At 70.3% G+C, this 57,520-nt stretch carries 44 protein-coding genes and 7 pseudogenes (2 of these 51 only partly in view); 26 read left to right on the top strand and 25 right to left on the bottom strand.

What is annotated here, in order from left to right; genetic code table 11:
• The 3 genes in view from ACZ5DS_RS33850 to proB are tightly spaced (each overlapping or abutting the next) and all read right to left on the bottom strand, a layout consistent with a single transcriptional unit that may run on beyond the window.
• Window positions 1–1,591, bottom strand: the beginning of a protein-coding gene (locus tag ACZ5DS_RS33850; protein WP_468246195.1) for a non-ribosomal peptide synthetase. The gene continues 2,969 nt to the left of window position 1, outside the view; 1,591 of the gene's 4,560 nt are visible here — the first part of the coding sequence; its start codon is at window positions 1,589–1,591; the stop codon falls past the left edge of the window.
• Complete coding sequence (locus ACZ5DS_RS33845) at window positions 1,588–3,135, bottom strand: AMP-binding protein (RefSeq protein ID WP_468246192.1); 1,548 nt, start codon at window positions 3,133–3,135, stop codon at window positions 1,588–1,590. The genes ACZ5DS_RS33850 and ACZ5DS_RS33845 overlap by 4 nt, the downstream gene beginning before the upstream one ends.
• A complete protein-coding gene (gene proB, locus ACZ5DS_RS33840; RefSeq protein WP_468246293.1) occupies window positions 3,125–4,192 on the bottom strand; it encodes a glutamate 5-kinase in 1,068 nt (355 codons plus the stop codon). Before proB ends, ACZ5DS_RS33845 begins: the two co-directional genes overlap by 11 nt.
• Before the next feature lie 284 nt (window positions 4,193–4,476).
• On the opposite strand from proB, the gene ACZ5DS_RS33835 reads away from it, so the two are divergent.
• The 7 genes from ACZ5DS_RS33835 to ACZ5DS_RS33805 all read left to right on the top strand — a co-directional run bounded on the left by ACZ5DS_RS33835 (window position 4,477) and on the right by ACZ5DS_RS33805 (window position 15,128).
• Complete coding sequence (locus ACZ5DS_RS33835; RefSeq protein ID WP_468246190.1) at window positions 4,477–5,733, top strand: Glu/Leu/Phe/Val dehydrogenase dimerization domain-containing protein; 1,257 nt, start codon at window positions 4,477–4,479, stop codon at window positions 5,731–5,733.
• Window positions 5,730–7,241, top strand: a complete 1,512-nt coding sequence (locus ACZ5DS_RS33830) for a class-II fumarase/aspartase family protein (protein WP_468246187.1) — start codon at window positions 5,730–5,732, stop codon at window positions 7,239–7,241. The genes ACZ5DS_RS33835 and ACZ5DS_RS33830 overlap by 4 nt, the downstream gene beginning before the upstream one ends.
• Window positions 7,242–7,360: 119 nt before the next feature.
• Entirely contained in the window at window positions 7,361–11,314 is a 3,954-nt protein-coding gene (locus ACZ5DS_RS33825; protein ID WP_468246185.1) for a non-ribosomal peptide synthetase, read from the top strand.
• Window positions 11,311–12,711, top strand: a complete 1,401-nt coding sequence (locus ACZ5DS_RS33820; RefSeq protein ID WP_468246183.1) for an MFS transporter — start codon at window positions 11,311–11,313, stop codon at window positions 12,709–12,711. Before ACZ5DS_RS33825 ends, ACZ5DS_RS33820 begins: the two co-directional genes overlap by 4 nt.
• 78 nt (window positions 12,712–12,789) lie before the next feature.
• Window positions 12,790–13,092: a phosphopantetheine-binding protein gene (locus ACZ5DS_RS33815; RefSeq protein ID WP_468246180.1), complete on the top strand. Its 303-nt coding sequence runs from the start codon at window positions 12,790–12,792 to the stop codon at window positions 13,090–13,092.
• Window positions 13,092–14,033, top strand: a complete 942-nt coding sequence (locus ACZ5DS_RS33810) for an NAD(P)-dependent oxidoreductase (RefSeq protein ID WP_468246178.1) — start codon at window positions 13,092–13,094, stop codon at window positions 14,031–14,033. The genes ACZ5DS_RS33815 and ACZ5DS_RS33810 overlap by 1 nt, the downstream gene beginning before the upstream one ends.
• A gap of 114 nt (window positions 14,034–14,147) precedes the next feature.
• Entirely contained in the window at window positions 14,148–15,128 is a 981-nt protein-coding gene (locus ACZ5DS_RS33805; protein ID WP_468246175.1) for a helix-turn-helix transcriptional regulator, read from the top strand.
• Between the two features lie 122 nt (window positions 15,129–15,250).
• Here the strand turns inward: ACZ5DS_RS33805 and ACZ5DS_RS33800 are convergent, their stop codons facing one another.
• Together ACZ5DS_RS33800 and ACZ5DS_RS33795 are read right to left on the bottom strand one after the other, a co-directional pair.
• Window positions 15,251–15,565: a hypothetical protein gene (locus tag ACZ5DS_RS33800; RefSeq protein ID WP_468246173.1), complete on the bottom strand. Its 315-nt coding sequence runs from the start codon at window positions 15,563–15,565 to the stop codon at window positions 15,251–15,253.
• Window positions 15,562–15,768, bottom strand: coding sequence for a hypothetical protein (locus ACZ5DS_RS33795; RefSeq protein WP_468246171.1), 207 nt, complete (start codon window positions 15,766–15,768; stop codon window positions 15,562–15,564). The genes ACZ5DS_RS33800 and ACZ5DS_RS33795 overlap by 4 nt, the downstream gene beginning before the upstream one ends.
• 480 nt (window positions 15,769–16,248) lie before the next feature.
• Here ACZ5DS_RS33795 and ACZ5DS_RS33790 point away from each other — a divergent pair, with 480 nt between their 5' ends.
• The 6 genes and pseudogenes from ACZ5DS_RS33790 (at window position 16,249) to ACZ5DS_RS33765 (ending at window position 22,667) form a co-directional block, all read left to right on the top strand.
• Window positions 16,249–18,003 (top strand): sialidase family protein, encoded by a 1,755-nt coding sequence (locus ACZ5DS_RS33790; protein WP_468246168.1) that lies wholly within the window; start codon window positions 16,249–16,251, stop codon window positions 18,001–18,003.
• A gap of 209 nt (window positions 18,004–18,212) precedes the next feature.
• A complete protein-coding gene (locus ACZ5DS_RS33785) occupies window positions 18,213–18,488 on the top strand; it encodes a hypothetical protein (RefSeq protein ID WP_468246166.1) in 276 nt (91 codons plus the stop codon).
• Between the two features lie 396 nt (window positions 18,489–18,884).
• Window positions 18,885–20,452, top strand: a pseudogene (locus ACZ5DS_RS33780) (transposase).
• Window positions 20,453–20,528: 76 nt separating this feature from the next.
• The gene (locus ACZ5DS_RS33775) at window positions 20,529–21,263 is read left to right on the top strand and encodes a MerR family transcriptional regulator (protein WP_468246163.1); all 735 of its coding nucleotides are present in this window, start codon (window positions 20,529–20,531) and stop codon (window positions 21,261–21,263) included.
• Entirely contained in the window at window positions 21,260–22,099 is an 840-nt protein-coding gene (locus ACZ5DS_RS33770; RefSeq protein WP_468246161.1) for a hypothetical protein, read from the top strand. Before ACZ5DS_RS33775 ends, ACZ5DS_RS33770 begins: the two co-directional genes overlap by 4 nt.
• A gap of 277 nt (window positions 22,100–22,376) precedes the next feature.
• The gene (locus ACZ5DS_RS33765; protein WP_468246160.1) at window positions 22,377–22,667 is read left to right on the top strand and encodes a recombinase family protein; all 291 of its coding nucleotides are present in this window, start codon (window positions 22,377–22,379) and stop codon (window positions 22,665–22,667) included.
• Here ACZ5DS_RS33765 and ACZ5DS_RS33760 read toward each other — a convergent pair.
• A protein-coding gene (locus tag ACZ5DS_RS33760) for an IS5 family transposase (protein ID WP_468246291.1) occupies window positions 22,657–23,456 on the bottom strand; the annotation gives its coding sequence in 2 pieces (ribosomal slippage) (window positions 22,657–23,118 and window positions 23,121–23,456; 798 coding nt in all). The two genes, ACZ5DS_RS33765 and ACZ5DS_RS33760, sit on opposite strands and share 11 nt — an antisense overlap.
• A 35-nt stretch (window positions 23,457–23,491) precedes the next feature.
• Here ACZ5DS_RS33760 and ACZ5DS_RS33755 point away from each other — a divergent pair.
• Window positions 23,492–24,049: a recombinase family protein gene (locus tag ACZ5DS_RS33755; protein WP_468246158.1), complete on the top strand. Its 558-nt coding sequence runs from the start codon at window positions 23,492–23,494 to the stop codon at window positions 24,047–24,049.
• Window positions 24,050–24,168: 119 nt separating this feature from the next.
• Here ACZ5DS_RS33755 and ACZ5DS_RS33750 read toward each other — a convergent pair whose 3' ends face one another.
• The gene (locus tag ACZ5DS_RS33750; RefSeq protein WP_468246155.1) at window positions 24,169–24,675 is read right to left on the bottom strand and encodes a hypothetical protein; all 507 of its coding nucleotides are present in this window, start codon (window positions 24,673–24,675) and stop codon (window positions 24,169–24,171) included.
• Window positions 24,676–24,721: 46 nt separating this feature from the next.
• Entirely contained in the window at window positions 24,722–25,402 is a 681-nt protein-coding gene (locus tag ACZ5DS_RS33745) for a hypothetical protein (protein ID WP_468246153.1), read from the bottom strand.
• Between the two features lie 1,267 nt (window positions 25,403–26,669).
• Between ACZ5DS_RS33745 and ACZ5DS_RS33740 the strand changes: the two genes are divergently transcribed.
• Window positions 26,670–26,876, top strand: coding sequence for a cold-shock protein (locus tag ACZ5DS_RS33740; protein WP_468246150.1), 207 nt, complete (start codon window positions 26,670–26,672; stop codon window positions 26,874–26,876).
• 249 nt (window positions 26,877–27,125) lie between these two features.
• Here ACZ5DS_RS33740 and ACZ5DS_RS33735 read toward each other — a convergent pair whose 3' ends face one another.
• Window positions 27,126–28,397 carry a hypothetical protein gene (locus ACZ5DS_RS33735; protein ID WP_468246148.1) on the bottom strand — a complete coding sequence of 424 codons (1,272 nt, stop codon included), beginning with the start codon at window positions 28,395–28,397 and terminating at the stop codon, window positions 27,126–27,128.
• Window positions 28,398–28,785: 388 nt separating this feature from the next.
• Between ACZ5DS_RS33735 and ACZ5DS_RS33730 the strand changes: the two genes are divergently transcribed.
• Window positions 28,786–29,052: a hypothetical protein gene (locus ACZ5DS_RS33730; RefSeq protein ID WP_468246145.1), complete on the top strand. Its 267-nt coding sequence runs from the start codon at window positions 28,786–28,788 to the stop codon at window positions 29,050–29,052.
• A 113-nt stretch (window positions 29,053–29,165) separates the two neighbouring features.
• Window positions 29,166–31,817 carry a WD40/YVTN/BNR-like repeat-containing protein gene (locus tag ACZ5DS_RS33725; RefSeq protein WP_468246144.1) on the top strand — a complete coding sequence of 884 codons (2,652 nt, stop codon included), beginning with the start codon at window positions 29,166–29,168 and terminating at the stop codon, window positions 31,815–31,817.
• A 676-nt stretch (window positions 31,818–32,493) separates the two neighbouring features.
• Here ACZ5DS_RS33725 and ACZ5DS_RS33720 read toward each other — a convergent pair.
• Window positions 32,494–32,877: a hypothetical protein gene (locus ACZ5DS_RS33720; RefSeq protein ID WP_468246143.1), complete on the bottom strand. Its 384-nt coding sequence runs from the start codon at window positions 32,875–32,877 to the stop codon at window positions 32,494–32,496.
• Here ACZ5DS_RS33720 and ACZ5DS_RS33715 point away from each other — a divergent pair.
• Entirely contained in the window at window positions 32,876–33,289 is a 414-nt protein-coding gene (locus ACZ5DS_RS33715; protein WP_468246140.1) for a MarR family transcriptional regulator, read from the top strand. The two genes, ACZ5DS_RS33720 and ACZ5DS_RS33715, sit on opposite strands and share 2 nt — an antisense overlap.
• Window positions 33,290–33,413: 124 nt before the next feature.
• Here the strand turns inward: ACZ5DS_RS33715 and ACZ5DS_RS33710 are convergent.
• Window positions 33,414–34,121: pseudogene (locus tag ACZ5DS_RS33710) on the bottom strand (NAD-binding protein); the annotation flags it as partial.
• 79 nt (window positions 34,122–34,200) lie between these two features.
• Between ACZ5DS_RS33710 and ACZ5DS_RS33705 the strand changes: the two are divergent.
• Both ACZ5DS_RS33705 and ACZ5DS_RS33700 read left to right on the top strand, forming a co-directional pair.
• Window positions 34,201–35,016, top strand: a complete 816-nt coding sequence (locus ACZ5DS_RS33705; RefSeq protein WP_468246138.1) for an intradiol ring-cleavage dioxygenase — start codon at window positions 34,201–34,203, stop codon at window positions 35,014–35,016.
• A 323-nt stretch (window positions 35,017–35,339) separates the two neighbouring features.
• Window positions 35,340–37,613 carry an ATP-binding protein gene (locus tag ACZ5DS_RS33700; RefSeq protein ID WP_468246135.1) on the top strand — a complete coding sequence of 758 codons (2,274 nt, stop codon included), beginning with the start codon at window positions 35,340–35,342 and terminating at the stop codon, window positions 37,611–37,613.
• A gap of 64 nt (window positions 37,614–37,677) precedes the next feature.
• On the opposite strand, the pseudogene ACZ5DS_RS33695 reads toward ACZ5DS_RS33700, so the two are convergent.
• Window positions 37,678–38,202 (bottom strand): annotated as a pseudogene (locus ACZ5DS_RS33695) (aldehyde dehydrogenase family protein); the annotation flags it as partial.
• Between the two features lie 40 nt (window positions 38,203–38,242).
• On the opposite strand from ACZ5DS_RS33695, the pseudogene ACZ5DS_RS33690 reads away from it, so the two are divergent.
• Window positions 38,243–38,412, top strand: a pseudogene (locus ACZ5DS_RS33690) (GntR family transcriptional regulator); the annotation flags it as partial.
• A 148-nt stretch (window positions 38,413–38,560) separates the two neighbouring features.
• Window positions 38,561–39,478 (top strand): NADP-dependent oxidoreductase, encoded by a 918-nt coding sequence (locus tag ACZ5DS_RS33685; protein ID WP_468246133.1) that lies wholly within the window; start codon window positions 38,561–38,563, stop codon window positions 39,476–39,478.
• Window positions 39,479–39,569: 91 nt separating this feature from the next.
• Here the strand turns inward: ACZ5DS_RS33685 and ACZ5DS_RS33680 are convergent, their stop codons facing one another.
• The gene (locus ACZ5DS_RS33680; protein ID WP_468246131.1) at window positions 39,570–40,460 is read right to left on the bottom strand and encodes a LysR family transcriptional regulator; all 891 of its coding nucleotides are present in this window, start codon (window positions 40,458–40,460) and stop codon (window positions 39,570–39,572) included.
• A gap of 72 nt (window positions 40,461–40,532) precedes the next feature.
• On the opposite strand from ACZ5DS_RS33680, the gene dapA reads away from it, so the two are divergent.
• The 3 genes and pseudogenes from dapA to ACZ5DS_RS33665 form a co-directional block, all read left to right on the top strand.
• Window positions 40,533–41,441 carry a 4-hydroxy-tetrahydrodipicolinate synthase gene (dapA, locus tag ACZ5DS_RS33675; protein WP_468246128.1) on the top strand — a complete coding sequence of 303 codons (909 nt, stop codon included), beginning with the start codon at window positions 40,533–40,535 and terminating at the stop codon, window positions 41,439–41,441.
• Window positions 41,442–42,566: 1,125 nt separating this feature from the next.
• Window positions 42,567–42,854: pseudogene (locus ACZ5DS_RS33670) on the top strand (IS5/IS1182 family transposase); the annotation flags it as partial.
• Between the two features lie 746 nt (window positions 42,855–43,600).
• Window positions 43,601–43,805: pseudogene (locus tag ACZ5DS_RS33665) on the top strand (DUF6247 family protein); the annotation flags it as partial.
• Between the two features lie 328 nt (window positions 43,806–44,133).
• Here ACZ5DS_RS33665 and ACZ5DS_RS33660 read toward each other — a convergent pair.
• Window positions 44,134–44,973: an SDR family oxidoreductase gene (locus ACZ5DS_RS33660; protein WP_468246126.1), complete on the bottom strand. Its 840-nt coding sequence runs from the start codon at window positions 44,971–44,973 to the stop codon at window positions 44,134–44,136.
• 92 nt (window positions 44,974–45,065) lie between these two features.
• On the opposite strand from ACZ5DS_RS33660, the gene ACZ5DS_RS33655 reads away from it, so the two are divergent.
• Window positions 45,066–45,437, top strand: a complete 372-nt coding sequence (locus ACZ5DS_RS33655; protein ID WP_468246124.1) for a winged helix-turn-helix transcriptional regulator — start codon at window positions 45,066–45,068, stop codon at window positions 45,435–45,437.
• On the opposite strand, the pseudogene ACZ5DS_RS33650 reads toward ACZ5DS_RS33655, so the two are convergent.
• The 11 genes and pseudogenes from ACZ5DS_RS33650 to ACZ5DS_RS33600 all read right to left on the bottom strand — a co-directional run.
• A pseudogene (locus tag ACZ5DS_RS33650) lies at window positions 45,414–46,013 on the bottom strand (transposase); the annotation flags it as partial. The gene ACZ5DS_RS33655 and the pseudogene ACZ5DS_RS33650 overlap by 24 nt on opposite strands.
• Window positions 46,014–46,041: 28 nt before the next feature.
• Window positions 46,042–46,557 carry a PNPOx family protein gene (locus ACZ5DS_RS33645; RefSeq protein WP_468246121.1) on the bottom strand — a complete coding sequence of 172 codons (516 nt, stop codon included), beginning with the start codon at window positions 46,555–46,557 and terminating at the stop codon, window positions 46,042–46,044.
• 375 nt (window positions 46,558–46,932) lie between these two features.
• Entirely contained in the window at window positions 46,933–47,529 is a 597-nt protein-coding gene (locus ACZ5DS_RS33640; RefSeq protein ID WP_468246119.1) for a TetR/AcrR family transcriptional regulator, read from the bottom strand.
• Window positions 47,530–48,552: 1,023 nt separating this feature from the next.
• Window positions 48,553–49,614, bottom strand: a complete 1,062-nt coding sequence (locus ACZ5DS_RS33635; RefSeq protein WP_468246117.1) for a glycoside hydrolase family 62 protein — start codon at window positions 49,612–49,614, stop codon at window positions 48,553–48,555.
• Between the two features lies 1 nt (window position 49,615).
• Window positions 49,616–50,701, bottom strand: coding sequence for an endo-1,4-beta-xylanase (locus tag ACZ5DS_RS33630; RefSeq protein ID WP_468246114.1), 1,086 nt, complete (start codon window positions 50,699–50,701; stop codon window positions 49,616–49,618).
• Window positions 50,702–50,765: 64 nt separating this feature from the next.
• A complete protein-coding gene (locus ACZ5DS_RS33625; protein WP_468246112.1) occupies window positions 50,766–52,988 on the bottom strand; it encodes a beta-glucosidase in 2,223 nt (740 codons plus the stop codon).
• 52 nt (window positions 52,989–53,040) lie between these two features.
• Window positions 53,041–53,886, bottom strand: a complete 846-nt coding sequence (locus ACZ5DS_RS33620) for a carbohydrate ABC transporter permease (RefSeq protein WP_468246109.1) — start codon at window positions 53,884–53,886, stop codon at window positions 53,041–53,043.
• The gene (locus ACZ5DS_RS33615) at window positions 53,883–54,869 is read right to left on the bottom strand and encodes a carbohydrate ABC transporter permease (RefSeq protein WP_468246106.1); all 987 of its coding nucleotides are present in this window, start codon (window positions 54,867–54,869) and stop codon (window positions 53,883–53,885) included. Before ACZ5DS_RS33615 ends, ACZ5DS_RS33620 begins: the two co-directional genes overlap by 4 nt.
• Window positions 54,870–54,875: 6 nt before the next feature.
• Window positions 54,876–56,207: an extracellular solute-binding protein gene (locus ACZ5DS_RS33610; protein ID WP_468246104.1), complete on the bottom strand. Its 1,332-nt coding sequence runs from the start codon at window positions 56,205–56,207 to the stop codon at window positions 54,876–54,878.
• Window positions 56,208–56,332: 125 nt separating this feature from the next.
• Window positions 56,333–57,394 (bottom strand): LacI family DNA-binding transcriptional regulator, encoded by a 1,062-nt coding sequence (locus ACZ5DS_RS33605; protein WP_468246102.1) that lies wholly within the window; start codon window positions 57,392–57,394, stop codon window positions 56,333–56,335.
• Window positions 57,395–57,519: 125 nt separating this feature from the next.
• Window position 57,520, bottom strand: partial view of an acetylxylan esterase gene (locus ACZ5DS_RS33600; RefSeq protein WP_468246099.1) — a 1-nt sliver only. It continues 1,001 nt past the right edge of the window; a 1-nt sliver of its 1,002-nt coding sequence is all that appears in the window; its start codon lies beyond the right edge, outside the window — the gene reads right to left on this strand; the stop codon is cut by the window's right edge — 1 of its three bases falls inside, at window position 57,520.

Raw genomic sequence — 57,520 nt, 5'->3', positions numbered from 1 at the left:
CGGCGTTCCGGTCCAGGCGTACGGCGACCCGGGTGCCGGGCCCCGCGCCGAGCCCGGCCAGCCGGCCGGCGAGCCGCCGGGACGCCGCGTCCAGCTCCGCGTACGTCAGGGATCGCGCCCCGTCGGTCACGGCCGGCCGGTCCGGGGTGCGGGCGACCTGGCGGGCGAACGCCGCTGGGACGGACGGGAGTTCGCCCACGGCGGCCGGGCCCTGCGTGAACCCTCCGCCCACCTGGTCGAGTTCGTCCTCGGCCAGCATGCGCAGGTCGCGCAGCGCGGTGCCGGGACGGTCCACCGCGTCCTGGAGCAGCGCGGTGAACCAGGCGGCGATGCGCCGCGCGTACGGCTCGTCGTAGAGCGTGTCGGCGTACGTCAGCATCCCCAGGTAGCCGCCGTCCTGCGGCACCAGGTGGAAGAACAGGTCGAACTTGGCCGTGCCGTGGTCGGCGCGCACTTGCTCGGCGGTCACGCCCGGCAGGTCCAGGCCGGGAGCCGCCGCGTCGTCGACGGTGAGGACGACCTGGAAGAAGGGGAAGCGGGCCGCGCTGCGGTCGGTGTCACAGGCCCGGACGAGGTGGCCGAAGGGGATGTCGCGGTGGGTGACCGCGTCCCAGACGGTGTCCTTGGTGGATTGCAGCAGGTCGGTGAACGGCCGTGCCTGGTCCACCTGTTGGCGCAGTGGCAGCAGATCGGTGAGGCAGGCCAGCAGGGGCTCCAGGGCGGGGTCGTCGCGCCGGGAGACGGGGGTGCCGATGACCAGGTCGTCCTGGTCGGCGGTCCGTGCGAGGAGTGCGGTCAGCGCGGCCGCGATGACACAGAAGGTGCTGGTGCGGTGGTGCCGGGCCAGTTCCCGGACGCGGCGGCCGGTCCCGGCACCGACCCGGAAGCGGACCTGGACGCCGCGGTGGCCCTGGGCCGCCGGGCGGGGCCGCAGCGTGGGGACCGTGGATTCGGCGGGCGTGTCCGCCAGCAGCGGGCGCCAGTGGGCCAGCAGTTCCTCGTGCTCGGCGGCGGGCCGGGACCGCTGGCGGCGCGCGTAGTCGGTGAACGGGAACTCCACCGGCGGCAGTTCGGGCGCCTCCCCGCGCAGTGCGGCCCGGTAGCGGGCGCTGAACTCCAGGTCCAGCAGGCGGAAGCACCAGCCGTCGACGAGGGCGTGGTGCAGGGTGACGGCCAGCACGGCGTCGTCCGGCCCCAGGTGCAGCAGGGCGGCCCGCAGGAGCGGCGGGCGGGTCAGGTCCAGGGGCCGCGAGACGGTCTCGGTCAGCACCCGGTCCAGTTCCTCGGGCCGGACGGTGCGCTGCTCGACGGCGACCGGGCAGGGCGGGCCGACGTATTGCACGGCCTGCCCGTCGACCAGGGCGAGCCGGGAGCGCAGGGTGGCGTGCCGCTCCACGATGCCGGTCAGCGCGGTCTCGACGGCCCGGTGGTCGACGGGGCCGCGCAGCCGGTGGTTCCAGGATTCGGTGTAGCGGGACTTCCCGTCGTGGAGCTGGTCGTTGAGCCAGATCGACTCCTGCTCGTACGTCATGGGATGCGCGTCCGCCTCGGCGTACGAGGGGCCGGTGGGGGTGGCGGCGGAGGGGTTCACGAGGTGCTCCGGGCGGCGGTGGGCAGGGCGGAGAGGGAGGAGAGCAAGGCGGCGGGATCGACCTTGCCGTTGGCCGTGACCGGCAGGTAAGGCACTCGGTAGACGGCGGTGGGCACGCTGTAGTGGGGCAGCCGCTCGGCCAGCGCGTGGCGGATGTCGGCGGCGGTCAGCTCCTGGGACCACGAGGTGTAGAAGAGCGCGAGGTGGTCGGGCGTGCCTGACGCCTCTGGGCCCGGCACCGGCAGGACATGGCAGTGCCGGATGCCGGGCACGGTGGTGGCCACGCGCTCGATGCCGGCCGGCTCCAGCCGGTGCCCGGCTATCTTGACCTGCCGGTCGGAGCGGCCGAGGAAGTGCAGCACTCCGTGGCGGTCGTACTCGCCGCGGTCTCCGGTCCGGTAGGCGCGTCGGCGGACCCCGTCCTCGGTCAGGGTGGTGAATGCGGCCCGTGTGGCGCGCGGGTCCGCGAGGTAGCCCTGGGCCAGGCCGTCGCCGGTCAGCCAGATCTCGCCGTCGACGAGGTGCGTCCGTGTCCCGGGCACGGGCCGGCCGATGGGGACTCCGTGCGGCAGGTCGCAGTCCTCGGGCCGGACGGTGTGCGTGGTGGCGAACACGCAGCTCTCCACGGGCCCGTAGCCGTTGACGAGGACGGTGTCCGGGTGCCGTGCGAGGAAGGACCGCACATGTGCCGTGGAGAGGGCTTCGCCGCCGGTGAGCACGGTGCGCAGCCCGCGGAAGGAGTCGATGTCCTCGTCCACGAACAGGTTGAACAGGGCGGAGGTGAGCCAGAGCGTGTCCACGCCGTGGTCGCCGCGCAGCGTGCGCAGGTCGTCGGGCAGCAACCGGTCGGTCCCGGCCAGGGCGCAGGTCGCGCCGGTGGTCAGCGGGCCCCAGACCTCCAAGGAGAAGGCGTCCCAGGGGGTGGGCGCGGCCTGGGCCATGACGCGACCGGGGCCGAGGCCGGCAACAGGACGGTCCCAGAACAGACGCAGGGTGGCGGCGTGCGGGGAGAGCACGCCCTTGGGCCGACCGCTGGTGCCGGAGGTGAAGAACACCGATGCGACGGACGACGGCGGCACCACCGTGTGGACCGGTCCGGTGCGGCGCAGGGCGGCCTCGGCGAGGGTCTCCTCGGGTGGGGCCCAGCGGGCCCGGCCGACGCCGGCCGTCTCGGCCAGGGCTCCCGATGCGACGAGGACCGGCCCGCCGAGCCTGCTGACGCTCTCCCGGAGGCGGTGGCCGGGCTGTGCCGGGTCGAGCGCCGCGTACCCCGCCCCGCACTTGAGGATCGCCAGCAGGACCGCGATCAGCCGGGCCCCGCGCGGCAGGCGGACGGGGACCAGGTCGCCGGGGCGTACGCCGTGCTCCCGCAGGGCTGTTGCATAGGTGTCGGCCGCGTGGTCCAGGGTGCGGTAGGTGACGCGCACCGGGCCCTCGGTGAGAGCGACGGCGTGCGGCCGGATCCGCGCCTGCCGGGCGACCGCGGCGTGCAGCAGACGGTCGCCGCCCGCCATGTTCTCGGGCGGCACAGTCTCAGGCGGCACGGCCGACACCCCCGCCGCGGCCGCCGGTACAGTCCGGTTCGGCGGATCGGCCGAGGAATTCCTGGAGCGTCGCGCTCTCGAAAAGGCCCTGCGGTAGAACGGGAATTCCTGTTCCTTTACGCAGTCGCGCGCAGATGCGCATCGCATGGAGGGACGTTCCGCCGAGGTCGTGGAATGCGTCCGAGAGCGTAATTCCGGACCGACCCGTCACCTCTTCCACGATGCCGAGGAATTCCGCCGCGGGAATCACGGAAGCGACGACGGCGTCCACGGGCTTCGCGTGGAAGAGGGTGCCGCACGCCCGGTCGGCCAGGGCGTCGGCGACCCTGGACGCCGCGGTCACCCGCACGGTGATCCCGGCCTCCGTGGCCGTCCGGGCGGCGGTGACCTTGGTGGCCATGCCTCCGGAGCCGAGCCCGGACCCGGGGAACGACAGGTCCAGGCCGTCCAGTTCACGTCCGGTGCGCACCTCCGCGATGCGCCGGCTGCCGGGCAGCCGCGGGTCGGCGTCGTACACCCCGTCGACGTCCGACAGCAGCACCAGGCGGTCGGCCCGGACGAGCCCCGCCACCAGGGCGGCGAGCCGGTCGTTGTCGCCGAAGCGGATCTCGTCGGTCGCGATGGTGTCGTTCTCGTTGACCACCGGCAGCACGCCCAGCGCCAGCAGCGCGTCCAGGGTGCGGCGGGCGTTGCCGTACCGCCCGTCCTGGGCCATGTCGTCATTGGTGAGCAGAACCTGGCCCACCCGGATCCCGTAGCGGGCGAAGGAGGCGGTGTACCGGGCGATCAGCAGGCCCTGCCCGACGCTGGCCGCCGCCTGCTGGTGCGCGAGGTCCTCCGGGCGGGTGGTCAGACCGAGCGGGGCCAGACCCGCCGCGATGGCGCCCGAGGACACCAGCACCAGGCGCTCGCCCCGGGCACGGGCCGCGGCCAGTGCGTCGACCAGCGCGTCCAGCCGCTCGGCGTCCAGGCCGCCGGCTGCCGTGGTCAGCGAGGACGAGCCCACCTTGACGACGGTCCGACCGGCAACGCTCCGGCTGACGACGGTTCGCTTCACGACGGTCCCCGCGCCCTGCTCCCGCGGTGTCGTCCGCTCACGTGTGTGCACGACCGATTCCCCCCTCACGAGGCGTGTTTCCCATTGGAGTTGGCCGGTGATCACCGGCGCGTTTCTTTCTATCAGCGGGTCGCCGCCCGGCCCGGCGCGCAGCTGACAGGAAACTGCCGGTGGGGTGCAGCTTCCTGATCCGGACGCATCTGGTGACGTCTCGCGGCCGGTGCGAAATTTCTTCTGTCGCCTCCAGCGGCCGCCACTGTCCGGTGCGGAGAAAAGAGGAAGTCGTGACCACCACCCTTCATTACGAGGACCCCGTCGAGGGATTCAACGGCTGGCTCGTCTACGACGGCCGCACCGCGGACATCGCGGCCGGCGGTTTCCGGGTGCAGCCCGGCGTCACCGAGGAACTGGTGGCCTCGCTCGCCGCCCGGATGACGCTCAAGCAGCGTGTCCTCGGCCTCGGCGTCGACGGCGCCAAGGCCGGTATCGACTACGACCCCGCCGCCCCCGGGAAGGCCGCCGCGGTGCGCCGGTTCCTGGCCTTCCTGCGCGAGGAGCTCGCCGACCGGTTCAGCATGGGCTGCGACATGGGAACCCGCTGGCACGAACTGGAGGAACTCGCCGCGCTGGAGGGCATCCCCTCCATCAAGTACGTGGTGAAGAAGGCCCAGGGGATCAGCGACCAGGACTTCTTCGGCCGGCTGCGCACCCTGGACGCCTCCGTCGGTGCCCTGACCCTCGGGCAGCGCCGCGCCGGCCACGCCCTTGCCCACGCCGCCCTGGCGGCGGCCCGGCAGCAGGGCCGTCGCCCGGACACGCTCACCTGTTCCCTCCAGGGCTTCGGCAACATGGGCCGGGCCGCCGCGTACTCCCTGCTGGAGCACGGCGTACGGATCACCGCCGTGGCCGACGCCCACGCCTGCGTCGTGGACCCGCGCGGCCTGGACATCGCCCGCATGCTTCAGACCGAGCAGAGCCGGGCCGTGGACTCGATCGCCCCCGGGGCCCTGCGGCTGCCCCGCGAGACGCTGCTCGACCTCCCCGCTGACGTGCTGATCCTGGCGGCCGGGGAGAACGCCGTCACCGAGGAGCAGGCCCGGGTGCTGCCCTGCCCGGTGGTCGTGGTCGGCTCCAACCACGGGCTGAGCGCCGTGGTCGAGCAGAGCCTGGCCGAGCACGGGGTGTTGGTCGTACCGGACTTCATCGGCGGTATCGGCGGTTCGGCCTCGATCGACGCCCTGTTCGGGCCGTCCGCCGCGCCCGACCCGCAGCAGGTCCTCGACGGTGTCGCCGCGATGATGGACGACCTGCTGGACGACCTGCTCAGCCGCGCCCGCAACCTCGGCACCACCCCGCGGCAGGCCGCCCTCGACTTCGCCGCCGTCGCCGTGGACAAGCGCGGGCAACGCCCCTACGGCACCGGGCCGTACGCGCAGTCCGCCCTGCGCCGCGCGAGCCGCGCCCGCCGCATCGCCGGCCCGGCCACTGCCGCCGCCTCTGCGGCCTCGGCTTCCGCCGCCCCCTCGGCGGAGGCCCGGTGAGCAACCGCACGATCCTGCCCGACGCCCCCCTGCACACCCTGGACCCCACAGACCCCATGCACGCCACCCACACGACGAGCGCTCCGCACACATCCCCGAGCGACCCCGCCGCGGCCGCGCCCGACTGCGCCCACGAGCGCGGTCACATCACCGACTCCCGCTTCTACGGCCACATTTACGCCACCGAGACCAGCCGAGCCGTGTTCTGCGACGTCTGCCGCTTTCAGAGCTGGCTCGACATCGAGGCCCAGCTCGCCCTCGCCCAGGCCGAGCTCGGCATGATCCCGCGGTGGGCGGCCGACCGGATCGCCGAGAGCGCCCAGGTACACCTGCTCGACCTGGACGGCGTCCGGGCCGAGATCCGCCGCACCGCGCACTCCCTGGTGGGACTGCTGCGCGCCTTCCAGGCCGTCTGCGGCCCGGAGGCCGGCGAGTACATCCACTACGGCACCACCACCCAGGACATCCAGGACACCGGCCAGGTCCTCGCCATGAAGCGGGTGCTGGACAGCCTCCAGTCCCTGATCGCCGGCATGGTGCGACGGCTCGCGGAGATCTGCGACGAGCACGCGACGACCGTGGTGCTGGGCCGTACGCACGCCCAGCCCGCCCTGCCGATCGGCTTCGGCCTCAAGGCGGCCGGCTGGATCGACGAACTCCTGCGCCACGACGAGCGCATCGAGGCCCTGCGGCCGCGCGTCCTGGTCCTCCAGCTGTTCGGCGGGGCCGGCTCCATGGCCGGCTTCGACGGCCGGGGCCCTGAGCTGCTGGAACGGCTCGCCGCCCGGCTCGGGCTGGCCGTGCCGGACACGGGCTGGCACGCCGCCCGCGACCGGATGGCCGAGTACGTCTCGACCCTCGCCATGACTGCGGGCACCCTCGGCCGGATCGCCGACGAGATCCGCACCCTCGGCCGGCCCGAGATCGCCGAGGTCCAGGAGGCCTGGTACCTCGGCAAGGTGGGCAGCTCGACCATGCCGCACAAGCGCAATCCCGAGGGCTGCGAACAGATCGTGGTGATGGCCCGGCTGGCCGCCGCGCAGGCGGGCCCAGCACTCGCCGCGATGGGCGGCGACCACGAGCGCGACGGGCGCACTCTCCGCATGGAGTGGGTGTGCGTGCCCGACGTCTCCCACTACACGCTGACCGCCTGCGAGATCATGACGCGAGTGCTGGGCGGGCTGACCGTCCGCACGGACCGGGCGCTGGCCAACGTACTGGAAGTCCGCGACCAGGTCGCCACGGAGGGCCTGATGCTGGCCTTCGCCGACCACCTGGGCAAGCAGAGCGCCCACGAGCGGATCTACCAGCTGATCCAGCAGGGCATCAGCGAGCGGCGGCCGCTGCGCGAGCTGATCGAGGCCGACGAACGGCTCGGCGGCGTGCTGAGCCCGGCCGAGCTGGACCGCCTCTTCGACCCGGCTCGCTACCTGGGCGACTCGGCACTGCTCACCCGCCGCGTGACGGACCGCGCCCGCGCCTGGCTGGCCACCCGCGCGACGAGGTAGCAGCCGGCCCGTGGCCCGCCTCTGCGGCCGACCCATGGCCGCCGGTACCGCGCCGCCCGTGCCTCGCCGGGCACCGCCGCAGCACTTCCCTTTCCACCGCCCCGTATGAGGACCCAACGATGACCTCCGCCTCCGCCCCCCTGACCGCCGGCCAGCAGGCCCTGTGGCTCGACGAGTCGCTGCGCGGCGAGTCCGCCGTCTACAACGTCCCCGTCGCCTACGAGATCCACGGTCCGCTCGACACCGGAGCCCTCGCCCGAACCCTCACCTCGCTCGTCGCACGCCACCCGTCGCTCCGCGGCACCGTGGGCGTGCGCGAGGGCCGCCCGGCCGTCCGTACCGCCGCCGTGGCCGAGGCGCCGCTGGAGGTCCGCGACCTGCGGGAACTGCCGGCCGAGCAGGCCCGGGAGGAGGCCCGCGCCGCGGCCCGGGCATTCGCCGCCGAGCCGCTGTCCCTGTCTCGGCTGCCGCTCCTGCGCGCCCTGTTGCTGCGGACCGGCGAGCAGGAGGCGCTGCTGGTCCTGGTCGTCCACCACGGCTGCTTCGACAGCTGGTCCGTCGAGGTGCTGCGCGGCGAACTGGCCGCCGGTTACGAGACCGCCCTCGCCGGCACCCCGCTGTCCGCCGAGGACCTGCCGGCCTACGCCGCCCACCAGGACCTCGTAGCGGCCGGACCGGCGGACGGGTACGCAGCGGAGCTGGAGTACTGGCGCGAGCGGCTGGCCGGCAGCCCGGCCGAGAGCACCTGGCCGCACGACCTGAACCGGCCCGAGCAGCCCACCCAGCGCGGCGACGTGACCGGCTTCGAGATCCCCGGTGAACTCGCCGGCGCGCTGCGCAGGCTGGCCCGCACCCAGCGCACCACCCCCTTCGCGCTGTTCACGGCCGCGGTGCAGCTGCTCCTTGCCCGGGTCGCCCAGGACACCGACACCGGGGACGGCACGGTCGACGTGGCCATCGGTACCCCGGTGGCGCGGCGCGAGCACGCCGCCGCCGAGCAGCTCATCGGCTACCTCGCCAACACCGTCGTACTGCGCCGCCGTATCGCGTTCGAGGAGTCCTTCGCCGACCTGGTGGGACGCACCGGCCGTGAACTGCGCGCCGACCTCGGCCGGGCCGCCCTGCCCTTCCCCACCCTCGTCAGCGAACTCGCCCCGGGCCGCGCCCCGGGCCGCTCCCCGCTGTTCCAGGTGATGCTCGTGGTGGAGGACGCGCCGGCGCAGGAGCTGCGGCTGGGCACTGCCGTGGGACGGCCCGTCGAACTCCACACCGGTACGGCCAAGTTCGACCTCACCCTCACCCTGGCCCCGCACGGCGACGGCTACCGCGGCACGCTGGAGTACGCGGCCGACGTCTACACCGCCGCGACCGCCGAGGAGGTCGGGCGCTCCCTCGTCACCCTGCTGCGCGGAGCCGTCGCCGACCCGCAGACCCCGGTCGCCCGGATCCCGCTGACGGCTGCCACGGATCCCGCCACGGATGCGGCGACCGCCCCCGAGGAGGTCCGCCAGGCCCTTGCGCACGAGCTGTTCGACCTGACCGCGGCCCGGATCCCCGACACGCCCGCCCTGCGCTGGAACGGCGGCGAACTCAGCTACGCCCGGCTGCGCCACGCGGCCGACCGGCTGGCCCGCCGGATCGCCGGCCACCACGCCGTGGCCCTGTGCGCCCACCGCTCGCCGGAACTCGCCGTCGCCCTGCTCGCCGTGCTCAAGAGCGGCGCCGGCTACGTGCCCCTGGACCCGGCGTACCCGCGCGAGCGCCTCGACCACATGCTCGCCGACAGCGGGGCCGGACTGCTGCTGGTGCACTCCGACGCGGCCGACGGCCTCACCGTCCCGGACGGCGTGCGTGTCCTGACCCTCGACGACGTCCTGAAGGACCTCGACGGGCCGGTGGCGGAGCATGGGCAGGAGGAGCCGTTGCCCGCCGCCACCCCCGAGAGCCTCGGCTATGTCATCTACACGTCCGGCTCCACCGGCCTGCCCAAGGGCGTCGAGATGCCGCACGCCCCGCTCGCCAACCTCATCGACTGGCAGCTGGCGCGCTCCGGCTCCGCCGAGGGCTGGAACACCCTCCAGTTCGCGGCGTTCAGCTTCGACGTCGCCTTCCAGGAGCACTTCTCCACCTGGGCCGGCGGCGGCACCCTCGTCCTGGTCGACGAGGACGTGCGCCGCGACCCGGCCCGGCTGCTGGCCTACCTGGACGACCAGCGGGTGCACCGGGTGTTCGCCCCCTTCGTCGCGCTCCAACAGCTCGCCGACGCCGCCGCCGAGACGGGCCGCTACCCGCAGTCGCTGCGCGAAGTGGTCACGGCCGGCGAGCAGTTGCAGGTGACGGACGCCCTGCGGAGCTTCTTCACCCGGGTCCCCGCCTTCCTGGAGAACCAGTACGGTCCCTCCGAGACCCACGTGGTGACCGCGGAGCGGCTCGGCGGTGCCCCCGAGACCTGGCCCGACCTGCCGCCCATCGGCCGTGCGGTCGACCTCACCACCGTGGAGATCCTCGACGACCGCCTGCTCCCGCTGCCCGTCGGCGTGCCCGGCGAGATCTGCGTGTCGGGCGTGGCCCTGGCCGACGGATACCGCGGGCGGGCGGACCTGACCGCCGAGCGGTTCGTGGTCCAGGGCGGCCGGCGCCTGTACCGTACGGGCGACTTCGGCCGGGTCCTGCCCGACGGCCGCATCCAGTGCCTGGGCCGCCGCGACGGCCAGGTCAAGGTCCGCGGCTACCGTATGGAACTCGGCGAGATAGAGGCCCAGGTCCGCCGGCAGGACGGGATCGCCGACGCCGTCGTCGTGGTCGACGACTCGCCCACCCGCGGCAAGCGGCTCATCGCCCACTGTCTGCCTGCCGCCGGCGCCGACTTCGCCCCCCAGCGGCTGCGTCGCGCCCTGCGCGCCGTCCTGCCCGACTACATGCTGCCGTCCGCTTACGTACGGGTCGACGCCTTTCCGCTGACCCCGAGCGGCAAGGTGGACCGCAAGACGCTCGCCGCCCGCCCCCTGCCCGGCTCCGGCGGCACCCCCGGAGCGGCTGCCGCCCGCGACGGTGTGGAGTTCGAGATGTGCGACCTGTGGGCCAAGGCCCTCGGCCGCGCGTCGGTCGGCATCGACGAGGACTTCTTCGAGCTCGGCGGGGACTCGCTCACGGCCGTCCGCCTGATGGCCTCGGTCCGCGCGCACTTCGCGATCGATCTCCAGCTCAACGAGCTCTTCCAGGCACCCACGGTCGCCGCCCTGGCGCGCCGGGTCCGCGACGGCGGGGACGGCGACGCCTCCGGCCCGCTGGTCCGCCTCCAGGCCGGCGACGGCACGGCTCCGCTGTACCTCTTCCCGCCGCTCGCCGGGACCGTCGTCCGCTACGCGCCGTTCGCCCGCGCCCTGGGCGCCGAGCGGACCGTGTACGGGCTCCAGTCGCCCGGCCTCCAGCCCGGCGAGGAGGCCTGCGAGACCATCACCGACATGGCCCGCGTGTACATCGAGCACATGCGCAAGGTGCACCCGGGCGGCCCCTGGCACGTCGGCGGCTACTCGATGGGCGGCGTGATCGCCTTCGAGGCGGCCCGCCTGCTCAGGGCGGCCGGCGAGGAGGTCGGCCTGGTGGCCCTGCTGGACACCAACCCGCGCATGGACCTCGACCCGGCGGAGGACTACGCCACCCGGATCCTCGTCACCATGGGCCTGAAGCTCGACCTCGACCTGGCTGCCCTGGCCGCCTTCCCGGAACCCGAACGGATCCGGCTGCTGCTGGAGCAGGGCATCGCCTCGGGCGCGCTGCCGCCGGACTACGACGAGGACCGGCTGACCCGGATGCTGCACGCCTACCGCCACAACGGCAGCGCGCTCGAAGGGCACACCATCGCGCGCTTCGACGGCGAGGCCGTGCTCTTCCGGGCCGAGGACCGCAGCGCGGACGTCACCGAGCAGCCCTACGACCTGGGGTGGGGCGAGTGTTGCGGCGGCCTGACGATCCGGGACACCCCGGGCTCCCACTTCACCATGCTGGACGCCGGCGGCCCCCTGGAGACCCTGTGCGCCCTGGTCAACGCCGAGCTGGAGGCCCGCCGATGAGCACCCGGACCGCCGGCGCGGGCGACGCCACCGGGACTGTCGGCACGGCCGAGGCTGCCGACACCGCCGAGACCACCGCCACTGCCGGCGCCGCCGGGAGCGCCGGGACGGTCGGTACTTCCGGGAGGGGCGGGCCCGACGGCGTGTCCCCCGAGCGGGGGCGCGGCGCGGACGGACTGCGCGCTCCGCTGCGCCGGCGCCGGTTCCGGCTGCTGTACGCCGGCCAGTGCCTCTCCCGCACCGGGGACTTCGTTTTCCAAGTCTCGCTGGCCGGGTACGCGGTCGCGGCGGGCAGCCCGGCGCTGCTGGCCTACACCCTGTTCGGGCAGGCGACCGGCACGGTGCTCATGCTGCTGGTGGGCGGCGCGCTGGCCGACCGGTTCGGCGCCCGCCGGGTGATGCTCGGGGCCGATCTGGCCCGGGCGCTGGCCACGGCCGGGGTCGCCGCCCAGGTGGCAGCGGGCGGCCGCAGCGTCTGGGCGGTCGCAGCCTGCGGACTGCTGCTGGGCCTGGGCGACGGGGCCTTCGAGCCGGCCTTCACCCTGGCCTTCACCGAGCTGCTGCCCAAGTCGGAGCTGCTGGCGGCCAATGCCCTTCAGTCCATCGCCCTGCGCACCGCCGGCATCGCCGGTGCGGCGCTGGGCGGGACGCTGCTCGCCGCGGTCGGCGCCGGCGTGTCCTTGGGCCTGGGCACGGCCGGTTTCACGCTCGCCCTCGGCCTGGTCGTGATCGCCGGCCGCTGGCCGGTCCCCGAGCGGCCCGCCTCCGGCGACGGCCTGCTCAAGGAGGCGACCGGCGGCATCCGGTACGTGTGCGCGAACCGCTGGCTGTGGGTGTCGATCGCCAGCTTCGGCGTCAGCGTGGCGCTGGTGGTGGCGCCGGCCAAGGCCCTGCTGCCGCTGGCCTCGGCCGACGTCCTGGGCGGTGGCGCCGGCACGTACAGCCTGCTCGTCGGCAGCCAGGCCGCCGGCGCCCTGCTCGGCGGACTGCTGGCGGCCCGGCTGCGGCGGATCCCGCCCGGCGTGCTGGTCTTCGGCGGGATGACGCTGGTCTGTGGCGGCTTCGCCGTCCTGGCCGTGTCCTCCGCCGTGGTCGTCTCGGTCGCCGTGGCCGTGGCCGTCGGGGCGGTGCTGTCCGCCGCGACCGTGGCCTGGGCCGCGACCCTGCAGAGCCGGGTGCCGGGCGAGCTGATGGGCCGGGTCTCCAGCGTCGACTGGCTGGTGTCTCTGGGGGTCTCGCCGCTCGCGCTGGTCGCCGTGCCGCAACTGCTGGCGTACGCCTCGGCCACGACGGTGCTGCTGACGGCGGCGGTCCTCGCGCTGCTCGTCAGCGCGGCCACCCTGCTGGTCCCGGATGTCAGGCGGCTGGCCTGGCCGCCCGCCGCTCCCGTCTGCTGATCGCGACTCCCCCCTGCTACTCCTTCCCTTCTTCTCTCCTTTTCTCCCTTTCTCTCCTTCGACCCTCTGGAGCACCTCATGGACGACCGCACGCTGTTCACCGACGCGCCCGCCGTGTCCGCCCTCGACGAGACCGAGGCCATCGTGGTCCGGCTCTGGGAGGAATCCCTGCAGGTACGTCCGCTCGGCCGGGACGACAACTTCTTCGAGATGGGCGGTACGTCGATGCTCGCCGTCCGGATCTGCGGAGGACTGGAGCGGATCCTCGGCTTCCGGCCGACCGCCGAGCAGATCTTCGGCACGGACACGCTGGCCGAGTTCGCCGCGCTGGTCTCCGCCACCGCTGCGGCTTCGGCTCCCGTCCGGGTACGGGCCGCCTGATGGCCCGCGTTCTGATGGTGGACCCGATCCATCCCGAGGCTCTGGCCGACCTGCGGCGCCGCTACCAGGTCTCGCTGCATCCCAGGCCGACGCCGGAGCGGCTGGTCGCGCTGGCCCGGACCGCCGACGCGCTGGTGCTGCGGGCCGGCGTCCGGGTCACCGCGGAGGTGATCGCGGCCGCGCCGCGGCTGCGGGCGGTGATCCGGGCCGGGGTGGGGCTGGACAACATCGACCTGGAGGCGGCCGCGCAGGCCGGGGTCGAGGTCCGCAACGTGCCGGGTGGGTCGAGCGACGCCGTGGCCGAGCTCGCGCTCGGGCTGATGCTGGCGGTGTGCCGGCGGATCGTCGTCGGCGACCGCCACACCCGGTCGACCGTCTGGCACAAGCAAGGCCTGCTGGGCTGCGAGCTGCGCGGGAAGACCCTGGGGCTGATCGGCTTCGGCGGGATCGGCTCGCGCATCGCCGCCCTCGCCCAGGGTTTTGGCATGGACGTGGCCGTTGCGGTCGGCCGCCCCGGTGAGGACCGGGCCCGGCAGCTGGCAGAGCGGGGCATCCGGCTGGCACCGCTGGCCGAGCTGCTGCCGACGGCCGACGTCGTCTGCCTCTCCGTACCCCTGACGCCGGCCACCCGGAACCTGATCGGCCCACGGGAGCTGGCCCTGATGAAGCCGCAGTCGTACCTGGTGAACGTCTCTCGCGGCGGCACGGTGGACGAGGAGGCGCTGCTGGCGGCGCTGCGCCGGGGCGACCTGGCGGGGGCGGCCACCGATGTGCTCGCCCGGGAGGGGGCGCCGACGGAGCTGGCCGCGCTGGACAACGTCGTGCTCACGCCCCACATCGGGGCTCTGACCCGGGAGGCCCAGCGGCGCATCGGGCAGCGGGTGGTGGAACTGCTCGACGCGGTGCTCGCGCCGGTGGACCGTCTCCGCCTCACCGCATGACGCTTCCCATAGTTTTCCGCAATGCGGAAACTAATATCCGAAATTGACCTCCCTCGGGTAGCATGGCGCCGCATCCACGGCGTCGTGTCAGGGGGAGAGCACACCGTGAGTTTGATGAGTCTGGGCCTGAGCCCGAGCGAGGAAACCGTCTACCGGCACTTGCTGCGCACCCCGCGCGTCAGCCCGGAAACCGTCGGCCAGCACCTTGGCCTCACCCGGGGCGAGGCGGACGAGGCGCTGCGCAGTCTGTACCGGTACAAGCTGCTGCGGCTGGCGGCGGAGGGCCAGATCGTCGCGATCGACCCCGTCCTCGGCATCGAGCGCCTCATCGAGCAGCGACTTGGGGAACTCAACGAGCAGCTCCGGCAGGTCGCTTCGGTGCGCTCGGTGATCCCCGAACTGGTCGAGCAGGCCCGGGCCGGGGAGCTCCGCGCGGACACCCCGCCCAGCGGGATCGAGCGGATCGACGGGCTGGACGAGATCCGGGCGTGCCTGGACGACCTGGCCTTCTTCGCCCGCAAGGAGATGTACGCCCTCCAGCCCGACGGGCCCCTCACCCCGGCCTTCATCGAGGCGGCCCGCCCCCTCGACCTCCGATGTATCAGGCGCGGGATCACCTTGCGGACGGTGATCCTGCGCGCAGCCCTGGAGGATCCCACCACCCGCGCCTATCTGTACGAAATGGCCGACCAGGGGGCCGAGTTCCGCATGGTCGAGAAGGACATGGACCGCATGGTCATCTACGACCGCGCCACCGCCGTGGTGCCACTCGACCCCTCCGACAGTGCCCGCGGGGCACTCCTGGTCCGCCAGAGCGGACTCGTCTCCAACATGGTCGCCCTGTTCGAGAAGGTGTGGGCCTCGGCAGAACCGCTCCCCGGCCGTGACGCGGCGGACTCCGCCGACGGGATCACCGACACCGACCGGCAGGTCCTGGCCCTGCTGTCCCGCTTCGACAAGGACGAGATCGCCGCCCGGGAAATGGGCATCTCCATCCGCACCTTCCGCCGCCACGTCGCCGAACTGCTGCTCCGCCTCGGGGCGTCGAACCGCTTCCAGGCGGCCATGCTCGCCAAGGAGCGCGGCTGGATGTAGCCGTACCCGACTGCCGCCCGCGAACACGGCAAAGAACACGACAAAGAACACGACAAAGAGGACCTGACCACTGTCACCCAGTGGGTCAGGCCCTGTTCCGTACGCCGGCGTGGCGGGCGTGCTCAACCGCCGTCATCGCCGACCTCGCGGCATGCCACGAGTTCCCAGCCGTCCAGCGCGGGATCGTCCAGCGCCCGCCGGGCATCCGCGCACGCGCCGTGCACCGGCACGGCCCGCTCCCGCGAGAAGCGCAGGACGATCGACAGGCCGTCGTCCGCGACCCCGTGCAGCTCCGCCCGCCACTCGCCGGGCAGCAGGGCCAGCCAGCGCACGGCGCTCAGCAGGGCGCCCTCGGCGACCTCCGCCGAACCCGCGCGCGCCACCAGCTCGATCTGCCGCGACTCCACGGACGCGCGGTGCTCCAGGCCGGCGGTCACTGCCAGCCGTTCTGGGGCTTGACCAGCGCGGCGGACTGCCAGCCGTTGTCGGCGAGGACGACGGTGGCCGGCGCGTTCTGCCAGCCGTTGCCGGCAAGCACGCCGTCCCGCTCGGCCCCGGCTACCGCCGCGAGGGCGGCCGCCGTACACAGGGCGAACAGCGTGACGGTGGCCTTGGCGCGGGAGCTGACCTGGGCGTTCATGGTTTCCTCCGTAGGCGGTCGGTGCTGACGGCGACATGGAGAAATCTGCCAGCCCGGCGCCTCCGTACCAATGGCCCGCGACGCCAGCTAGCTGTCGGCCGCCGTGCATTTTGCTGCCACGCCGCGGCCGGCCACCCCGGCACGCCCACGAAGCTGGTCGAGCCGCACAGACGTAACCGCGATGCGCCCCGGACCCGCCCGGCCCGCCACTTCCTGCGGCCTGACGGGCCCGAGGAGTCCGTCCGGTGAACGAACGCCGAAGAAAAGTGCGTCTTCGTGCGACGGACGAGGCACTCCTCGCCGTAGAGCAGACGACACAGCCGCTCGGTGAAGGGGGTGCGGATGCCGGCGTGTGTGAGGCCGGGGCGTCCGCCGGGGCCGGGCAGATGTGTCGTTCCAGTCCGTCGTCCGGCAAACCCACGAGGTGACTTGATGCCCTTTGCCCTGTCACGGCCGAATCGCCGCCGTCGACCACGGCGCGTGCTGATCGGCCTGGCCGTTCTGAGTCTGGGCTGCCTGTCCGTGCTGCCCGCCGATGCCGCCACGCCCTCTTCGGGCACCGTCACCGACACCGCGTCGACGGTGACCTGGGACGGCGGACCGTTCGTCGTGCCGAACGTCAGCGGCACCACGGGAACTGTCTCCTGCGCTGCGCAGCAGGTCTGCGACGACTACGCACTCAGGGTCACGGTGCCCAACGGGTACGACGCCGGGCACAGTCTGCGCGTCGAGATCAAGTGGGGCAATCCCGTCGCCGACTTCGACCTGTACGTGCTCGACGCCGGCGGCCGGCAGATCGCCGCCGCCGCGTCCTCGAGCGACCCGGAAGTGCTGCTCCTGCCGGCGGTGTCGGCGTCGTACACGGTCCGCGTCGTGCCGTACGACCCGCTGGGCGAGAGCTACACCGGCACCGCGAGCCTGGTCACCGACCCGGTCAACCCGCCGCCGAGCACCGCCACCCCGCCGACGTACACCTCGTCCTCCGCTCCCGGCGCGCTGCCCGACGCGCACAACGCCGGTGAACCCTCCATAGGCGTCGACCGGGCCACCGGCGCGGTGATGTACCAGGCGTACACCTCGACCCTGAAGGTCACCTACGACAGCTCCGGCACGGCGACCTGGCAGGACCGCAGCGCCCGCGCCGCCACCGGCTGCCCGCAGGGCAGCCTCACCAGCCTCGACCCGATCCTGTTCACCGACCCGGCCACGCACCGCACCTTCGAGTCACAGCTCGCCGGGAAGACCGCGCTGACCTGCTACACCGACGACGACGGCGCGACCTGGACGCCGACCGCGGGCTCCGGCATCAACTCGGGTGTCGACCACCAGACCCTGGGCGGCGGCCCGTTCGCAGCGGGTGACCTCGGGGCGCTGACCGGCTACCCGAACGCGGTCTACTACTGCTCCCAGGACATCGCCGATGCCTCGTGCGCGGTCAGCCGCGACGGCGGGCTGACGTACGGCCCGGCGGTTCCCATGTACTCCCTGCTGGACTGCGGCGGCCTGCACGGCCACGTCAAGGTGGCCCACGACGGCACCGTCTACGTCCCCAACAAGGGCTGCAACGGCCATCAAGCCGTCGCCGTGTCCGAGGACAACGGCCTGACCTGGCACGTGCGCCCCAACCCGGCCGGCACTGCAGGCGACTCCGACCCCAGCGTCGGCATAGGCTCCGCCGGTACCGTCTACATGGGCTACCAGAACAGCGACGGCACCCCCCGGATAGCCGTCAGCCACGACAAGGGCAAGACGTGGCTGTACGACCAGAACGTCGGCGCCTCCCTCGGCATCAAGAACACCGTCTTCCCCGCGGTGACCGCGGGCGACGACGACCGTGCCGCCTTCGCCTTCCTCGGCACCTCCACCGGTGGCAACTACCAGGACAGCAGCGGCTTCACGGGCGTATGGCACCTGTACGTGGCCACCACCTACGACGGCGGGCGCTCCTGGGTGACCGTGGATGCCACCCCCACCGACCCCGTCCAGAGGGGCTCGATCTGCACCGGCGGCACCACCTGCGGCCAGGACCGCAACCTGCTCGACTTCATGGACGTCACCCTCGACGCCCAGGGCCGGGTGCTGGTCGGCTACGCCGACGGCTGCACCGGGACCTGTGCGACCGGCGGGGCGCAGAACTACGACGCCCTGGCCGGCATCGCCCGCCAGTCCACCGGCAGGACGCTGTACGGCACGTTCGACGCGGTGTTCGCCAAGAAGCACAAGAGGGCCAGGTGAGCCGCCCGGGGACGACCTACCCGCTCGGGTTGGCAGCCGGTGCCGGTGCCGCGCTCCTTGCGGTGCTCGTCACCGGCTGTGGGGCAGGTGACGGTGACTCGACGGCCGGGCGAAGCGCCGACGACGACACCGTGGTCCGGCCCACTGTGACGGGGTGTCCCTCGGGGTCCTCACGGCCGCGGCCGGGGGACTTCCCATCGTCGCTGCCGGTGCCCGGAACGGCGACGGTCACCGCGGTGGAACACCGCGCCGGGCACCGCCTGATCGTCACCACAGTGGTCCACGAGGGCTTCCGAAGCATCCTTTCCTTCCTCCAACGGGAGCTGCCCAAGGCGGGCTACGCCCTGAAGGACGGAGAGGTGGAGCAGGACGACGCCGAGTCCGACTTCGCCTCCGCCTCCGTGGAGGGCCGGTGGGCTCTGCGGACCATGCCCGACTGTCCCGGAGCGGTGTCGCTCACCTACCTGACGGCACCACGGCATTGACCGACCGCCCCTGCGGGAACCGACGCCGAGCACCACGGCACCGGCTCCCGCAGGGCCTGACCTGCGTGCCGGATGAATTCCCGGGCACCGGCTCAAAAGCCCGCGTATGGGTATTCCGCTGTAACCCGTCAGTAGGTTCCGGGGTCCGCTTCTCTGCCGTTTCCCGGTGCCGGGGCGCCTCGTTGGGCTGTTCTGAGTGAATGCCCGGAGGGCCGACGGCAAGGGGCGGGTGTGCGTCAGGACTGGTCGCCGGAAGAACTACTGCACCGCGCGCTTCAGCGCCGGGACGTGTTCGCCTCTCCCTCGCACCGCTGGTCCGACCCGCGCGCCCGGCTGCTGGACGGCACAGAGTGGGAGGCCGTGCGGGAGGACGTCCTGGCGGGCCTGAGCCTGGATATGCCGGTCGAGGAGCACCTGGCCGCGCTGGTGACGGCGCTGGATGCGGCGTGGAAGCAGATGGCGGAGCGGCTGGAGACGGCCGGGCAGGACACGAAGGTCACCATCGAGGTCCCCCCGGGCGGCCGGGCGAAGCTGAACGTGTCCAAACTCGGCGCGCTGGGCGAGCCGAAGTCCCTGACGTGGCTGCGGGGGCGGGTGGAGAAGATGCTCCCGAAGATCGACCTGCCGGAGCTGTTGTTCGAGGTGCACGGCTGGACCGGGTTCCTGGACGCCTTCGTACACCTGGGCGACGGCACAACCCGTATGAAGGACTTGACCACCTCACTGGTGGCCCTTCTGGTCTCGGAGGCGTGCAACATCGGCATGACCCCGGTCATCAACCCTGCGCATGAGGCGCTGCACCGTTCCCGGCTGGTGCACGTCGACCAGTTCTATCTGCGGGCCGACACCATCGCCGCGGCGAACGCCGCTCTGATCGAGGCACAGGGCCAGGTGCCGATCGTGCGGTACTGGGGAGACGGGCTGCTGGCCTCGGTCGACGGACTGCGGTTCGTCGTCCCCGTCCGCACCATCAACGCCGCTCCGTCGCCGAAGTACTTCGGGTTCAAGCGCGGCATCACCTGGCTCAACGCCGTCAACGACCAGGTCGCGGGCATCGGGCAGATGGTGGTGCCGGGCACCCCTCGCGACTCCCTGCGCATCCTGGACGCCCGGCTGAACCTCGACGGCGGGGTGAAGCCGGAGATGGTCGCCACCGACAACGCCTCGTACAGCGACATCGTGTTCGGCATCTTCCGCATCCTGGGCTACAACTTCAGCCCCGGTTCAAGGATCAGGACGACCAACGGTTCTGGCGCGCGTCCCTTCCCGGCGTAGAGACCGGCACGTACGGGCCGCTGGAGCCGCTGGCCCGCAACCGGGTCAACCTGAACAAGGTGATCACGCACTGGCCGGACATGCTTCGGGTCGCCGATTCCCTGGTCACCAACCAGGTACGCGCCTACGATCTGCTGCGGATGTTCGGCCGTGAAGGCCACCCGACCCCGCTGGGGCAGGCATTCGCCGAATACGGCCGGATCGCCAAGACCGAGCACCTGCTCCGCGTCGTCGACCCGGTAGACAACACCTACCGCCGCCAGATGAACCGCCAGCTCACCGTGCAGGAGTCCCGGCACAAGCTGGCCCGCGACGTGTTCCACGGCAAGCGCGGCACCATTCACCAGGCGTACCGGGACGGGATGGAGGACCAGCTCGGCTCACTGGGCCTGGTCCTCAACGCCGTGGTGCTCTGGACCACCCGGTACATCGACGCCGCCGTCGCCCGGCTCCATGCCGAGGGACACGAGATGCGGGACGAGGACATCGCCCGCCTGTCCCCGCTCAAGCACCGCAACCTCAATGTCCTGGGCCGTTTGCAGCTTCACCGCCTCCACCCCGACTGGCGGCGCCCTACGCCCGCTTCGCGACCCGGACACAGTCGAACTCGACGAGGACGACGAGGGGTAGCGGGAGCGGACTCCGGCCAGATACGTGCGCTGGCGAAGACGCACCACACCGGCGCGTAGACGCCCTTGAATCGTTTGGCCCGACGCTACTTCCACCGCTTGACCTTGACGCAACGGCAGGGTTTCTACTGGCGGCATGCGAATCGGAGAGATCGCCGCGCTCGTGGGGCTCACCACCCGGGCGATCCGGCACTACCACCATGTCGGCCTGCTTCCGGAACCGGAGCGGCGCCCCAACGGCTACCGGGCCTACAGCGTCCGCGACGCCGTCCTGCTCGCCCGGGTGCGTCGACTCACCGAACTCGGCCTCAGCCTCGATGAAGTGCGCGACGCCCTCGCCGACGATGCCGGACGCGAACTGACCTCGATATTGGAAGAACTCGACGCCGACCTGGCCCGCCAGGAGGCCGACATCAGGGAGCGCCGCTGCCGGCTCGGCGCCCTGCTTGCAGAGCCGCCCGGCGCGACCGGGCCCGTCTCACCCGCCCTCGCCGCACTGCTGGCACAGGCCCCCCGAACAGACTCGCCGAGCGCGGCCAAGGACCGCGAGTACCTCACGCTGCTGGACGCCACCAGCACCGGTAACCAAGAGATGCTCGCGCTGCTCGGGACGCTGGTCGGCGATCCCGCGGTTGTCGAACTGTATGAGCGCCTCGACGCGCTCGCCGAAGCCCCCACCGACGATCCGCGCATCGCACCCCTGGCAGCTGACCTGATGGCAGCTGTCCCCGAGGAGCTGTTCGCCGCAATCCCCGAGGACGGGGTCGTCGTGACCGGGTTCAAGGAGGCGCTGCTCGCCGAGTACACCCCAGCGCAGGCGGAAGTCGTGGGCCGGCTAATGGAGGCTTTCATGGAAAGGGGCCGGGGATGAGCGGCCAGCCAAGGGGCGTACCGGCGGCGCGGGTCGCGGTGGCCGCCGTGCTGCCGGGGGAACTGGCCCTGGCGGCCTGTCTGATGGCCGGGGTCCGGCCGCCCGGGTGGGCGCTGGCGGGCGCCGAGGCGCTGGTGCTCGCGGTGCTGCTGCTGGAGGCCTGGGTGCTGCGCTCGTTGTACGTCGCCGCGCGCGCCCGCGGCGCGGACCGCCGGTCGGCGCGGCGGGCCGCCGTACAGGAGGCGGTGCCGGTGACAGTCCGCCGCCTGATCCTCCACGAGCTGCGCGCCCTCGCCTCCCTGGGGCGGTGGGTCCGGCGCGGCACGCACGGGGTGCGCCCCGGGGACCTCGCTGCCGCGTACACCGGTCCCCAGACCGCGATGATGTACGGGCTGCTCTTCGTGATGGTGATCGAGACGGTGGGCCTGGCCTTCCTCATCCCTTGGCCGGTGGTCCACCGGGCGATCCTGGTACTCGACCTGTACGGCGTCGTCCTCGTGCTGGCCCTGCACGCCGCCTGCGTCACCCGGCCGCATGTCGTGCGCCCCGACGGCTCTCTGCATATCCGCTACGGAGCCCTCTTCGATCTCGCCGTACCGCCGGACGCGGTCGCCTCGGTCCGCGTCGACCGGCGCTACCCCGAAGGCCGCCTGATCACCCTCTCCGAGGACGGGGTCCTCGACCTGATCGTGGGCAGCCAGACCTCGGTGACCCTGGAGCTGAACCGGCCACTCCCCTTCACCCGCCCGCTCGGCGCAACGGAAAAGGCCCACACCATCCGATTTCACGCCGATGACCCGCGCGCACTGGTCAGCGCACTCCGTCAGCCCACCTGAACACACAGGTTGGTCCTCGCCCCGACGTGGCGCCCGGCAAGGACGCTCCGATCGGGCACCCGCCCGGTTGCATGTTCGACTTCTCGGCATTCTCACAAATGAACATCTGTGAGAGTTCTGCGAGAGCCCCGGCAGTGATCACGTCTCCGCAGGTCGCCGTTCGCAAAAGTCCTCTCGAAACCGGCGCGTTGTGCGAGGCACTTCTGAGAGGCTCCTCGTCCCCGCGCTCCGCGAGGAACTGGAGATCCCCGTGCCCGCTGACCGACTCCCTGGCCGCGTGTGGAAGCAGGGGCCCGCGCTCGCCGTCGTGCCCGCGCCCCGCACCGAGCGGCCGGTGAGGATCGGGTACGCCCGTACCTCGACCGCCCGCCAGGAGCTTGCGAGCCAGCTCGAAGCCCTCCACCGCGCGGAGTGCCACAAGGTCTTCCAGGAGCAGATCAGCACCCGCATCAAGGTGCGGCCCGAGCTGGAGAAGGCGCTCGCCCTGGCCCGCCAGTTCAAGGAAGCCGCACCCGAGACGCAGGTCATTCTCACCGTCCACGAGCTAAGACGTCATCTCATTTGGTGAGTCTGCGGTAGCAGATGAGGGTGCAGGCGATGCTGGTGAAGGCCAGGAAGTGCTCGGCTTCGCGCTCGTAGCGGCGGTGTAGGCGGCGGCAGCCGGCGAGCCAGGACATGGTGCGTTCGATGGTCCACCGGTGGCGGCCCAGCCGCTGCGAGGACTCGATTCCCTTGCGGGCGATGCGGTGGGTGATCCCGCGTTGCCGTAACCATCGCCGCAGGTGGTCGTAGTCGTATCCCTTGTCGGCGTGGAGCTTGCCCGGCTTGCGCCGTCGTCGGCCGCGGCGAGAGCGAATCGGCGGTATGCCTCTCACCAGAGGAATCAGGGCCTGGCTGTCGTGCAGGTTTGCCCCCGAGATCCCGACGGACAAGGGCAGACCGGTCCGCTCGGTGATCAAGTGGATCTTCGAGCCGTACTTGCCCCGGTCGACAGGATTCGGGCCTGTCAGGTCCCCCTTTTCAGGGCCCGCATGTTCACCGAGTCGATCGCACAGCGGGACCAGTCGAGCTCGCCGCGGGAGCCGAGTTCGTCCAGGACCAGGCGATGGAGCTTGGCCCACACCCTGGCCTTCGTCCACTCGGCGAAGCGTCGATGAGCCGTCACACCCGACGGCCCGAACGACGTCGACGGCAACTGCTGCCACGTGCAGCCAGACGTGGCAACGAACACGATCGCGGCCAGCACCTCCCGGTCACCGTGCCGACGCCGGCCACCACCCTGAGGCCGCACCGGCGCCTCCGGCACCACTCGCTGGAACAGCTCCCACAACTCGTCCGGCACCAGCCGCTCAACGATCCCCACCACGACCGACAGCCTACCCAGTCGACCAAATGAGATGGCGTCTAAAGCGCCTCGCGCGCAACGCCGCCGAGCTGATGACACTGTCCGCCGAACTCCAGGCCGACGGCATCCAGCTCGAACTCCTCACCGGCCCGCTCACCGGCATCTACGACCCCAACGGCATGGGCGCCATGTTCTTCGCCGTACTCGCCGTTGCCGGGCAGATCGAGCGCAACTACATCCGGGAGAAGACCCTCGAAGGCCAGGTCACCGCAGCGGCCAAAGGCAACCACGGCGGACGGCCGAAGGTCATCGACGACGACATGCTCACCTTCGCCGTCGCACTCAAGGACAAGGGCGTCCCCGTCCCCGAGATCGCGAAGAAGCTGATCATCAAGACCGGGAAGAACGCAGGCAAAAACCCCTCGGTCGCCTCGCTCTACCGGGCACCGGCCGAAGCCGACGAGGCTGCGGCGGATGACGGCCCGCCGCTGCGGCCCAAGCACGTCCGCATCCGCCGGTCAGAAGACCCGCTCACCCCCGAGGAGACCGACCTCCTCGACCGTCTCCAGGCCCAGCCCTACCCGAACACAGAGATCCGCAGCTAGACCCCATGATCAATCTCAGCGCCAACGGCTGTACCGATGTTCCCCAAGGCCGTGGAGCCCCGTGGGTTCACGGATACCGAAGTCTCTTCAGTGCGAACCCAAGGGTCCACCGGTGTGCTTCAGGTCAGTGGATCCGTGGGTTCGGGCGTAACACGAGGATGCTGAGTGAGCCGAAGAGCTTCGGCCAGAACGTCCGCGTCGACCTGTGCCGGTGTCCTGTCGCCGTACTCGAGTATGTCGTACTCGTCGTCCAGGTTGGCGAGTCGTTCGGCCAAGGGCAGTTCATGCCCGAAGCGCTGGTGGATCCGGAAAGCAAGCTCGCGTGGCGTCAACTCGCCGGCCAGCATCCGGGCGGCAAGTGCTCGTGCGGCGGCTTCCTGTCCGGCAATGCTGCCCGCTGGGTAGAAGGTGAGGCCCAGTTCGTCTAGTGCTGGGGGAAGGAGATCGGGGACGTCGTAATCCGCCTCCGCGCGTGTGCACGCGGCCAGCATCCGCAGGGCGGGACTGTCGAGGCCAGCGACGAGCGCATTACAGGCGCCAGTGACGACATCGGTTGCACGGATCTCGCCCATGCTCCAGAGGGCGGCAAAGTCCTGTAGGGCGAGTGCTGCTGCTTCGGTCGACATCACTCGTCCATGATTCCCTTCATGGTGCGTCGCGGTCGAGCCGGTTTCATCGAAGGTGCTGTTCAGCGGCCTTTTCCAGCAGGGCGCGTGCGGAGTCCGCGTAGCGCATCGCGGTCTTCTCGTCGAGCCCGAACACCTCGGCGAGATGGAGCGGGTCGGGCCCGTGGGTCAGGGCCTCTTCGAGTTGGCGGTCGACGCGGAGCCGTTCCAGCGTCGCGTCCTGCCCGCGCATCGCGGCGCTGATCCAGTGGTTGCTGGCGCGGCTGGTCTTCGTGGCGGTCTGGTTGTTGATCAGTAGGTGGAGGTTCGCGGTGTTCGGCCACCGGTTTCGCCGGTGCTCCAGCCAGTCCAGCAACAGCTTCAGGGTGAGGTCGTCGAGCGGACGGACACGTCCGGCGATGGTCAGCCGCCGGTTGCCGAGGTCGAGGTCGTCGAGCATGAGGTTGGCGATCTGGGCGACCCGAGCGGCGTGGACCGCTGCGAGGGCGAGGATGAGCCGCGTCGCCGGGGTGGTGGCCGCCGCAACGGAGCGGTCGACCTGCTCGGGGACGAGCGGTTGCAGCACGGCGTACTCGTATTGCCCGACCTTGATCCGACTGGTGGGATTGCGGAAGATCAGCCTGTTCCGCTTGGCCCATGTGAACAGCGAGCGCAGGGCGACGAGTTGGTCGTGGCGCTGGTGGCCGTGCAGTGTCTTGATATAGGTGAGGACGTCGTCGCGGGTCACCTCCCGCAGGTGGTCATAGGGATTCGACCATTCCAGCAGGGCCGGGCGGACTCGGTTGAGGTAGAGCCAGACCGTGCCTTCCCGTCGCGGGAGGCTGCGGGGGCCGCCATCGCGCAGGACGCGGGTGCAACTGCATCAAGCCGTGCACCGGCGCGCGTACCAGCTCCTGCTCGCAATCACCACCGGGTTCACCACCGGAATCAGCACCCTGGGCATCGGCCTGGGCGTTGGCGTAGGAGTCGGTCCTGCGGCCGGATTCCTGGGCTGGCGCACTGCTGGCAAGCCCAGGCGGCTGCCGGCAGTTGACTTCCACTGGTCCGGGGCCGGGTTTGCCCGTGGTCTGATGCGGGCCGTCGCGTTCGGCCTCGTACTCGTGCTGTCAGCGCGAGTCGACCGGTGAGCGCGGCTATCCGGCCACGTCTGCGTCTGGATCGGGACACGGAACATCCTTTCGGGCAGCCGGGGTTCATCCGGAAGGCGGGGCACTGAGCGCGTCTCAGCCGCCCCACCGCCGGTGCCGCGGAACCTTCCGTTCCTGCGGCGTCAGCACAGCCTGCTCGCAGCGCTGGTTGACCCGCCAGGACACCGTGTTCCAACGGTCCGGCAGCATGGGCATGCCTGCTCGGTCAACCACAACCACGCCGGCTCCGGCCCCTGCGGCCCCTCGACGAACAGCCACTGCCGCTCGCGTCAGTACAGCAGGCTCAACTCTCGCCTGCCTGCCACCCCGTCGCGGTCCACCCAGTGCACGACCGGGACCGGCGCCGCGTCACCTTCGTGATCAACCGCATCCAGGCCGGCTTCTCGTAGCGCCCCTCCTCCTGGGCGCGCTGGACAGCCCACGCCCGCTCGGACTCGGAGTAGGCGCCCTACCTGGCGCACCGACTCGACAGACGCGTAGAAGGCCCGGTCACGCTTCGACCACGCCAGAGCGCGGGCCACCTGACCATGGCAGTGGCGCCGGGACCGCAGAGGCCGCGTCGGCCTCGGGCCAGGACCGGTCGCCGCCGTGCATGTGCGCCCGAGAGAGGAGCGGCCGGGACCGGGAGTTTCGGTACGGCTCGGTGAAGCCGGCAACCGATCTGGCTGCGCACGGCAGATACCCAAAAGCTCCCGGTCCACGAAATTCGCTGTTGGCGAATCGCTGTCTGCCGATACTTGGAGATCCACTCCATGGGGGGTATTCAAGGGTGAAGGCAGGCAGCAGCGGGCTGCCTCGGCCTTGGGTGTCGCTCGTGCGGCGGCGTTGAAGGAGAGATTCATACCGATGGCAACAGGCGTAGTGAAGTGGTTCAACGCCGATAAGGGATTCGGGTTCATCACGCAGGATGACGGCGGCCCGGACGTGTTCGTCCACTTCTCGGCCATCCAGTCCACCGGGTTCAAGGAGCTGTACGAGGGCGACAGGGTCGAGTACAAGGTGACGCAGGGGCCGAAGGGTCCGCAGGCGGAGAACGTCGTTCGGCAGGCGTAACACTGCCGGGGCGTGTGCAGGGGCTCCGTCCCGACCGTGAGGTCGCTGGGACGGAGCCCCGGCTGCTCCGCCGACGACAAGGAGTCCGGCGCCTGTGATGAGCCACGGGTCGGCGTCGGCACCGGTGTGAGCGAGGGAGCCGGTCGGGTCTTCGTCGGCGCTTCGCCGGAAGCGTCCGGCTCCCACATGTGCGCCTGACCTGCATCAGAGAGGGCGTTGTGGACTGGCCGGTCGTGTGCGGTCAGCGGGTCACAGCTGAGGCTGCTGCATCCGCTGCCAGCTGAAGGGGCCGTAGGTGGTGCCGGTGACGGGGTGGTTGGCGTTCGGGTCGGCGGTCAGTTTCAGCCATTCCAGCGGGGTGGTGCTGCCGTGCACGACGATCCGGTGGAAGTTCGGGACGTTGTAGTACGGGTGCTCGTTCCATGCACTGTTGTCCGGGTCGTGGGCGCACACGCTGGCGCCGGTGGCCGGATCCGTCTCGCCGGTGCACGTCGCCGTCGGCGACAGGGGGTTGTCCGAGCGGTACAGATGCGAGTCACCGTTGAGCATCAGCACCGGGCGGCCGAACTCGGTCGTCCTCGCTGCGATCTGGTTGATGATCGGCTCGTAGTTCGTCAGGTGGTTCTTGGTCTTGCCGTCGAGGTCCCACATGTCGGCCTGCACCGAGATCACCACGGCCTTGGCGTGTTCGGCCTGCGCGTCGGCGAAGGCGGCATCGAGCCAGCGGACGTCGGCGGCGGTACGGTTGGTGCGCTCGCCGGTCTGTGCCTGAGTCGCGGTCGGCGCCTTGTACCAGGGGTCGGCGTCGTTGTTCGAGCCGCCCGGCGCGTTGACGGTCACGAAGACGATGTCGTTCTGCTCCCACTTCACGTTCTCGACGTACTGCGCGTCGGCCGGGTGGCTCGGGTCGTAGGCAGTGGCCTGGGACACCACGTTCAGTGTCCCGCTGCCGAGGGTGTGGCCAGGCTGCGCGAAGAAGTCCTGCCGGACTTCGGCAAGGTTGTCGAGCGGGTTGCCGCAGTGGTAGCCGGCGCAGTCCGCCGGGTCGGTCGACAGGCCGTTTGTGCCGATGTAGTCGATCCCACCGGAGGCCGAGTCGTAGAAGCCTCCGCCTTGACCGGGTGAGGTGAGGCTCGACGCCTTGTGGCAGTCGGCCCACTCGTTGTCGCCCGGCGTGTAGACGAGCGGCTTCGTGAAGGTCTGCCACATGGACGCTATCGAGGCGTCGTAGTCCTCGGTGCAGAACTCCTTGCCCGAGTGAATGTCGCCCACATGGATGACATCGCCGATCGTCGGATCACTGTTGATGGTCCCGATGAACGCCGGGGTCTTCTGGAACTGCGACGTGTCGGCGCTCTGGCCCGCGGGCGCGTACGCAGACCTGCCGTAGGGCGAGTCTCCGAACACGGCGAGCGTCAGTGGGCTGCCGGCCGCCGATGCCGTGGTGGTCGACATCACGGAGCAGGCAAGGCCGACGGCAACGAGCGTGACCAGCCCGCGCCTTGGTATGCGTCTCGACATGCGTCCCTCTTTCAGATCCGGTTGAGGGGGGCGCTCCAGTGAACTGGCTCACAGCTAGCGCGCCGTGGCCTCCAGGGCGGCCTGGAGATGACGAGCAGGGGAAATTGCCACAGCGCCCGCAGACGGGATCGCTCCCCGCGTGCCGCGATCGCCACTAGCGACCCGGCCGGTTCGGCTGTACGGCTGTGACGGTCAGGTGGTGGCCAGTCGCGTCGACGATGCCGGTGCACTGGAAGGCCCGGTGCACTGGAAGGCAGCGGTCGCCGCTCGCGGCTCCCCCCTCACGCCTTCCGGCGCATCGATGTCCCCCGCTGTTCGGCCCACCGGCCGAGCCGGACGCTGGAGCCTCCGGAGCGCCTGGAGGGCGCCGGCCACCATCGCCGGGCCCATGTCCCTGTCTCAGACCGCCGATTCCACGCCGGGCCGTATGGCCGACGGCTACCTCTCCACCGCGATCGATGTCGGCGTGCGTCCGATTCGCCCATCATCCCAACCGGTGTCCGTCGCCGTCACGAAAGGGCGGTTCACCGCAATCGTCGTCCCCTTCGACTCCGGCATCCGCTGGGGCTCTCCACTTCTCAGGTCACCGTTGAGCACCCTGCCCAGTTCCGCTTTTGACAATGGTTACTTTTGTCAGCTTATAAATTTGCTGTAAACCCCTGTGCCTGAGGGAGGGCACGGGAGTACGGTTCCGGCGCTCGGCAGTAGGAGATCAAGTGGAGCCGTAGGGGCGGCCGCGACCTACGCCGAAGAAGCCGGAGACAGTCCATGCGTGGGTATTCCGCACGGCGCAGACCGCGCCCCGGGGCGGAGAGAGGCGGCAGAAGAACACTCGCCGTCGTCGCCGCCGTACTCCTGATAGCGGGTACGGGATCCGTCGCCGCGTTCGGGACGAGCGACACGGACTCCAGCCGCCATGATGTGGCGGGTGAGGAGTCCCATGAACTGATGGAGTCCCTCGACGCGTTCAACGAGCCGAGGCTCTCCCCCAGCGGTCTGATCGCGCCGGGCGCGTACGCCGATGCCTGGGCGCACATCAAGAACATGCCGGTGAAGTCCGGCAGTTGGTCCGAGATCACCACCTCGCCGTACAACGAGGACGCGCTGCACTACCGTGACCGGTCGGCCTCCAACTCCGGTGGCGGTGCGGGCCACTCGGCGGGCCGTATCGCCGCCCTGGCCACCGACCCGACGCATCAGGGCGTGGTCTACGCGGGCGCCGCGGGCGGCGGTGTGTTCCGCTCCTCCGACGACGGCAGGACCTGGACTCCGATCGCCGACCGGTTGCCCGCCCTGTCCGTGGGCGCCCTCGCGGTCGCGCCCGACGGCTCGCTGTGGCTGGCCACCGGCGAGGCGACCACCGCCTCCGACAACTACCTGGGCAGCGGCGTCTACCGGCTCGCAACCCCGGTCACCGGCACTTTCAGCGAGAGCGACAAGGTGGGCGGTACCGAGCTGGATTCCAGCTCCATCCACACCGTCACCTTCGACAAGGCCGCCGGTTACGTCTTCGCGGCCTCCTCGCACGGCGTCTTCCGGCGCCCGTTGGCTGCCGGGCAGTCCACCGCCTGGACGAAGGTCCTCGCCCCGTGCGCGGGCATCGGCATCAGCGGCGTGGGCTGCGGGGTGGACAGCCACTACTCGGACATCGCCAACGACATCGCCGTACAGCCCGGCAGCGACGGCACCAAGCTGCTGGCCAACGTGGCCTGGCGCAGCGGCGCCGACTACAACGGCTTCTACTATTCCACCGACGCGGGCACCACCTGGAAGCGCGCCAACCCGACCGGTGCGATCAACCCCGCCGAGATCGGCAACGCCTCCTTCGCCTACGCGGCCGACGGCAGCAAGCTGTACGTCTCGATGGAGTCCCCCAAACTCCTCAACAAGTCCTCCGGCTCCGGCGTGTACTCGGTCCTCGCCGGCGTGTACGTCAGCCAGAGCGGCAACGCGAACGGCTCGTTCAAGCAGATCGCGACCTCCTCGTCGCTGTCGACCACCGGCTCCGCGATGAAGATCAAGGAGATCGGCAGCGGCTACCAGCCCGGCTCCCAGTCCTGGTACGACCAGGTCATCGCGGTCGACCCGAGCGATCCCAACCACGTCTACCTAGGCCTTGAGGAGATGTTCGAGTCCCGGGACGGCGGCGTGACCTGGAAGGCGATCGGCCGCTACTGGAACTTCGGCATGCCGTGCTTCTCGTACGACCCGGCCGCGAACTCCTGCGACGGCGACGTGATGCACTCCGACCAGCACGCCCTCGCCTTCTCGCAGTGGAAGGGCAGCACGCCGGAGGTGTTCGTCGGCAACGACGGCGGCGCCTACGCCCGCCCCACCACGCAGACCACCGCCGGCTGGCGCAACCTCAACGAGTCCGGCACCCTGCGCAACCTCCAGTACTACTCGGTACGCGCGGGCAGGATGACCGACGGCAGCGGCGAGGCCGTCTGGGGCGGCCTGCAGGACAACGGCGTCTCGCTGCTCGCACCCAAGGGCGCCACGTACCAAGGTCAACAGCTCAACTCGACCGGCGAGATGGTCTCCCCGTTCGGCGGTGACGGCGGCGACCAGCTGGTCAACCCCGCCGACGGCTGCCAGACGGTCGGCGAGTACGTCGACCTCGCGCTGCAGATCACGAACAACTGCGGCTACACCGCGAGCGACGACGGCTCCGAGGACGTGATCACCGACATCGCGCCCGGCGACCCCGGAGCCCGCTTCATCGCCCCGTTCAGCGCGGACGAGACCGACCCGAACGGCCTGTGGGTCGCGGGCGGCCAGTACGTCTGGGGCAACACCACAACCTGGAAGAGCACCTCCGGCACCGACTGGACCAAGCTGTACGACCTGGGCGCCGGCCACTCCGCCTCGGCGGTCGCCAGCCGCGACCACGTGACGTGGGCGGCCTGGTGCGGCCCCTGCTCGAAGGTCGACGGCACCTTCGGTCGGGGCATCGCCACCAACTACGGCGGCACCTGGCACCAGTTGACCCTGCCCGCCGCCTTCCCGAACCGTTACATCTCCGGCCTGACCATCGACCCGTCCGACGCCTCCGGCAAGACGGTCTACGCGGTGATCAACGGCTTCTCCCGGCACTGGAACGAGGGCCCCGGCGCCGGCTACGGCCACGTCTGGAAGACCACCGACGGCGGCACGACCTGGACCGACATCAGCGGTGACCCCGCGGCCTCGGACTCCTTCCCGGACGCCCCGGCCAACGCGGCGCTGGTCACCAAGAACGGCACCCTCGTGGTCGCCACCGACCTGGGCGTGTTCACCAGCACCTCGGCCGGCCACTGGGCGCGCCTGGGCACGAACCTGCCCACCTCACCGGCGGTCTACCTCTCGCCGAGCCCGGACGGCAGCCAACTGTACGTGGCCACGCACGGCCGCGGCATCTGGAAGACAGCGATGCCATAACGCCACACCGGTTCCTCCAGCTGCACTGCGGCCGGCTGACTACTGATCTCGCAGTAACAACGCGGCGGCGATCCCTCTCAGCGAACCTGGGCGACGCGAGGCACAACGCGTGATGCCTTCAGTCAGATGTCTGGCTGAAGGCACCGCCCATCGCACCCGCCGACGCGTCGTCCAGGCCAGTGATCTTCAGCGGGCCAGTGGATTTCCCGCACCCGCATCCACCGCCACGACCGGGCATGGAGGGGCAGGAACAGGGGCGTCTGCGCTGTCCGACCCACCGGACGCCGGTGGCGAGCGCGGCCACGGCCAGCGCGGACGGCCGGCGCGCCCAGTATCTTCGCGGCGCCCGCCGGGCGGCGGCCAGCAACACGGTCCGATATGACGGTTCTCCTCGGCCAGGTCCGTGAACGGGATCGGGCAACAAGCACTTTCACCGCAGACAGTCAGATCGTCACAACCCGCCTCGACCGCCTCGGCCAGGGCGGAGCGGATCGTGGTCAGGTCCGCGATCTTCGCGTCGACCTCCGCGAGCTTCGCCGCGGCGCGTGCCTGCAGCCCGGCCACGGGAAAGCCATGCGGCGCGGCCCGCTCCCTGCCGGCGCCTCCAGCACCGGCGCGTTCGAGGTTGGTGTGGGCGCAGGCCGGAGCATGGGTGACCCCGGCCTGCGCACGCCCGTCAGGCCAGCATGCCGGCGACTCCAGTGCGGCCGTCGGGGACGCCGACGATCGTGACGATGACCTGCTTGCGGACGGCCTCGCCGAGCACGTCGGTCAGTGCGTCGGTGGTGGTGGCGACCAGGCGGCCGGGAGCGTCCGGGATCTCGGGTAGGTGATACGCGGCCTCGCGCATGCTGAGGGTGACGAGAGGTGCATCGTTGTCGGTGGGGTTGCCTCCGATGCCCCGGCGGTGCTGCGGGATGCCGATCAGGTCCACCCCGACGAGGCTGCGGAACTGCTCGCCGTAGACGGCACCGACTGCGTCGGCTAAGGCACTGATCAGCTTCGGTTCTACCGTCCCGTCGAGGGTTTCTTCGCGGATGTGCACGCTGAAGTGCGGCATGGTGGCAACTCCGTTCACGCCGGTAGTCAAGAAGATCCCGGTGCCCGAAGCGCTGCAGTCCTTCGCGCTGGCGCCGCGCCACCTCTCGCTGCTCTCCTACCTGCTCTTCGATGGGCCGATGACCGTGAATGAGCTGGCGGCCCGACTGCAGGTCGCGCCGACGACGGTGAGCCTGCTGGTCGGCGACCTGAGCCGGAAGGGGATCCTGGAACGGCGTGAGGACGAGGCGGACCGGCGTCGTCGAATCATTGGCATTGCGGCCGATCAGCAAGCCGCGATCACTGCCTGGCTCGCCCCGGGTGCGGCTGCGTGGCGCAAGGCGTTGGCCCCTCTGACGCCGGATCAGCGGCAGCTGTTCGTCGACACACTGCTCGCGTACGAAGCCGCGGTCAGCGGCGCGGAACAAAGCTGAGTCGAGCCCACAGGCATCGCCGCCCACGGGAAGCGGATGACCGTCGCGGGGACATCGAGCTGACGTGCGCACTCTCGGCGTCCTGACCGGCCAACCCGGCCAGCTGCCGCTGGATGGCGGGAGGGGACTTCTCGTCAAAGCCGGCGAAACAGGCCGCGGCCATGTCCTCGTCGGCGTGGCCCTGGACGGCGGCGCGCTCCAGGCGCTCCGCGCTCGCGGCGGCCACGTCCAGGCGTACGCCGTCCTTCTCGTCGGCCCGGACGATCAGCTGGGCGCCCTTGGCAACCGTACCCACCGCGAACTGGGCAGGCGACAGCCGGTCGTTCAGGATCAGTCCGGACTTGGCAAGCAGGTACGGAATGTCGAGCGGGCCGCGCCGATGGCGTCGAAGCAGCTCTGCAGGTCCACGTCGAGCGCCTGCGACAGGGCCGGCACCTCGCCGGCCGCCGCGGTCGTCGCGATGACCCAGCTGTTGGCGACCGGTTTCAGACGGGTCGCGGTGCCGTCGGCACCGTCCTCGCCGGTCCACACCGTGAGCGCGCCGACCGCGTCGAGGACAGGGGTCACGGCGTGGCGGTGCTCGCTCGGACCGGCTGCGAGGACGAGCAGTTGGCCGGCCTCGGCGGGCGATGGGGGTGCCCCCCCTGGGCTCGGGCGCAGTCGGGAACTTCGGGGAGGGTGCCCAGCACCGGGGCGTCGAAGAATGCGAGGTCGTGCTCGCGGGCGAAGGCGGCCAGGTCGGCGATCGCCTGACACCGGCGGTGGCCGACTGCACCCAGGCGGCATGCGGGCGGATGGCCAGAGCGTCCTGAGTCATCACCTCCAGGGCGGCACGGTGAGTTTCGTAACGCGCCCGATTCACCGGTCATCCGATCGATCCCGCGGACTGCCACGCGCGCCATTCTCACATCATGACTGACACCCCCCGCCCCCATTCCGCAGAGCGCGAGCGCGGTCCCGAGTCGGCCGACGGCTCGGTCGGCGCAACCCGCAGAACCGTCATAGCCGCTCTGGGCGGCGCGACCCTCGGAGCGGCCGCTCTGGGGCTCACAGCCACGCAGGCGACCGCGGCCACAGACCGGAACGACACCGCCCAGCCCCCGAACCGGGCGGCCGCCGACTGCGTCCTCACACCCGAGCAGACCGAGGGGCCTTACTACCTGGACCTGGAGACGGTCCGCAAGGACATCACCGAGGGAAAGCCCGGCGTGCCACTCACCCTCCGCGTCAAGGTGATCGACACTGCGACGTGCTCTGCCCTACCCGGCACGGCGGTCGACCTATGGCACTGCGACGCTCTTGGCGTCTATTCCGGCTATGTGGCCGGCGGCTCAACGCCGGACACGACCTTCCTGCGCGGCGTACAACTGACCGACTCCTCCGGCGTCGCCGAATTCACCACCATCTACCCCGGCTGGTACGTCGGCCGTGCCCTTCACATCCACGTCAAGACGCATGTCGGCGGCAAGGTCACCGGCGGCAGGTACCAGGGCGGCCACGTCTCCCACACCGGCCAGCTCTACTTCCCGGAGACGTACAACAGCAGGGTCGCCGCGTTGGCCCCCTACCGGAACAACACGGCCACTCGCACGCTCAACGCCAGGGACGGCATCTACCGCAACGGCGGGTCCTCCACCCTGCTGACCCTCACGCAGATCGGCAGCGACCTCGGCAAGGGGGTGACCGGCACCGTTGTGCTCGGCATCGATCCCAACGCCGTGCCCTGACGCCGCCCGAGTTCAGCCACGAACGCGCCGCGCGCGAAGGAACACGGTGACGGACGCGAGGATCTCCTCCCGGGAATGGGCCCGCCAGGATCGGGAATGACCGGGGCATGACATGCGAGTCGTGCGGCGCGCCTCTGACCGGTCGACCGCGCAGCGGTCGACCGGCTCGCTACTGCTCCGGCGCATGCAGACAACGGGCGTTCAGGCAACGCGCGGCGCGCCGGGATGCCCGCGGGGCGCCGACGGGCACGTCACCGCCCACACAGAGCGCTGCCTCCCCGACCGCTCAGGGCCGCGGCCTGCCACGGGCCCTCGACTCCTTCGTGGGCCGAGGGGCGGAACTGTCGCGGCTGCGTACCCTGCTGAGGACGTCGCGGCTGCTGACCCTGACCGGCGCCGGCGGCGTCGGCAAGACGCGATTGGCGCTGGAGTTCGCCATGGGCCTGCCCGGCCACCACGGGCGGGTCGACCTGGTCGAACTCGACGCCCTGCATGACGGCGCCGCGCTCGCACAGGCCGTCGCCGCCGCGCTGGCCGTGGGGGAACGGGCGGGACAATCCGGTGTCGACGTCCTGGTCCACGCGATCGGCGACGCCCGTCGGCTGTTGATCCTGGACAACTGCGAGCATCTGGCCGAGCCGTGCGCCGGGCTGATCGCGACCTTGCTGAAGGGCTGCCCTCGGCTACGGATCCTGGCCACCAGTCGCGAGCCCCTGCGGGTTCCCGGGGAGACCGTGCTCCGGGTCGGTGAGCTGTCGCTGCCGCCGGACGACGCCGGAGACGACCCGGTGGTCCTTCTGCGGGCGGACGCCGTCCGGCTGTTCGTCGAACGGGCCTCTAGTTGCTCACCAGGATTCGCGCTCCATCGCGGAAACGGCCGGACGGTTGCCGAGATCTGCCGCAGACTGGACGGCCTGACGCTCGCCGTCGAGCTGGCGGCGCGCCGGGCCGGAACTCTTCCGCTGAGTGACATCCTGGCAGGACTGGACGGCCAGATGTCCCAGCTGTCGCTCCTGACAGGCGGACACAGGACGGGACCCGGGCGCCACAGCGAGCTGGCCGCCGCGATCGACTGGAGCCACCGACTGCTCGATCCGGCCGAACAGGCGGTCTTCCGGCGTCTTGCCGTCCTCGTCGGCGGGTTCGACACGACTGCGGCGCGGGCGGTCTGCGCCGGTGACGGTGTCGCACCGTCACGAATACTCGGCATCCTGTGCGACCTCGAGGCCAAGTCCCTGATCGCACGTGTCTCAGGAGACGCGGAGACCACCCGATTCAGGCAGCTGAGCACCATCCGCGCCTACGCCCTGGAGCGCCTGCTCGCCTCCGGCGAGCTGCACATCACCAGGCGCCGGGTCCTCGAGTGGCTGACCGGACTCGCCGACCGGGCCGACGACGAGGTGTTCCCCGACCAGGCCGGCAGCCCGCTGGCCGTGGAACGGGACAACCTCGCCGCGGCGCTGGCCGGCACCACCGTCCGCGCCGGTGCGTCGCACCCACGGCTGCTGCTGGAACTGGCGCGCGTGCACTACGAGCAGGAACAGCCGTCAGCTGCCCACGCGTTGCTGACGGGATTGCTGCGGGAAGTGGACGGCGGGGCCCTCGGCGGGGCGTTACCGGCGCTCGCCGCGCGCGTGGCCTGCCAGCGGGCCGACCTGGCACAGGCACTGCGCCTCGGCGAGCAGGCGGTGGCCATGGAGCGTACGCGCACTCACCCCGCCGGACTTGCCAACGCCCTGGACGCGCGCGCTGCGGCGCGGCTGTGCCGAGGCGAATTCGGCGCGGCCGTGGAGGATCTGCGCCAGTGCCTGGGTGTCGTCGCCACGCTGGGCAAACCCCAGGACACCGCATGGTGCACCCATCACCTGGCGTGGGCGCTGCTCCAAGCGGGCGGGGAACTGGAGGCCGACCTACTCATGTCCCGTTGCCTGCCCGTCCTCAGGGAGCACGCCCCCTGGAGCCGGGTCGCAGCCGCTCTGCACACAGCAGGCGCCGTGCGGCTGGCCCTGGGGCATCTGGAAAGTGCCGAGGCGCTGTTCGCCGAGGTGCTGCGGATCGTCCCCGGAGCAAGTTTTCACGCGCTCTACCCGGTGGAGGGCCTGGCTCTCGTGGCCGCCGAAAGCGGTGACATGCGGCGGGCCCTCCTGCTGTACGAGGCGAGCGCGCAGGCACGCCGCCGACTCGACACCGTGTCCGAGGCTCCGTGGCGACGCCAGGTGGAACTAACGGTGGATCGTGCCAGAGCAGGGCTGCCGGCAGCCGCTCGGGAAGCGGCTGTGAGTGGCGGCCGCCGACTGCGCGGGGAGCGGCTTGTGGCGTACGCGCTGCGGACCAGGAGCGAGGACCACCCGACGACGTCCGACGCCGTACAGGTCGTAGACGACCGATGCAGGCTCACCGGAAGGGAGTTCATGGTGGCCAAGCTCGTCGCCGACGGGCTGACCAACCGGCAGATCGCCGAGCGGCTCGGTCTTTCGACCCATACGGTCGCCACGCACCTGGACAAGGTGCGCGACAAACTCGGCATGCGGTCACGCACGCAGATCGCCTTATGGGTGGCCGCACGGACCAAGACCGGGCACACCTCGCCGATGTAGTCACCCCCGGCAGGGCGCCTGATCAGGACACCATCAGACGCCCTCGCGGCGCGGACCCGCACGGTCACAGCGATGTCACGACGTGCTTGATCCGGGTGTAGTCCTCGAAACCGTAGGCCGAAAGGTCCTTGCCGTAGCCGGATTTCTTGTAGCCGCCGTGGGGCATCTCCGCGACGAGGAACATGTGCGTGTTGATCCATACACAGCCGAAGTCGAGGCGCTTCGACATGCGCATCGCGCGGGCGTGGTCCTTTGTCCAGACCGACGATGCGAGAGCGTAGTCGACGCCGTTGGCCCACTCCACGGCCTGGTCCTCGTCGGCGAAGGACTGGACGGTGATGACCGGGCCGAAGACCTCGTTCTGGATGATCTCGTCGTCCTGCTCGAGGCCGGCAACGACCGTGGGAGCGTAGAAGTAGCCGCGGTCACCGACGCGGTGACCTCCTGCCTCCACAGTGGCGTGCGAGGGGAGCCGGTCGACGAAACCGCTCACCTGGGCGAGCTGGTTGGCGTTGTTGAGCGGGCCGAACAGCACACCCTCCTCGTCGACGCCACCGGTCTTGACGCCGGCGGCGGCCTTGGCCAGAGAGCGGCCCAGCCGCCCTTCCTTGAGCCGGAGTCGCCGTTAGGCATCGACCCTCCGGATCGGCTCCGCCATTGCAGTCCTTGCGATCACCGGGTCGCGACCGACTCCACCGACCGAGTTGTCGAGGCCGCGCTTCTCATGTTCCCAGGGGATCGCGTTGACGCGGTCTTCACCGCCCTCCACGTGACCGATGAGAGGCAGACGGAACGATGATGACACCGACCGTGTATATGCGGGCCAGACCGTGCTTGGGAATACGGATCCGCGTTTGATCTTTGAACGCGGTGGCACGGTTGGCGTCGGCCCTCTGACGCACGGCCGGCCAAGCCTTGTCCGGACGAGAAAGTGCGGTGATCACGCAATGCAGGCGGTGCGGTTTCACGAGTACGGCGGGATCGATGTGCTGCGGGTGGAGGAGGTGGAGCGGCCGGTGCCCGGCCCTGGGCAGGTGCTGGTCGAGGTCCGCGCGGCCGGGATCCAGCCCGGCGAGGCGCACATCCGCACAGGCGCGCTGCACGAACGCTGGCCGGCGGCGTTTCCCTCCGGGCAGGGCAGCGATCTGGCTGGCGTCGTAGTGCAGGCCGGCCCGCACGTCCGGGGCTTCGCGGTGGGTGATGAGGTTTTGGGCTTCACTCACCGGCGGGCCAGCCATGCGCAGTTCGTCGTCGTCGACGACGTGAATCTGGTCTCCCGTCCGGCGGGGTTGGCCTGGGAGGTGGCCGGGGCGCTGTACGTGGCCGGCACGACCGCCTACGCCACGGTGTTCGCGGTGGACCCCGGCCCGGACGACACGGTCGTCGTCTCGGGTGCGGCGGGCGGAGTCGGGTCGCTTGTCGTGCAGCTCGCGCGGCGGCGCGGCGCCACGGTGATCGGGCTGGCGAGCGAGCGGAACCACGCCTGGTTGAAGGACCGCGGTGTCCTCCCGGTCGAGTACGGGCCAGGTGTGGCCGAGCGGATCCGTCAGGCGTCCGGCGGCAGGGTCGACGCGTTCATCGACACCTTCGGCGACGGCTACGTGGCACTGGCAGTGGAACTGGGTGTGCGGCCCGAGCGAATCAACACGATCAGCGACTGGCAGGCCGCGGCCGAGGTCGGCGCGCGGACCTACGGAGAAGGCGCGGCGGCGTGCGCGGTCGTACTCGGCGAGCTGGCCCGGCTTGCCGCGCGCGGGCAGTTGGAGGTGCCGATCGCCCGCACCTACCCGCTGGAACAGGTGAGAGACGCCTTCCGCGAGCTGGAACAACAGCACACCCACGGCAAGATCGTGCTCCGGCCCTAGCCCCGGCTGCGGAAGGTAGTAGTCCCCGCGATTGGACTGGGCCGAAATCAGGCGAAGGGTCGGAGAACGTCCTGCGAGATACAACGTTCTCCTACCTCTGAAGCTCCGCCAGCACGGCGCGGATCGCTGGGCTGGCATGGGCGCTGTTCCGCCATGCCGCGTATACCTCACGCTTGGGTGGCCGCTGCAGTGGCCGGATGACGAGTCCTTCTGTCAGGGGTGGGCGGGCAAGGCGAGGGATCAGGGCGATGACTTCGCCGGAGGCGACCAGCGCCAGCTGGGTGGAGAAGTCGTCGATCAGGTGGCGCACGTCGGGGGCTTCGGGCAGATCTGCTACGAGCCTTCGGAACCACTGGTGGCACACGGTGTGGGGCGGACTCGTCGCCCATGCGTGGCCGGCCAGGTCACCACTTGTCAGTGGCGGGTCGAGTTGTGCGAGTGGATGCGTTTGATCCATGACGATGTCGCCGACGTCGGTGTGGATGTGGCGCTGGGTCAGTGACGACGGCAGGTGGACGGGCAGCCCGTCGGCGTCGTGGAGGAGGGCGAGGTCGGCTGCGCCGCCCTCGACGCTGTGGAGGGCTTGGTCGGGCTCCTGCTCGGTGATGTGCACACGAAGGTCCGGGCAGCGCGTCGACACTCGCTCCATGATGGGCGCGAGCAGCCCGCGGATACCCGTCGAGAAGGACACCACGCGGAGTATCCCGCGCGGCGTGTCCTCCGCCACGGATCGGGCCGACTCGGCGCAGCGCTCCAGCGCTTGGAACACGTCGGGTGCCGAGTCGACGATGGCTCGCCCGGCCAGGGTGAGCACGACCCCGCGTCCTGCGGGTGCGAGGAGGGGCACGCCGACCTGTCGTTCCAGTCTCTTGATCTGCTGTGACACAGCCGATGCCGTGAACCCGAGGTCCTCGGCCGCCCGCGCCAGCGTCCCGAGGGTGGCCACCGACCGCAACGCCCGCAGGGCTCCGACATCAATCATGAAGCCAGATTACGCAGTACAGGTAAAAAAGCATCGGTAGACCAGAGGTATTGCCCGGGGCAGGATCGGACCATGATTGACCAACAGCACACCGCTGACCGTCTCTTCGGCACGAACCTCGTCGCCATGGCGACCCCGATGCAGCCCGACGGCACGATCAGCGAACCAGGACTTGCCAACCTCGTCGGTCACCTGCTGACCACAGGGTGCGAGGGCATCGTCGTCGGTGGTACCACCGGCGAGTCGCCCACGTTGACCGAAGCCGAGTCGGCCCGGCTCGTCCGCACCGTGGTGGCCCTGTCGCAGAGACAGGCGCGGGTGATCGCCGGTGTCGGCACCTACAACACGGCCGAAGCCGTGCAGCGGGCCCGCGAAGCCGAGGCAGCCGGGGCAGACGCCCTGCTGCTGGTCTGCCCCTACTACTCCAGGCCGACTCAGGCCGGTGTGGTGGCCCATTGCGTGGCGGTGGCCGACGCCACCGAACTGCCCGTGATGCTCTACGACGTCCCGGCGCGCACCGGCATCGCCATGGAAGCCGCCACACTGATCGAACTCTCCGGCCACCCCCGGATCCGGGCCGTCAAGGACGCCAAGGGCGACCTGTTCGAGGCGATGTCCGTCATGGATCGCACGTCACTGGCCTACTACTGCGGAATAGATGAGCTCAACCTGCCCTACCTCGCGTGTGGTGCCACCGGCGTGGTCAGCGTCGTGGGCAATGTCGTCGCCGACCGCAACGCCGAACTCATCCGAGCGGTCCGCCGGGGCGACCTCGATTCGGCGAAGGCTGTCCAGGCGTCGCTGCTCCCCTTGACGGACGCCATCATGCGCACCTCACAAGGAGCCATCATGGCCAAGGCCGCGCTGGCCGAGCTCGGGATCATCCCGCACGCGACAGTGCGCCTTCCGCTCCTCGAATCGCAGACGCCGCACCTCCAGCGGCTCACGGATGCCCTGGCCACCACCGCCGCGCCTGCCTGATCGAACCTGCACCAGGCGCCGGAGCAGACGGACCAGGATGCGGGGCTTGAGACCCGCGACAGCGATAGACGACCAGGGTCCGCGAGGTGCCCGGAAGATCAGGCCGGGCAAACCAACCCCATCTGGCAGATCGACCGGCCGTGCAGTGCGCACTCAAGCACTACGGCGACCCGGCCCGTGGCTCGGATGAGGCTGGCGCCCTCGCGTCCCTCGCCCGGCACCGCACCCCCGCGCCCCGGCTCCTGGGAGCGCTCCGGAGGCCAGGCCGCCCTGGACCAGGTGGTGCGGACGGTGAGGTCCTCGCGCCGCAGGATGAGGCGGAGCCGAGCCGTGGCGTTGGCCGGGCACTTGCCTCAGTCCACGGCGAGATCGCCCACTTCCACCGTACTCGTCGAACGCAAGGCGCGGGGCATCCTGAACGAATCATCCAGCTGACAAGGCGCAGCAGGACAATCGCACAGCGCCTGGCAGAGGTGCGGAACCGCACACCACACGTCGACCTGCTACAGAATTCGAACCCGCTCTAGTGAGTCTTCAGTTCCCCGATCCGCGCGACCGTCGTTCCACTCTTCGGGCATACCCACACCGCCGCATCTGTGCGGACAGTCACCGTCAGCGGATGTGTGTCCGGGTGTGTCGGGCACTGTGGCCAGACCGCCGATACACCTTCAGACCACAGTGCCTCCACCGCCCAGTCCTGGACCTGATCTGCCAGGTGCACGAGCAACTCTGCGGCGGTGCCATCCGGATGTGGAGTCAGGCCCTGGCCTGAACCGTCCGGGGCCCAGAGCGTGACCCCGATCCTGTCATCCCAGCGTATGTCTGGCTGCACCGCGCACTGTCCACGGAGGTCTCGCAGGACTGTCTCCACAGCTTCGGCGAATTCCATGTTCACTGGGCTCCTCATCACCTCGGGGACAACTGCCTCATAGTCTCCACTGCCCCTGAAGCTTGCGGATGATCTCCGTTGGCCCAGGCCCGTTTCAGCGCCCGCCTCAACCTTGGCGCTGCTCGCCGACTGTCCCGCAATTGACGCCTGCAACCAGCCTCGACCATTACTGGCCCTGAGCGACCGTCTGACATGCCCGGCAGACCTCAGCGACCACCGCGTCCATAGTCCGCATCGATGGGTGGTGGTCCATCACCGTGACGGCATGCAAGGGGGCGCGCTATAGCGTCGACTGGAGTGTGGTGAGCGTGCGCTCCACGGTCTGCCGCGCCCACCAGCACGCCGCCGGGGCCCGTCACCGGCCGGCGCGGATCCGGGGACTACGTAGCCGTCCTCCGCAGCGTCGGCCCGATGAGGCGGTTGGCCGCTCATGCTGCGGGCTCACCACGAAGATCCACCTGGCGAGCGACGGCGGCTGCCGTCCCCTGGCTGCTAGGAGCCCTGGGCGCGCCGCGCAGGCCCCCAGCACTGCGACGCCCGATCTGCGGCTCATGTCAGAGTTCTACGCAGCGTAGTCAGCACCAAACCAGCACGGGAGTCAGCACGGCGCCTCCAAATCATGCCTGTGACCTGCCCGTTCCTACGGTGTGGCGACACGCAAACGTCCCCGTCGAATGCCAGGAAGTGGTGCCGATGTCCTCCCCCGCGACAGCTCCACCAGCCCCGTCCAACCTCCCCCGCATCGTCGCCGCCAGCCTCATAGGCACCACCATCGAGTGGCACGACAACTCATTCGGTCAGGGCTACGACCTGCTGCTTTCCCGCCATTGACTCGCCGAGGTCAGCACCGAACCAGCACCGGAAAACCTCGTGCTGGGTGGGCAATGCGCACATGCCCGATCCGACTGGCTGCGGGCCCGACGACAGCCATCAAAGATCGTCACTCACCGTAGCCTGCCCTGCCGGACATTGACGGAGTGGTCGCCTTCGGCACAGTCGACGAAGTCGGACCAGGTCGGCAGGAGGCCGTCGGCATCGCTTGGGCGTAAGACCAACGCCGCCGAGTCCGGTCGGAACGATGGCGCGGGTGCGCCGGGTGGTTGCCCGGCACGCGCAGGTCCAGGCAACCCACGACCGTCCTCGGGGTGCAGGCCGGCGAGGCGGAAGATCGCTTGGCTGACCGGTCGCCGCGGGCAGCGGCCACTGAGTGAGGTGCCTGCGCTGTGCCAGAGCTTGGAACCCCCGGCTGGAGCGCCACCGTTGAGTGCTGCGGTGGGTGCCGGCCTTCGAGCGTGAGTGGGCGGCGGCGCTGGAGGAGTCGCGCCGGACGTTCTCCCTCGCCGGGCTGTGCGAGGTCGTCCAGGTGTGGCAGGCCCGCGTCGCCTCCGCCCCCAGCAGTCGACGCGTTCCTCGAATCCGGCCGGGATGAGACCGCCTTCGTGGGCCTGGAGGAGATCCGGAGCAGATGCCGGTGACCGGACAGCCGTGATGGATCGGCCGTTACGACTGCGCGCAGCAGGAACGGCTCGGCCGCGATGCCGCATACCGGTGGACCGAAGTTGGCGGACAGCAGCCGTGGTTGGCAGGCGCAGCCGTGCGAGCTTCAGATGTGACTCTGTGCGGTCGACGGTGTGCGGCACTGCGTGGCCGGCCCTGCGACGGTCTGTTCTGTAGGGCCTGCCCTGAGGGCCGCCTGCGCGGCCCAGTACCTCGCGCGCCGACGAGGGTGGCACTACGGAGGTGGGCAGCCTCGTGCGGCCGCAGCCGCACGAGGCTGCCCTGGTGCTTCAGTTGGGTTGTGCCTCAGCGGAAAACGGCGATGTTGCGGGCGGCCCAGCCGTCGAAGGGGCGCGGGGCGCGGCCGAGGACTCGTTCCACGACCGGGCTGATCCGCAGTTCGGCGGGGGTCGGGGCGGAGATGATGTCCAGGGTGTCGTCGGCGAGTTCCGCCGGCACGAACCGGGTCATCGTGGCCTTGGCCTCGTCGCGGGTGAGTTCGTGGAACCGTACAGGCGAGCCGAGCGCGGAGGCGATCGCCTCCGCCTGCTGACGCGGCGTGACGACCTCCGGCCCGGTCAGCTCGTACACCCCGCCGGTGTGCCGGTCGTCCAGCAGGCAGGCCGCCGCGACCTCGGCGATGTCCGCCGGGTCGATGACCGGCACCCCTACGTCGCCGAAGGGCGCGGCGACCGTCCCTTGCGTGCGGACGGACTCCGCCCAGGCCAAAGCGTTGGAGGCGAAACCGCCCGGTCGCAGGACGGCCGAGTCCAGGCCGGACTCCCGCAACGCGTCCTCCACCGCGCGCATCGCGACCCGCGACGGGCCGAGCGGCCTGGTCGCCACGCCCTGCGAAGACAGCAGGACGACCCGGCGGACCCCACTGGCCGCGGCCAGGCCGATGATGTCGGCCGGCCTGGCTTCGGGGGCGTGCAGGTCTCCGGACAGCAGGAGGAACAGGGCCTTCGCCCCGTCCAACGCGGGTGTGAGGCTTGTCAGCTCGGCCAGGTCGGCCGTCACATGCCGGACTCCGTCCGGCATCGCCACCACGTGCCGCGACACCGCCGTCACCAGCTCGCCCGCCTCGGCCAGGGCCTGCGTCAAAGGTCGGCCCACATTCCCGGTAGCCCCGGTCACCACGATCATGTTCAGCTCCTAGTCCGTTGTGCACTGCGGTAATTGACACTAGGAGGCGGGCTTACGTTTCGTAAGGACGTACCCAGAGGTAAGCTCCCGACATGAAGGAAGGTGCGCAGCTGACGCAGGCTGAGACACGCAATCGGTATGAGGTGTTTCACACCGACTGCCCCGCGCGAAACGTGGTCGACCACGTGACCAGCAGATGGGGTATCTGGGTGCTGATCTTCTTGCGGAGCAACGACCTTCGGTTCCACGAGCTGCGCGACAGCATCCAGGGCATCAGCGAGAAGATGCTCGCCCAGACCCTGCGCGCGCTGGTCCAGGACGGCTTGATCTGGCGGGAGGTAGAGCCGACGACGCCGCCCCAGGTCACCTACGGGCTGTCCGAGTTCGGTCAGGACGTCAGCGAGCCGCTGACGGACTTGTTCAACCGGATCACACAGTGGCTACCGCCGCGCAGCCCGGAATAGTGCGGTAGTGGTCGGCCTCGAAGGCGAATCCAGCGTGACCTGGTGACCTACGTTGATGCGTCGGCAGTAACCGGCGAGACTGTCGAGGATCTGCTCGGCGGTCTTGTGCCATACGTACGGGCGGGAGTTCGCGTTCCAGTCCTTGATCCAAGCGCGGATCCGGCGTTCGAGGCCGGGGACGGAGCGGTGGATGCTGCGCTGGAGCTTCTTGCAGGTCAGCTCGCCGAACCACCGCCCGACAGGTTCAGCCAGGACGAGCCGGTCGGGGTGAAATGCGGGTGGAACCGCGGGTGGGCCAGCAGCCACTTGCGGACCGGCTCGGCCTTGTGGTGCCGTAGTTGTCCACGATCAGGTGCACTCCAGGCCCACCGGGACGCTCCGGCGGGTCGAGATACAGGCCCACCACGTCGTGGATCTTGTCCACGAAGAACGGGGCGGTGGACAGCTTGAACGACTCGGCACGGTGCGGCTTGAGACCGAAGGCCCGCCAGATCCTCGACACGTCGACTGCGACATGTCGGCCCGCCGGGCCATCGACCGCCTCGACCAGTGGGTGGTGTTCTTCGGCTTCGTCTGGTGGTTCAGCAATCGCAGGTCGACCCTTTTACTCGTACCGGTACTTCAGCGAGTCCGCCTCCGCCTGCTCGATGTCGTCGATCGTCAGCTCCGGCATCCGCAGCTGGGCCAGCGTCACCTCGGCCGAGGCCGGCTGGGCGTCCGCCGACAGCCACTGCTCCGGCTTCCAGGCCGCGCTGCGCAGCAGCGACTTGGGGCAGTGCGGGTAGACATCCTCGATCCCCAGCACCAGCGTACTGGCCGGCGGCTTGCTCACGGCGGTCAGCTGCGACAGCAGCTCCGGGCGGGTGGAGACGCAGGCCGGGCCGTTCACAGCGGGACCGCCGCGCGGGGAGACGTCACAGTTGCCCTCCGCGTCCGCGCTGGCGACCAGGACCAGCGATGAGCAACCGATCAACCGCCCGATCTGCTCGGTGAGTTCGGTCATCTGCTTTCGCATGGCCGCGTCGCTGGAGGCTTCGTAGGCCCGGCGCAGCGCCTCCTGGTCGGGCACGGCGTCGAGGCGGAGCGAGTCGAAGGCACTGCCGGCAAGGGGTGGCGTCATGCCCCGATCCTGGTGGGCCGACCTGCGATTGGTCTTGGTCGGTGAGTGTGGGGGCATAGGGACGGCCTCGCGGGATCTCCGATGTGTGAAGATCAAACAGACCCGCGCAGCCATGGCCCATCCTGCCTTCTGCCAACAATGAGGGGCGTCGCGTCCTGAGCCGAGGCCGACACCACGAGAGGGCGGCGTGGCCGACCAGATCGATCAGGAACACGCACCTTCGTCCGTAGCGGTCGGCGAGCCCGGACAAGAGCGGGACCCCGGCGAGTTCCCCCACGAAAGTGGCGCCGGTCAGCAGGGGCTTGAGGGGCTGGGCCTCCGTCATGACTGCAGGCGCTCCAAGACTCCCCAGGCGACTGGCAGGTCGATGGTCGATCAGGGCAGGCCGGCGGCGTCCAGCCCGGAGCGCAGCAGGGTGAGCAGGTCGGCCAGCGCTGCCGGCGGATCCGGTTCGAGCGTGACGAGCATCACTGCGTCGATGATGAATCGGGCCACTGCACGGATCCGCAGGTCGGGAGTCTCCAGGCCGCGGTCGGCCGCGAGCGCGTCGGCCAGGGTGTCCGCGTGCCGTAGCCACATCTGCTGCCAGTGAACGCGTAGTGCCGGGGTGCCGTGCACGAGGGCGAGGAACGCCTCGAACTGTTCCCGCTCCCGCGGATCCGCTGTAGGCAGTGACATCAGGTACTCCTGCACCGCGTCTACTACGTCATGGCCAGGAGAGCGCTGACCGACCGCGGCAACGAGGCCGGCGTCGATCTCCGGCTCCAGGTCGAAGAGCAGCGCTTCCTTGCTGCGGAAGTAGGAGAACAGGGTCGGCACCGAGACGTCGGCGGCATCGGCGATCTCCGCCACGGTGACCGCGTCGTAGCCGCGTTCGAGGAACAGCCTCAAGGCCGCGTCGGCCAGTGCCCGGCGGCTGCGGGCCTTCTTGCGCTGCCGCAGGCCGGGCGCTGAACGGTTCGGTTCGGTCACACAACGAACCTAACAGGTTCCATAGCGATGCAAAATCTTAAGTGGCTTAAAAACTTCAGTGGTTGAAGAACCGTCAGCTGCTGTGCTTCACTCGTGCCGCCGGCCGCCGAGGTCGGCCCACGGACCGGATGGGCTCCGAAGGGTGTGATCAGCCATACCCATGCACTCACGCCCGGCAGGCGGCAGTGGAGAGGCCCCCGAAAGTCCCGTCGGCGATGCCGCCCTCCATCCATTGCCCCGCCCGAGATCCAACAGCGTTCAGCGTCGGTGAGTCCGAGCGACAATCGACCGCTGCAGGTAAACGCCGCTTGGGCAAGAGGTGGCCCCTGCCCGGCCCCGCCACCCCGCCGACTCCCGGAGGGCAGAGCCGATGTCGCAGGGCCCGACCGCCCCGCCGCCACCATGCAGCGCCAGGACAAGTTCGGCCCGATCACCCCCATACGGGCTGCTGACAGAGAGCCGGCGCCCCGCCATCGCGCAGACAGACACATGCAGCGGTCCCATCACGTCGGCGGGCATGGCCCGGGAACCCCCGCGCCCGGCCTCCTGACCGTCGCCGGCACAACCACAAGACCAGCGGCACCGATCATAGCTCGCTCAAGAGAGCGCACGACCTCCCGACGCCGAGCCGTATCAACCCGCCCATGGCGGACTGGGCCCACCGACCCTGCCTCGATACCGCGAGGCGCCCCGCCCACTGCCGGCCTTCGTCACAGAGGCCGCCTTGTTCGAGGAAATCACGCGGCGGCAGGGCAGCAACGGCGCGATGACCTCGTACTTCGCCGTTCTTCAGGTCAGACCGTCGGGCAAGGCTCTTCCTCACCCTCCGGCGGCACGACCCAAAAGCACACATGCCGGCCCGACCCTCTACCAGGTCCTCGAGGTGCATCGGGCGACGCCCGGTGCTGCGGGACCCGGGGCGCGCGCGGTGTGCGCGCAGGTGGGTACGGCCGCTGCGCGAAGCGGAGTGGCGGGTGTACGTCCCCCGACTCGCGCCTCGCGCCCCCGGATGGGTGAGTGGCGTCAGCAGCTGCTGTTCGTCTGTGTCAGCAGACCTAGCCTGTACGGGAGTTGTGAGTAGGCTCCGGACGCCGCCGGATCCAGCCCCTGGTACAGGAACTGAAGCCGGCACGGGTCGATCTCCATGGTCTGGTCGATGCCGTCGCGCACCATCTCACCGTGGCTGATGTCCTTGGACCATGCCGTCCCGTCCGCGAAGGTCACATCGGTGGACCTCGCGAAGGGGTTGGCCTCCGTGTCGGCCAGCGGTGTCCACCGACCGTCGAGTCCATGCGCCGTCCACGAGCGGAAGTAGCGCCGCCCGTCGCTGCCGATGGCCTCGACGAGCAGCAGATACTGATCGGCCGTGCCCTTGATCTTGTAGACGTTGCTCGCCTCGAAGAGCGAGAACTTGCTGTCCTGAAGGACGATCTTCGTGTTGCCGAACCCGTTCGGGAACTCCTTGACCGTGGTCTCCGAGCGGTACAGGTGTCCGTTGTCGTCGGAGGAGAAGAGATAGCACATCTCCTCGTCGCAGACGGTCCAGAAGTCGACCCAGTAGCCGTTGCCGATGTTGTCCTTGATGACCTGTGGCATGGAGTCCTGGAAGTTCTTCGGTGCGCTCCAGGAGGTGGGGTCGTCGATGTTCTTCGTCGTCGAGTACGACGGCAGGCCCGTCTGGTACACGAGGTACCACGTCTTCTGCGGAGCGAAGTAGAAGGCCTGCGGCGCCGCCCGGTAGCCCTTGCCGATCGCCGTCGTGTCCAGCGGGGTCTGGTACGCCGCCCCGGCCTTCGACCAGTCGTCGAAGCTTGTCTGGACGAGGCTCCAGCCGCCGGACGTGTCGGCGGTCGTGGCGAAGACGTGCCACGTTCCCTTGTAGCGGACGACCGACGGGTCCTTCACGGAGACCACGGGGTGCGTGGCGTCTGGCTGAGGGGCGATCAGCGGGCCCGTGGACGACCACTGGAAGGTGCTGGTGAGCCGCCCTTGTCCGTCGGCCGTCGCGGCGGGCGCCGTGCCGAGCACGGCGACCAGGGCGGCCACCGCCGCCGCGGCAGTGGACAGGCGTGTGCTGATGCGCATCTCAGTCCTCCTGCGCGGCCGCGGCGAGGGTGTCGTGGATCGCGTCGTACGCCGGCTTGTGCTGCAGGTTCTCGTCCCAGGGCAGGGCGGCGCCCTCGCCCTGGAAGACCGACGGGATCCACGAGTGCCGGTCGGTGTAGCCCCACACCGTGATGCCGACACAGCGCCGCACAGCAAGGCAGGCGTCGGTCACCTTCCCGTACCAGTCGGCCTGCTCGGCCAGCTTGGCCGTGTCGGAGGGAAGGATCATGCGGATGTCGAGCTCGGTGATGGCGACATCGACACCGAGGTCGGCGAACCGCTGGATGTTCTGCTGCAGCCGGTCGGGGAATCCGTACTGCAGCGCGAGGTGTGCCTGCATGCCGAAGCCGTCGATCGGGACGCCGTCCGCCTTGAGCTGCTTGATGAGCGTGTAGTAGGCGTCCGACTTGGGTCCGATGGCCTCGACGTTGTAGTCGTTCAGGTAGAGCTTGACGTGGGGGTCGGCGGCGCGGGCCCAGCGCAGGGCGTCGGCGATGTAGGACGGGCCGATGGTCTTGTAGAAGATGTTCTGGCGGTAGGTGCCGTCCTCGTTCATGATCTCGTTGGCGACGTCCCAGGCGAAGACCTTGCCGCGGTAGTGCTTGACGACGTTCGTGATGTGGTTCTTGAGGATCGACCGCAGTTCGTCCTTGGTCCAGGTGCCGGAGGTGAGCCAGCTCGGCAGCTGGTTGTGCCACAGCAGGGTATGGCCGCGCACCTTGAGGTGCTCGGCCTTCGCGTAGTTCACGATCTCGTCGCCCGCGGTGTAGTCGAAGACGCCGCGCTGCGGTTCGGTGGCGTACCACTTCATGCCGTTGCCGGGTGTCGTCTGGCCGAACTCCTTGCCGAGCAGATCGGCGAACTCGGTGTCGGCGAGCTCCGGGTTGTCGACGGCGGAGCCGAAGTAGCGCCCGGTCTCGCGGGCGAGCTCGTGCAGCGTCTTCGTCCTCTTCGCGCCGTCGGTGCCGGCCTGGGCGGCCGGGGCGACGGCGAGGCCGAGCAGCAGGGCCGCCGACGCGGCGAGCGCGGCGGATCTGACGCGCGAACGGCGTGCGGGTGTGCTCATGGTGCGTCTCCTCAACGGTGGGGAGGGCTGGTGTGGTTGTCTTGCGCGGGGCTGGTCCGTGGGGTCACCTGACGCGGAGCTCGCAGCGCATCCTGCGGTCGCGGCCGACCTCGCGCACCGGTCCCGTGAGGGTGAGCGGCACGGTGTGGTGGACGTGTTCGCTGGACGCGGCGACGCGCAGCTCCAGGGCGCCGGACTCGACGACGCGGCGGCCGTCGGCGCCGGTGTACGCGGCCAGGTCGGCTGGGAACGTGGCGTGCACCTCGGCTGACGCTCCGGCGTCGAGTGTGACGCGGGCGTAGCCGACCAGCCGGACCTCGGGCCGGGCGACGGTGCCGATGGGGTCGTGGAGGTAGAGCTGGACGACCTCGGTGCCGGGCCGCTTGCCGGTGTTGCGGACGGTGAGGCGCAGTGTGGTCTCGCCGTCGGTGGGCAATTCGACGGTGTCGCACCGGGGCGCGTCCCAGGCGAACGTCGTGTAGGACAGGCCGTGGCCGAACGGGTACAGGGGGGTCGGGTCCACGGTGCTGGGGAAGCCGTGCCGGCCGAGCGGCGGGGCCAGGTACGGGGCGGGCTGGCCGCCGGGCGTGCGGGGTACCCCGATGGGCAGGCGCCCGGACGGGTCGACACGCCCGGACAGGGCGCCCGCGACGGCGGCGCCGCCCTCCTGCCCGGGGAAGAACGCCTGGACGACCGCTGCGGCCCGGTCGGCCCAGCGGCCGAGCGCATAGGGCCTGCCGCTGAGCACGACGATGACGACCGGCACGCCGGAGGCCATCGCCTCGTCCAGCAACTTGCCCTGCCCGTACGGCAGTTCCAGGTCCTCGGCGTCGCATCCCTCACCCGACGAGCCGCGTCCGAACAGACCTGACCGGTCACCGGCGACGACGACGCAGACATCGGCGGCCGAGGGGTCCTCGCCGATGACGGCGCCCGGCAGCTCGGCGCGCAGCGCGTCGGCGAGCGTGGGCACCTCGACGCCGGTCGGCAGGCCGGGATGGTGGACGCCCACATGCCGGGGGAAGGTGTAGCAGCCGAGCATGGCCGCCTGCTCGTCGGCGAGCGGACCGAGGAGCGCGATACGCAGCCCGTCGCTCAGCGGCAGTACCCCGGAGTCGTTGGCGAGCAGGACGACCGACTCCTCGGCCACCTTCTGCGCCAGCTCCCGCATGTGCGGGGGGTTCAGGTCGACGGGCACGTCGCCGGTGACCGGTTCCCAGTCGGCGTCGAGCAGCCCCAGTTCGCACTTCTGGGTGAGGACGCGCAGCACCGCCCGGTCGAGCAGCTCCTCGGGCAGCGGATCCTTGGGGCTGAAGCAGCGGGCCGCCGGCAGTTCCACGTCGACGCCGGCCGCCAGCGCGATGCGCGCCGCCGCGCCTTCGCCGTCGGCGATGCGATGGGCCTCGTCGAGCAGCGAGACGCCGTAGTAGTCCGAGACCACGGTACCGGCGAACTCCCACTGATCACGGAGGAGTTGGGTGAGCAGTCCGGCATGGGCGTGGGCGGGCAGGCCGTCGATGTCGTTGTAGGCGGGCATCACGGAGCGGGCACCGCCCTCGCGCACTGCCATCTCGAACGGCGGCAGGATCACGTCGGCGAGCTCACGCGGGCCGATCGAGGCGGGTGCGTGGTTGCGCGCGGCGCGCGAGGCCGAGTAGGCGGCGAAGTGCTTCAGTGTGGCGACGATGCCCGCGGCCTGAAGTCCCCGTACGTACGCGGTGCCGATGGTGCCGACCAGGTACGGGTCCTCACCGATGGACTCCTCGGTGCGGCCCCAGCGGGCGTCGCGCACGACGTCGAGGACCGGGGCGAGTCCCTGGTGGATGCCGACCGCGCGCATCGACGTACCGATGGCCTGGGCCATTTCCGTGATCAGCGCCGGGTCGAAGGTGGCGCCCCAGGCGAGCGGCGTCGGGAAGACGGTGGCCTGCCAGGCAGTGAAGCCGGTCAGGCACTCCTCGTGGGCGATGGCCGGCAGGGCGAACCGGTTGCCCGCGCGGATGGTGCGCTGCAGCTCCGCGAGACGGGCCGCACCCTCGGCCGGTTCGACGGGCACCGTGCCGAAGGGCCGGGTGAGGTGGCCAAGCCCGTACGGGAGCAGCGCGTCGAGGGCGGCGCTGCGGGAGGCGTAGGTGTGCTGGCCGGGGGCGACGTCGGCGCCTTCGGTATCGGCGCCGATCCATACGCTGGACAGCTGGGCGGTCTTCTCCTCGGTGGTCATCCGGGCGAGCAGGTCCGCCGCCCGGGTGTGCGCGGGCAGGGTGGTGTCCTGCCATGGCTCGACCATGGAACTCCTCAAGTGCAGTAGAGAGTAGGCCGGTTGATGGGTGACGGCGCCGTCAGCTCTTGGTCGCGCCCATCGTGATGCCGCCGATCAACTGCCGTTCGGCCACCGCGTAGAAGCCGAGCGCGGGCACCATGGCGAGGACGAGGTACGCGAAGACGCGGGCGATGTCTGCGGCGTACTGGCCTTGGAACTGTTGGACGCCGACGGGGATCGTCCACCAGGTGGGTTCGCTGAAGACGAGCAGCGGGAGCAGGAAGTTGTTCCAGCTGCCGACGATGGCGAGGACGGAGACGGTGCCGAGCGCAGGCCGCGCCATCGGCAGCAGGATCCGCCAGAAGAAGCCGAACGGGGAGCAGCCATCGAGCGTGGCGGCCTCCTCCAGCTCGCCGGGGATCTCCCGGAAGAAGCCGCGCAGGATGACGATGGTCATGGGCAGACCGAACGCGGCCTGTGGCAGGATCACGCCCCACGGGTTGTCGAGCAGCCCGAATGTGCGCAGCAGGATGAACAGCGGCAGGATCGCCACGGCGAACGGGAACATCAGCCCGACGGCGAAGAGAGTGAACATCAACTCCCTTCCTTTGAAGGCGAACCGGGCGAGCGCGAACGCCGCGAGCGCGGCGGTGCCGACGGTGAGGGCTGTGGTGCCGACGGCGACCAGCGTGGACGAGCCGAGCATCCGCCAGAACGAGCTGTCGGCCAGGATGTCCGTGTAGTTGGACACGACCCAGGGCGAGGGCAGCCCGAAGGCGTTCTGGGAGAGCTGGTCGGTGGACTTGAAGCCGGACACCAGCGCGTACAGGAGCGGGGTGACCATGACGACGCCGACCAGCCACACGATGACGTACAGCGGTGTGGAGCGCAGCCGCCGGCGGGCTGCGGGTGTCAGGCCGCTCATCGGTTGCCTCGCATGGTGGTGAGGGCTCCTTCGGTGTCACGGCGCAGCACGAACCGCTGGTAGGCGAGGGCGAAGACGAGGCTGATGAGGAACATGGCGATGCTCATCGCGCTGGCATAGCCGATCTGGTAGCGCTTGAAGCCGAACTGGAAAAGGGTGACGGCCATCGTCTCGGAGTGGTGGTCGGGGCCGCCCTGGGTGGTGACCCACACCAGGTCGAAGAGCTGGATGGCGCCGATCACGGACAGGAAGACGCTGATGCGGATGGTCGGTCCGAGCAGCGGCAGGGTGATGTTGCAAAAGCGCTGCCAGGGACCTGCGCCGTCGATCCGGGCCGCCTCGTGCAGCTCGGCGGGGATGCCCTGCAGGCCGGCCAGGTACAGCATCATGTGGAAGCCGAAGTACTTCCACATCATGACGAGGAACAGGGTGGGCAGCACCCAGTCCTGGTCGGCGAACCAGAGACCGCCGAGGCTGTCGAGGCCGATCGAGCCGAGCACCTTGTCGGCGAGTCCGTCGTCCGGCGCGAAGATCATGGAGAACAGGACGCCGGTGATGACCTCGGACAGGACGTACGGCGCGAAGAACAGCATCCGGTAGACGGCACGGCCACGCAGCTTCTGGTTGAGCAGGACGGCCATGGCGAGCGCGAACGGAAGCTGCAGGCCGACGGAGAACACGACCAGGAGCAGGCCGCGCCACAGGTCGCCGAGGAAGACCGGGTCGTCGAACAAGCGGGTGTAGTTGTCGGTGCCGACGAAGTCCGAAGGCGTTCCGAATCCGCCCCAGTTGAAGAAGCTGACGTACAGCGCGTAGAGGATCGGCGTGAGGACGAAGAGGGCGAACAGAACGAGGGCGGGCACGGTGAAGGAGAAGGCGGTCAGCCAGTCCCGGACCCGGCGCACCAGCGGTCGCCGGTTGTGTGCCGGTGCCGCCGGTGCCTTGGCGCGAGCTGGTGCCTCGTTGATCTGGGTCGAGGTCATCGTGGACTACTGGCTCTTGGCGACCTGGGTGATGGAACGCGCCACCTGCTCTGGTGACTTGGCGCCGGCGATGAGGGCGGCGACCGAGTCGTTGACCTCCTGACCGACGGCAGGCGGGTAGGCCTGGTCGAGGTAGAGCTGGAATCCGGTCGCCTTGTCCAGGGCGGCGGAGACGAGCTTGAGGTTGGGGTCGGTGAGGGAGCCGGTGGCGTCCTTCACGACGGGCATCATCGAGCCCTTGGACACGAGGATCTTGTCGGACTCGGTCGACAAGAAGAACTTCAGGAAGTCGGCGGCCGCCTTGGGCGCACCCTTGCGCACGGCGTAGCCGCCGCCTCCGCCGAAGATGTCGGTTGCGGCGCCCTTGCCTCCCGCGACGGTCGGGAAGGTGAAGAACCCGAGGTCCTCGCCGATGCCCTTGCCCGCGTCGGCCTGCACGACCGGCGCCCACTGGCCCATCAGCTCCATCGCGGCCTTGCCGTTGCCCATGGCCGCGGCCTCGCCGTTGGGCGTGGAGTACGCGGCGCCGAGGAAGCCCTTCTGGAACGGCTGAAGGGCGATGAGCTCCTTGAGGCGTTCACCGGCCTTGACGAAGTCGTCGCCGGTGAAGTCCTTGGCGTCAGCGGCCTTCTGCATGCCGTCGACACCGGCGATACGCATCGCCAGGTAGGCCCAGAAGTACATGCCGGGCCACTTCTCCTTGCCCGCCAGGGCGATGGGCGTGATCCCGGCGCTTTTCAGCTTCTTCACGGCGTCCAGATAGTCGTCCCAGGTGGCGGGCGGGGACGGGATACCGGCCTGCTTGAAGAGCGCCTTGTTGTACCAGAAGCCGACGCCGCCGATGTCGAAGGGCATCGCGTACGACTTGCCGTCGAACTCGTAGGCTTTTGCGGAGACCCCGACGAGGGTGCCGGCCATGGGCTTGACGGTGTCGGTGAGGTCCTCGACGAGGCCCGCGTCGATCTGCTGCTTGAGAACGCCGCCACCCCACGTGTGATAGATGTCCGGAAGCTTTCCGGAACTGGTCAGCGCCGTCATCTTCGACTTGTAGGCATCGTTCTCCAGCGTGACGAGCTTGATGTGCACGTCGGGGTGCTCGGCCTCGAACGCCTTGGCCCGCTCGGGCCAGACGCTCTTGGACGGCTCGGTGGTCTGGATGTTCCACCACTCCACGACAGTACGACCCTTGCTGTCGGTGGTGCCCGAGTCGTCCGAGCAGGCGGACAGACCGGCCGCGCCCAGGCCCGCCGCTGTCGCGGTCCCCAGGAACCGGCGGCGGGAGAAGGCAGATGACGCGGCGCTGGAGGCGATTGCAGCGGCACGGTCGAAGGTTGACATGGCACACCTTCCGGAAGTTCTACGAAACTTATCGGGACATGGCCACGCAAGTTACGGGCATGCGTCGGGGGTGTCAACGCCCTTAACAAAATGGGCCGTTGACACCCCCGGAGGGCTATCTTCCGCTACGCCCGGCGCGGCGGCGCGGTGCTCGCCCGGACCACCAGCTCAGTGGCGAGTTCCACACGTGGTGACGCGGGTACGACGGACCGGGCCAGGTCCAGGACGACCCGTGCCGCCAGCTTGCCCATGTCGGACAGCGGCTGGCGGACCGTCGTCAGAGGCGGCGACGCCCAGCGCATCTCCGGCAGATCGTCGAAACCGACGACGCTCATGTCCTCGGGCACACGCAGCCCTCGGCGGCGCAGTGCCTCCATCGCGCCGAGCGCCATCTGATCACTGGCCGCGAACACGGCGGTCGGCGGGTCGTCCAGGTCGAGCAGCTGGTTGCAGCCGGTGAACCCGGACTCGTGGTAGAAGTCGCCGGGCACGATCAGTTCGCCGTCGACCGGTACTCCGGCGATGTCGAGCGCGGCCCGGTAGCCGTCGAGCCTGGCCCGTGAGCACATCAGGCGGGACGGACCCTCGATGAAGCCGATCCTGCGGTGCCCCAGGCCCAGCAGGTACTCGGTCGCGGCCATGCCGCCCGCCCAGTTGGTGGCGCCGATGGTCGGTTCCTCGGACGCGGACGAGCCGGCCGGGTCGATCACCACCAGCGGCACGCCCAGACGCCGCAGTTCGTCGTGGAGTCTCGGCTCCAGGACGGAGGTCACGAGAATCACGCCGTCCGACGCGCGGGCCCGTAGATTCGTCATCCACTGCCGGGCCGCGTCCGCCCGGTTGTGGATCGCGGAGACCACCGTCCCCACGCCCGACTCGTGCGTGACCTCTTCGACCCCGCGGATGATCTCCACGGCCCAGGGGCTGTCGAGGTCGTTGAAGACCAGGTCGAGCAGAACCGGCCGGGCACCGGGGGCGGGCGGGCGGCGCCGGTAGCCGTGCCGTTGCAGCAGGTCCTCGACCCTCGCCCGGGTGGCCGGCGACACGTCCGAACGTCCGTTGACGACCCGTGAGACGGTCGGCACCGAGACCCCGGCCTCCCGCGCGATCTCGGTGATCGTCACCTTGGCCGGCCCGTCCGAGCTCCGCGTGGCTGTCTTGTGCTGGGCGCCGTCCGGGGCCACCATCCCCACCTCCGTAGCTCTGCGTCCGGAAAACTTCCGCGCATCTTCCGGAAAGCGTAGAACATGCCACCGGCCTACTCGCGGTCGAGGCAGCGTCCGTCCGGCTCGTCGAACGTGCGGGCTCGAATC

This window comes from Streptomyces sp. NPDC031100, assembly GCF_055570785.1.
Note: the sequence above shows the minus strand (reverse complement) of the source record. Positions and strands in the feature narration are given on the sequence as shown.

Bases quoted from the DNA above. Each gene is read 5' to 3' on its own strand.
- ACZ5DS_RS33605 (WP_468246102.1), bottom strand. From the start codon at position 57,394: ATGGTGGCCCCGGACGGCGCCCAGCACAAGACAGCCACGCGGAGCTCG.
- ACZ5DS_RS33630 (WP_468246114.1), bottom strand. From the start codon at position 50,701: ATGAGCACACCCGCACGCCGTTCGCGCGTCAGATCCGCCGCGCTCGCC.
- ACZ5DS_RS33755 (WP_468246158.1), top strand. From the start codon at position 23,492: ATGAGATGGCGTCTAAAGCGCCTCGCGCGCAACGCCGCCGAGCTGATG.
- ACZ5DS_RS33660 (WP_468246126.1), bottom strand. From the start codon at position 44,973: ATGATCGTGGTGACCGGGGCTACCGGGAATGTGGGCCGACCTTTGACG.
- ACZ5DS_RS33735 (WP_468246148.1), bottom strand. From the start codon at position 28,397: ATGTCGAGACGCATACCAAGGCGCGGGCTGGTCACGCTCGTTGCCGTC.
- ACZ5DS_RS33825 (WP_468246185.1), top strand. From the start codon at position 7,361: ATGACCTCCGCCTCCGCCCCCCTGACCGCCGGCCAGCAGGCCCTGTGG.
- ACZ5DS_RS33740 (WP_468246150.1), top strand. From the start codon at position 26,670: ATGGCAACAGGCGTAGTGAAGTGGTTCAACGCCGATAAGGGATTCGGG.
- ACZ5DS_RS33615 (WP_468246106.1), bottom strand. From the start codon at position 54,869: ATGACCTCGACCCAGATCAACGAGGCACCAGCTCGCGCCAAGGCACCG.
- ACZ5DS_RS33795 (WP_468246171.1), bottom strand. From the start codon at position 15,768: ATGAACGCCCAGGTCAGCTCCCGCGCCAAGGCCACCGTCACGCTGTTC.
- ACZ5DS_RS33680 (WP_468246131.1), bottom strand. From the start codon at position 40,460: ATGATTGATGTCGGAGCCCTGCGGGCGTTGCGGTCGGTGGCCACCCTC.
- ACZ5DS_RS33645 (WP_468246121.1), bottom strand. From the start codon at position 46,557: ATGACGCCACCCCTTGCCGGCAGTGCCTTCGACTCGCTCCGCCTCGAC.
- ACZ5DS_RS33685 (WP_468246133.1), top strand. From the start codon at position 38,561: ATGCAGGCGGTGCGGTTTCACGAGTACGGCGGGATCGATGTGCTGCGG.
- ACZ5DS_RS33705 (WP_468246138.1), top strand. From the start codon at position 34,201: ATGACTGACACCCCCCGCCCCCATTCCGCAGAGCGCGAGCGCGGTCCC.
- ACZ5DS_RS33730 (WP_468246145.1), top strand. From the start codon at position 28,786: ATGTCCCTGTCTCAGACCGCCGATTCCACGCCGGGCCGTATGGCCGAC.
- ACZ5DS_RS33655 (WP_468246124.1), top strand. From the start codon at position 45,066: ATGAAGGAAGGTGCGCAGCTGACGCAGGCTGAGACACGCAATCGGTAT.
- ACZ5DS_RS33820 (WP_468246183.1), top strand. From the start codon at position 11,311: ATGAGCACCCGGACCGCCGGCGCGGGCGACGCCACCGGGACTGTCGGC.
- dapA (WP_468246128.1), top strand. From the start codon at position 40,533: ATGATTGACCAACAGCACACCGCTGACCGTCTCTTCGGCACGAACCTC.
- ACZ5DS_RS33725 (WP_468246144.1), top strand. From the start codon at position 29,166: ATGCGTGGGTATTCCGCACGGCGCAGACCGCGCCCCGGGGCGGAGAGA.
- ACZ5DS_RS33635 (WP_468246117.1), bottom strand. From the start codon at position 49,614: ATGCGCATCAGCACACGCCTGTCCACTGCCGCGGCGGCGGTGGCCGCC.
- ACZ5DS_RS33810 (WP_468246178.1), top strand. From the start codon at position 13,092: ATGGCCCGCGTTCTGATGGTGGACCCGATCCATCCCGAGGCTCTGGCC.
- ACZ5DS_RS33750 (WP_468246155.1), bottom strand. From the start codon at position 24,675: ATGTCGACCGAAGCAGCAGCACTCGCCCTACAGGACTTTGCCGCCCTC.
- ACZ5DS_RS33805 (WP_468246175.1), top strand. From the start codon at position 14,148: ATGAGTCTGGGCCTGAGCCCGAGCGAGGAAACCGTCTACCGGCACTTG.
- ACZ5DS_RS33815 (WP_468246180.1), top strand. From the start codon at position 12,790: ATGGACGACCGCACGCTGTTCACCGACGCGCCCGCCGTGTCCGCCCTC.
- ACZ5DS_RS33770 (WP_468246161.1), top strand. From the start codon at position 21,260: ATGAGCGGCCAGCCAAGGGGCGTACCGGCGGCGCGGGTCGCGGTGGCC.
- ACZ5DS_RS33625 (WP_468246112.1), bottom strand. From the start codon at position 52,988: ATGGTCGAGCCATGGCAGGACACCACCCTGCCCGCGCACACCCGGGCG.
- ACZ5DS_RS33610 (WP_468246104.1), bottom strand. From the start codon at position 56,207: ATGTCAACCTTCGACCGTGCCGCTGCAATCGCCTCCAGCGCCGCGTCA.
- ACZ5DS_RS33715 (WP_468246140.1), top strand. From the start codon at position 32,876: ATGGTGGCAACTCCGTTCACGCCGGTAGTCAAGAAGATCCCGGTGCCC.
- ACZ5DS_RS33720 (WP_468246143.1), bottom strand. From the start codon at position 32,877: ATGCCGCACTTCAGCGTGCACATCCGCGAAGAAACCCTCGACGGGACG.
- ACZ5DS_RS33620 (WP_468246109.1), bottom strand. From the start codon at position 53,886: ATGAGCGGCCTGACACCCGCAGCCCGCCGGCGGCTGCGCTCCACACCG.
- ACZ5DS_RS33775 (WP_468246163.1), top strand. From the start codon at position 20,529: ATGCGAATCGGAGAGATCGCCGCGCTCGTGGGGCTCACCACCCGGGCG.